The organism is Methylobacterium sp. Leaf100 (genome assembly GCF_001422845.1).
Taxonomy (GTDB): Bacteria; Pseudomonadota; Alphaproteobacteria; order Rhizobiales; family Beijerinckiaceae; genus Methylobacterium.
Genome location: NZ_LMMW01000023.1, coordinates 222634 through 277501 on the forward strand (window position 1 = coordinate 222634; position 54868 = coordinate 277501).

Annotated in this window: 57 protein-coding genes, 3 tRNA genes and 3 pseudogenes (1 of these 63 cut by a window edge); 42 read left to right on the forward strand and 21 right to left on the reverse strand. The window is 69.6% G+C overall.

The features are described 5' to 3' along the window. Positions 1 to 242, reverse strand: partial view of an exodeoxyribonuclease III gene (locus ASF25_RS13700; protein ID WP_056175127.1) — the beginning only. Its footprint begins 568 nt before the window's first position; 242 of the gene's 810 nt are visible here — the first part of the coding sequence; it begins with the start codon at positions 240 to 242; its stop codon lies beyond the left edge, outside the window. Between the two features lie 172 nt (positions 243 to 414). Here ASF25_RS13700 and ASF25_RS13705 point away from each other — a divergent pair, with 172 nt between their 5' ends. Both ASF25_RS13705 and ASF25_RS13710 read left to right on the forward strand, forming a co-directional pair. Beyond that, positions 415 to 1170 carry a lysophospholipid acyltransferase family protein gene (locus ASF25_RS13705; RefSeq protein ID WP_056305193.1) on the forward strand — a complete coding sequence of 252 codons (756 nt, stop codon included), beginning with the start codon at positions 415 to 417 and terminating at the stop codon, positions 1168 to 1170. Positions 1171 to 1329: 159 nt separating this feature from the next. Next, positions 1330 to 2397 carry a glycosyltransferase 61 family protein gene (locus ASF25_RS13710; protein ID WP_162239261.1) on the forward strand — a complete coding sequence of 356 codons (1068 nt, stop codon included), beginning with the start codon at positions 1330 to 1332 and terminating at the stop codon, positions 2395 to 2397. Between the two features lie 159 nt (positions 2398 to 2556). Here the strand turns inward: ASF25_RS13710 and ASF25_RS13715 are convergent, their stop codons facing one another. The 5 genes and pseudogenes from ASF25_RS13715 to ASF25_RS23640 form a co-directional block, all read right to left on the reverse strand. Then, a complete protein-coding gene (locus ASF25_RS13715) occupies positions 2557 to 3462 on the reverse strand; it encodes an outer-membrane lipoprotein carrier protein LolA (RefSeq protein WP_056305198.1) in 906 nt (301 codons plus the stop codon). A 113-nt stretch (positions 3463 to 3575) separates the two neighbouring features. Then, positions 3576 to 4064: DNA translocase FtsK (locus ASF25_RS23625; protein ID WP_280137343.1), on the reverse strand; the 489-nt coding region annotated here is incomplete at its 5' end. Positions 4065 to 4163: 99 nt separating this feature from the next. Beyond that, positions 4164 to 4445, reverse strand: a pseudogene (locus ASF25_RS23630) (FtsK/SpoIIIE domain-containing protein); the annotation flags it as partial. Between the two features lies 1 nt (position 4446). After that, a pseudogene (locus ASF25_RS23635) lies at positions 4447 to 4791 on the reverse strand (FtsK/SpoIIIE domain-containing protein); the annotation flags it as partial. 1 nt (position 4792) lies between these two features. Beyond that, positions 4793 to 7147: pseudogene (locus ASF25_RS23640) on the reverse strand (DNA translocase FtsK); the annotation flags it as partial. Between the two features lie 289 nt (positions 7148 to 7436). Here ASF25_RS23640 and ASF25_RS13725 point away from each other — a divergent pair. The 3 genes from ASF25_RS13725 to ASF25_RS13735 all read left to right on the forward strand — a co-directional run bounded on the left by ASF25_RS13725 (position 7437) and on the right by ASF25_RS13735 (position 10346). Further along, the gene (locus tag ASF25_RS13725) at positions 7437 to 9521 is read left to right on the forward strand and encodes an NAD(+) synthase (protein WP_056305200.1); all 2085 of its coding nucleotides are present in this window, start codon (positions 7437 to 7439) and stop codon (positions 9519 to 9521) included. Between the two features lie 98 nt (positions 9522 to 9619). Beyond that, entirely contained in the window at positions 9620 to 9847 is a 228-nt protein-coding gene (locus ASF25_RS13730) for a hypothetical protein (protein WP_056095294.1), read from the forward strand. A 91-nt stretch (positions 9848 to 9938) separates the two neighbouring features. After that, a complete protein-coding gene (locus ASF25_RS13735; RefSeq protein ID WP_056305202.1) occupies positions 9939 to 10346 on the forward strand; it encodes a PilZ domain-containing protein in 408 nt (135 codons plus the stop codon). 42 nt (positions 10347 to 10388) lie between these two features. Here the strand turns inward: ASF25_RS13735 and ASF25_RS13740 are convergent, their stop codons facing one another. Beyond that, positions 10389 to 10820, reverse strand: a complete 432-nt coding sequence (locus ASF25_RS13740; RefSeq protein WP_056305204.1) for an HIT family protein — start codon at positions 10818 to 10820, stop codon at positions 10389 to 10391. 144 nt (positions 10821 to 10964) lie between these two features. Between ASF25_RS13740 and ASF25_RS13745 the strand changes: the two genes are divergently transcribed. Further along, positions 10965 to 11939, forward strand: coding sequence for a cation diffusion facilitator family transporter (locus ASF25_RS13745; protein ID WP_056170784.1), 975 nt, complete (start codon positions 10965 to 10967; stop codon positions 11937 to 11939). On the opposite strand, the gene ASF25_RS13750 is transcribed toward ASF25_RS13745, so the two are convergent. Together ASF25_RS13750 and ASF25_RS13755 are read right to left on the reverse strand one after the other, a co-directional pair. Beyond that, entirely contained in the window at positions 11909 to 12430 is a 522-nt protein-coding gene (locus ASF25_RS13750; protein WP_056261344.1) for a glutathione peroxidase, read from the reverse strand. The two genes, ASF25_RS13745 and ASF25_RS13750, sit on opposite strands and share 31 nt — an antisense overlap. Positions 12431 to 12482: 52 nt before the next feature. Then, a complete protein-coding gene (locus tag ASF25_RS13755) occupies positions 12483 to 13727 on the reverse strand; it encodes a GNAT family N-acetyltransferase (protein WP_056305206.1) in 1245 nt (414 codons plus the stop codon). A 190-nt stretch (positions 13728 to 13917) separates the two neighbouring features. Here ASF25_RS13755 and ASF25_RS13760 point away from each other — a divergent pair, with 190 nt between their 5' ends. Beyond that, positions 13918 to 14316, forward strand: coding sequence for a hypothetical protein (locus tag ASF25_RS13760; RefSeq protein WP_056261341.1), 399 nt, complete (start codon positions 13918 to 13920; stop codon positions 14314 to 14316). A 51-nt stretch (positions 14317 to 14367) separates the two neighbouring features. On the opposite strand, the gene ASF25_RS13765 is transcribed toward ASF25_RS13760, so the two are convergent. Both ASF25_RS13765 and ASF25_RS13770 read right to left on the reverse strand, forming a co-directional pair. Next, positions 14368 to 15120, reverse strand: coding sequence for a glycerophosphodiester phosphodiesterase family protein (locus ASF25_RS13765; protein WP_056305208.1), 753 nt, complete (start codon positions 15118 to 15120; stop codon positions 14368 to 14370). 9 nt (positions 15121 to 15129) lie between these two features. Further along, positions 15130 to 15603: a RidA family protein gene (locus ASF25_RS13770; RefSeq protein ID WP_056261335.1), complete on the reverse strand. Its 474-nt coding sequence runs from the start codon at positions 15601 to 15603 to the stop codon at positions 15130 to 15132. A 236-nt stretch (positions 15604 to 15839) separates the two neighbouring features. On the opposite strand from ASF25_RS13770, the gene ASF25_RS13775 reads away from it, so the two are divergent. The 3 genes from ASF25_RS13775 (at position 15840) to ASF25_RS13785 (ending at position 19204) form a co-directional block, all read left to right on the forward strand. After that, complete coding sequence (locus ASF25_RS13775; protein ID WP_056305210.1) at positions 15840 to 17033, forward strand: aspartate aminotransferase family protein; 1194 nt, start codon at positions 15840 to 15842, stop codon at positions 17031 to 17033. Between the two features lie 41 nt (positions 17034 to 17074). After that, positions 17075 to 18028, forward strand: coding sequence for an ornithine carbamoyltransferase (argF, locus tag ASF25_RS13780; RefSeq protein WP_056305283.1), 954 nt, complete (start codon positions 17075 to 17077; stop codon positions 18026 to 18028). A 168-nt stretch (positions 18029 to 18196) separates the two neighbouring features. Further along, complete coding sequence (locus tag ASF25_RS13785) at positions 18197 to 19204, forward strand: Hsp33 family molecular chaperone (protein ID WP_056305211.1); 1008 nt, start codon at positions 18197 to 18199, stop codon at positions 19202 to 19204. 132 nt (positions 19205 to 19336) lie between these two features. Here ASF25_RS13785 and ASF25_RS13790 read toward each other — a convergent pair whose 3' ends face one another. The 4 genes from ASF25_RS13790 to apaG are packed head-to-tail and all read right to left on the reverse strand — an operon-like array spanning position 19337 to position 21789. Beyond that, entirely contained in the window at positions 19337 to 19621 is a 285-nt protein-coding gene (locus tag ASF25_RS13790; protein WP_056170814.1) for a YciI family protein, read from the reverse strand. A gap of 23 nt (positions 19622 to 19644) precedes the next feature. After that, the gene (gene speG / locus ASF25_RS13795; protein WP_056170817.1) at positions 19645 to 20229 is read right to left on the reverse strand and encodes a spermidine N1-acetyltransferase; all 585 of its coding nucleotides are present in this window, start codon (positions 20227 to 20229) and stop codon (positions 19645 to 19647) included. After that, positions 20226 to 21392, reverse strand: a complete 1167-nt coding sequence (gene argE / locus ASF25_RS13800) for an acetylornithine deacetylase (RefSeq protein ID WP_056305213.1) — start codon at positions 21390 to 21392, stop codon at positions 20226 to 20228. The genes speG and argE overlap by 4 nt, the downstream gene beginning before the upstream one ends. Positions 21393 to 21396: 4 nt before the next feature. After that, on the reverse strand, positions 21397 to 21789 hold the full coding sequence (apaG, locus tag ASF25_RS13805) for a Co2+/Mg2+ efflux protein ApaG (protein WP_056170823.1): 393 nt from the start codon (positions 21787 to 21789) through the stop codon (positions 21397 to 21399). A 145-nt stretch (positions 21790 to 21934) separates the two neighbouring features. On the opposite strand from apaG, the gene ASF25_RS13810 reads away from it, so the two are divergent. Beyond that, entirely contained in the window at positions 21935 to 22381 is a 447-nt protein-coding gene (locus tag ASF25_RS13810) for a hypothetical protein (protein ID WP_056305215.1), read from the forward strand. Between the two features lie 100 nt (positions 22382 to 22481). Next, positions 22482 to 23567: a 2'-deoxycytidine 5'-triphosphate deaminase gene (locus ASF25_RS13815; protein WP_056305217.1), complete on the forward strand. Its 1086-nt coding sequence runs from the start codon at positions 22482 to 22484 to the stop codon at positions 23565 to 23567. Positions 23568 to 23572: 5 nt separating this feature from the next. Here the strand turns inward: ASF25_RS13815 and ASF25_RS13820 are convergent, their stop codons facing one another. After that, positions 23573 to 24997, reverse strand: a complete 1425-nt coding sequence (locus ASF25_RS13820) for a HAMP domain-containing sensor histidine kinase (RefSeq protein ID WP_082502700.1) — start codon at positions 24995 to 24997, stop codon at positions 23573 to 23575. Beyond that, positions 24997 to 25665, reverse strand: coding sequence for a response regulator transcription factor (locus ASF25_RS13825; RefSeq protein ID WP_056170840.1), 669 nt, complete (start codon positions 25663 to 25665; stop codon positions 24997 to 24999). The genes ASF25_RS13820 and ASF25_RS13825 overlap by 1 nt, the downstream gene beginning before the upstream one ends. A 155-nt stretch (positions 25666 to 25820) precedes the next feature. Here ASF25_RS13825 and ASF25_RS13830 point away from each other — a divergent pair, with 155 nt between their 5' ends. From ASF25_RS13830 to ASF25_RS13880, 11 genes are all read left to right on the forward strand, one after another. Then, a complete protein-coding gene (locus tag ASF25_RS13830; protein ID WP_056170841.1) occupies positions 25821 to 26474 on the forward strand; it encodes a hypothetical protein in 654 nt (217 codons plus the stop codon). Between the two features lie 68 nt (positions 26475 to 26542). Then, positions 26543 to 26893: a hypothetical protein gene (locus ASF25_RS13835; RefSeq protein WP_056305221.1), complete on the forward strand. Its 351-nt coding sequence runs from the start codon at positions 26543 to 26545 to the stop codon at positions 26891 to 26893. Positions 26894 to 27070: 177 nt separating this feature from the next. Beyond that, positions 27071 to 27484, forward strand: coding sequence for a histidine kinase (locus ASF25_RS13840; RefSeq protein ID WP_056305224.1), 414 nt, complete (start codon positions 27071 to 27073; stop codon positions 27482 to 27484). Positions 27485 to 27708: 224 nt separating this feature from the next. Continuing rightward, positions 27709 to 28626 (forward strand): branched-chain amino acid ABC transporter permease, encoded by a 918-nt coding sequence (locus ASF25_RS13845; RefSeq protein ID WP_056170850.1) that lies wholly within the window; start codon positions 27709 to 27711, stop codon positions 28624 to 28626. 73 nt (positions 28627 to 28699) lie between these two features. After that, positions 28700 to 30004 (forward strand): high-affinity branched-chain amino acid ABC transporter permease LivM, encoded by a 1305-nt coding sequence (gene livM / locus ASF25_RS13850; RefSeq protein ID WP_056305285.1) that lies wholly within the window; start codon positions 28700 to 28702, stop codon positions 30002 to 30004. Then, positions 30001 to 30921 (forward strand): ABC transporter ATP-binding protein, encoded by a 921-nt coding sequence (locus tag ASF25_RS13855; protein ID WP_082502702.1) that lies wholly within the window; start codon positions 30001 to 30003, stop codon positions 30919 to 30921. The genes livM and ASF25_RS13855 overlap by 4 nt, the downstream gene beginning before the upstream one ends. After that, positions 30918 to 31700, forward strand: coding sequence for an ABC transporter ATP-binding protein (locus ASF25_RS13860; RefSeq protein WP_056170852.1), 783 nt, complete (start codon positions 30918 to 30920; stop codon positions 31698 to 31700). Before ASF25_RS13855 ends, ASF25_RS13860 begins: the two co-directional genes overlap by 4 nt. Further along, entirely contained in the window at positions 31700 to 32059 is a 360-nt protein-coding gene (locus ASF25_RS13865) for a DUF6867 family protein (protein WP_056261316.1), read from the forward strand. The genes ASF25_RS13860 and ASF25_RS13865 overlap by 1 nt, the downstream gene beginning before the upstream one ends. A gap of 69 nt (positions 32060 to 32128) precedes the next feature. Beyond that, complete coding sequence (locus ASF25_RS13870) at positions 32129 to 33253, forward strand: branched-chain amino acid ABC transporter substrate-binding protein (RefSeq protein ID WP_156368972.1); 1125 nt, start codon at positions 32129 to 32131, stop codon at positions 33251 to 33253. Between the two features lie 51 nt (positions 33254 to 33304). Further along, entirely contained in the window at positions 33305 to 33538 is a 234-nt protein-coding gene (locus tag ASF25_RS13875) for a hypothetical protein (protein ID WP_056305226.1), read from the forward strand. A 215-nt stretch (positions 33539 to 33753) separates the two neighbouring features. Beyond that, positions 33754 to 33957: a hypothetical protein gene (locus ASF25_RS13880; protein ID WP_056095218.1), complete on the forward strand. Its 204-nt coding sequence runs from the start codon at positions 33754 to 33756 to the stop codon at positions 33955 to 33957. 268 nt (positions 33958 to 34225) lie between these two features. Here the strand turns inward: ASF25_RS13880 and ASF25_RS13885 are convergent. Then, positions 34226 to 34301: transfer RNA gene (locus ASF25_RS13885), tRNA-Asn, on the reverse strand. A 164-nt stretch (positions 34302 to 34465) separates the two neighbouring features. Beyond that, positions 34466 to 34541 (reverse strand) — tRNA-Asn (locus tag ASF25_RS13890). Positions 34542 to 34847: 306 nt separating this feature from the next. Between ASF25_RS13890 and ASF25_RS13895 the strand changes: the two genes are divergently transcribed. The 15 genes from ASF25_RS13895 to ASF25_RS13965 all read left to right on the forward strand — a co-directional run bounded on the left by ASF25_RS13895 (position 34848) and on the right by ASF25_RS13965 (position 48737). Continuing rightward, positions 34848 to 34921: transfer RNA gene (locus ASF25_RS13895), tRNA-Cys, on the forward strand. Positions 34922 to 35127: 206 nt separating this feature from the next. After that, entirely contained in the window at positions 35128 to 35787 is a 660-nt protein-coding gene (locus ASF25_RS13900; protein ID WP_056170857.1) for a protein-L-isoaspartate O-methyltransferase, read from the forward strand. Positions 35788 to 36014: 227 nt separating this feature from the next. Beyond that, entirely contained in the window at positions 36015 to 37409 is a 1395-nt protein-coding gene (locus ASF25_RS13905; RefSeq protein ID WP_056170859.1) for a TolC family outer membrane protein, read from the forward strand. A gap of 294 nt (positions 37410 to 37703) precedes the next feature. Next, on the forward strand, positions 37704 to 38333 hold the full coding sequence (locus ASF25_RS13910) for a DUF2497 domain-containing protein (RefSeq protein WP_200927301.1): 630 nt from the start codon (positions 37704 to 37706) through the stop codon (positions 38331 to 38333). Positions 38334 to 38444: 111 nt separating this feature from the next. Continuing rightward, positions 38445 to 41186, forward strand: coding sequence for a valine--tRNA ligase (locus ASF25_RS13915; protein ID WP_056305230.1), 2742 nt, complete (start codon positions 38445 to 38447; stop codon positions 41184 to 41186). A 38-nt stretch (positions 41187 to 41224) separates the two neighbouring features. Further along, a complete protein-coding gene (locus ASF25_RS13920; RefSeq protein ID WP_056261604.1) occupies positions 41225 to 41899 on the forward strand; it encodes a DUF2459 domain-containing protein in 675 nt (224 codons plus the stop codon). Between the two features lie 106 nt (positions 41900 to 42005). Next, positions 42006 to 43556: a Do family serine endopeptidase gene (locus ASF25_RS13925; protein ID WP_056305232.1), complete on the forward strand. Its 1551-nt coding sequence runs from the start codon at positions 42006 to 42008 to the stop codon at positions 43554 to 43556. A 203-nt stretch (positions 43557 to 43759) separates the two neighbouring features. Further along, positions 43760 to 45055 carry an aminotransferase class I/II-fold pyridoxal phosphate-dependent enzyme gene (locus ASF25_RS13930; protein ID WP_056305234.1) on the forward strand — a complete coding sequence of 432 codons (1296 nt, stop codon included), beginning with the start codon at positions 43760 to 43762 and terminating at the stop codon, positions 45053 to 45055. A gap of 62 nt (positions 45056 to 45117) precedes the next feature. After that, the gene (locus ASF25_RS13935) at positions 45118 to 45561 is read left to right on the forward strand and encodes a hypothetical protein (RefSeq protein ID WP_056305236.1); all 444 of its coding nucleotides are present in this window, start codon (positions 45118 to 45120) and stop codon (positions 45559 to 45561) included. 54 nt (positions 45562 to 45615) lie between these two features. Further along, a complete protein-coding gene (locus tag ASF25_RS13940; protein ID WP_056261300.1) occupies positions 45616 to 45888 on the forward strand; it encodes a BrnT family toxin in 273 nt (90 codons plus the stop codon). Continuing rightward, entirely contained in the window at positions 45875 to 46201 is a 327-nt protein-coding gene (locus tag ASF25_RS13945; RefSeq protein ID WP_056170876.1) for a BrnA antitoxin family protein, read from the forward strand. The genes ASF25_RS13940 and ASF25_RS13945 overlap by 14 nt, the downstream gene beginning before the upstream one ends. 41 nt (positions 46202 to 46242) lie before the next feature. Further along, positions 46243 to 46728, forward strand: a complete 486-nt coding sequence (locus tag ASF25_RS13950) for a hypothetical protein (protein ID WP_056170921.1) — start codon at positions 46243 to 46245, stop codon at positions 46726 to 46728. 9 nt (positions 46729 to 46737) lie between these two features. After that, positions 46738 to 47610 carry a 3-deoxy-8-phosphooctulonate synthase gene (gene kdsA, locus ASF25_RS13955; RefSeq protein ID WP_056170879.1) on the forward strand — a complete coding sequence of 291 codons (873 nt, stop codon included), beginning with the start codon at positions 46738 to 46740 and terminating at the stop codon, positions 47608 to 47610. A 101-nt stretch (positions 47611 to 47711) separates the two neighbouring features. Beyond that, positions 47712 to 48035, forward strand: a complete 324-nt coding sequence (locus ASF25_RS13960; protein ID WP_056170882.1) for a hypothetical protein — start codon at positions 47712 to 47714, stop codon at positions 48033 to 48035. A gap of 213 nt (positions 48036 to 48248) precedes the next feature. Next, on the forward strand, positions 48249 to 48737 hold the full coding sequence (locus ASF25_RS13965; protein ID WP_244473013.1) for a hypothetical protein: 489 nt from the start codon (positions 48249 to 48251) through the stop codon (positions 48735 to 48737). Positions 48738 to 48769: 32 nt separating this feature from the next. Here ASF25_RS13965 and queF read toward each other — a convergent pair whose 3' ends face one another. Continuing rightward, positions 48770 to 49234, reverse strand: coding sequence for a preQ(1) synthase (queF, locus tag ASF25_RS13970; RefSeq protein ID WP_056305240.1), 465 nt, complete (start codon positions 49232 to 49234; stop codon positions 48770 to 48772). A gap of 281 nt (positions 49235 to 49515) precedes the next feature. Here queF and eno point away from each other — a divergent pair, with 281 nt between their 5' ends. The 4 genes from eno to ASF25_RS13990 all read left to right on the forward strand — a co-directional run bounded on the left by eno (position 49516) and on the right by ASF25_RS13990 (position 53547). Further along, on the forward strand, positions 49516 to 50805 hold the full coding sequence (gene eno, locus ASF25_RS13975; protein WP_056261289.1) for a phosphopyruvate hydratase: 1290 nt from the start codon (positions 49516 to 49518) through the stop codon (positions 50803 to 50805). An 80-nt stretch (positions 50806 to 50885) separates the two neighbouring features. Further along, positions 50886 to 51296, forward strand: a complete 411-nt coding sequence (locus ASF25_RS13980) for a DUF393 domain-containing protein (protein WP_056170896.1) — start codon at positions 50886 to 50888, stop codon at positions 51294 to 51296. Between the two features lie 125 nt (positions 51297 to 51421). Then, positions 51422 to 51673 (forward strand): acyl carrier protein, encoded by a 252-nt coding sequence (locus ASF25_RS13985; protein WP_056305242.1) that lies wholly within the window; start codon positions 51422 to 51424, stop codon positions 51671 to 51673. Between the two features lie 107 nt (positions 51674 to 51780). After that, positions 51781 to 53547: an HAD-IIIC family phosphatase gene (locus ASF25_RS13990; RefSeq protein WP_082502704.1), complete on the forward strand. Its 1767-nt coding sequence runs from the start codon at positions 51781 to 51783 to the stop codon at positions 53545 to 53547. Here the strand turns inward: ASF25_RS13990 and ASF25_RS13995 are convergent. Continuing rightward, on the reverse strand, positions 53505 to 54611 hold the full coding sequence (locus tag ASF25_RS13995; protein WP_056305244.1) for a hypothetical protein: 1107 nt from the start codon (positions 54609 to 54611) through the stop codon (positions 53505 to 53507). The genes ASF25_RS13990 and ASF25_RS13995 overlap by 43 nt on opposite strands. Between the last annotated feature and the right edge of the window lie 257 nt (positions 54612 to 54868).

The window sequence follows — 54868 nt, forward strand, 5'->3', positions numbered from 1 at the left end:
CAGTCGCGGGTGATCAGGGGAAACCGCGACAGGATCGCGACGCCGTTGTAGCCCTTCTGCCCGGCGAAGACAGCGTTCTCGTAGCCCGACCCGCGCAGGGCCTTGAGGGGGAAGGCGTCATCGGGACACTTTGTCTCCTGCAGGCACAGGACATCGGGCTGCACTTCGGCGAGGAAGCGGAGGACGAGGTCGATGCGCAGGCGCACCGAGTTGATGTTCCAGGTGGTGACGGTGAGGCGCAACGATCGATCCGCTCGCGTGAGGCCGGAAAAGGTTTAAAGGAACCTGCGCGCGACGGCGCGGCGGCTTCGCCATAGCCCGAAACCGCCCCGGCCGTCGCCGTGGAAATGCCGCGCCCGGCCGCGATTCCCATCGGGATCGGGGAGGGCGCGCGATTCAGGGGTCGTCGTTACCGTGTCGCGCATCCGCTCCACGCTGTTCAATCTGTACTGGGCCGGCTGGACCGCGCTCTTCCTCGCGCCCCTGGTGGTGCTGGCCGCGCTCGGCTCGCCCACGGGCCCGATCCGTGCGGCGACGCGCCTGTGGTCGCGCGGGATCCTGTTCGGGTTGGCGCGCATCGTCCGCCTCACCTACGTGGAGGAGGGGCGCGCGCGCATCCCGGCCGAACCCTGCCTCATCGTCGCCAATCATCAGTCGGCCTGGGAAACCCTGGCCTTCCTCACCCTGGTGCCCAACGTGGCCATCGTGGCCAAGCGCGAGCTCGTGGCGATCCCCATCGTCGGCTGGTTCCTACGGCGCTCGCCGATGATCATCATCGACCGGGCCAACGGCACCCAGGCCCTGCGCGTGATGATCGACGAGAGCCGCGCGGCCATCGCGCAGGGGCGCTCGGTGCTGATGTTCCCCGAGGGCACCCGCGGGGGCATCGACGATCCGGTGCAGTTCAAGCGCGGCGTCGAGCTGCTCTACGCCAAGCTCGGCCTGCCCGTGCTGCCCGTGGCGGTGAATTCCGGCCTGTACTGGCCCCATGGCGGCTCACGCCACCATCCCGGGGCCATCACCGTGAGCTACCTCCCGGTCCTGCCCGCGGGACTTTCCGGTGCGGCGTTCATGGAGGGCACGCAAGGGGCGATCGATGCGGAGTTGAATCGCTGGAGGGAGGCGGACAGGTCGGTTGCCGAGGGCGACACAAGTCCTTCCGCAGGATAGGAGGAGCGGAGGCCGCGCATCGCTGTCCTCTAGGCAAGCGATCAAATGTCCTACGCCCTCAAAACTCCCTTGGTGTCTGCACCATCCGGTTCCCTAATCCGCCAAATTGAGTGCCCAACTGTCTACTACACTCCTCCTAAGATTATAGAGCTTGAGAAGATGCCACCAGACATCGCGAAGCTCATGGTCAATATTTGGCAAAATTCAGTTCACGCCGGAAGAAATATCGATATTTATGTTCTGAAAAACGTTTTTGTCTCGAATGAAGGATTGGTTTTCGACGAGAACGCACACCTTATTGCTTGCACGCGAACACTTCATTCCGACGAACAAATCGATTCCTCGGCCGAAGCGGTCCGGTCGATCCGAGATCGCGAAGGCGTCCGTGCCATCCGAAAAGCCGTCCTGGCGAAAAGCCGGGGTGCGGAGAACTACGGGCATTTCCTGATCGAGATGCTGACGCGGGCTTGGTTCGCGCGAACCTACCTCGCTCTGACAGATTGGCCCGTTCTCATTCACGAAAGCACAGCTGCAATCCGAAAGGTCGCGATTCAGGCGATTCAGCAGGCAGGATACGACCGAGATCAGATTCTGACCTGCGGTCAGGAACCAGTCTTTCTACAGGAATTGATCTACGTCGACGGCCTTGCTTCCCATTCTCAGTATATCTCGCCCTACGTCATGCAATGTCTCGATGCCGTTGCAGACGATGTCCAAGCGGGAACGGCCAGCATGATCTATGTGCCACGTAGACCCGCACCGACGCGGGATTTCGTCAACGAAAGGCAGATCTCAGCGGCCCTGGTCGCCGATGGTTTCTCTGAGGTCACGACGGCATCGCTCGATTTCCGTGATCAGATCGCCGCGTTCAAGGGCGCCAGCACCGTTGTGGGCTCCATGGGCGCGGCGTTGACGAACCTGGTCTTCTGCAGGCCCGGCACGGACGTGTTCGTGTTTATGCCGAGTAGCGCGGCGGAAGTCCTGTTCTGGATGATCTCCCAGATCAGGCGACTCAACTACTGCGAGATCCGAACCAAGGAGACTGGCCCTCAGACTGGGCCCCTCCCGTGGGACAGGGCGCTCGATATTCCTCCAAGGCAGCTCGCCAGAATTGTCGCCGGCAAGGACAGGGGCCTCCTCGAACGTTTCGGATGGCACCCGCCGCATGGCATAGGGGACGTCATGCGCCAGATCGTCCGTAGACGGTTCGTCGGTGGAGCAGCTTGAAACCGCTGGCTCGACGCTGTTCAGCCACATCCGTCTCGGTTAGCGTTCCCTGGGATCGCTCGATTCGCGAACGCGACATCGTGGAGGAAGTGGCTTCCGCGTTCGCGACAGGGCGCCGGCTCGGGCACTTCATCGATGACGGCCGGCGATCTGCGCTCCTCACTGCGCCCGGATCTGCTTCTCCATCGCCTTGTCCTCGGACCGGCCGTAATTGATGAAGAACGCCGTGCCCTCGACGCTGCGGCCCTTCTGCAGATTCGAGAGCTGCACGATGGTCTGGTAGCCTTGGGGATCGGTGATCCGCCACTGGCTCAGGGTCTTCACCTCGGCATCGAAGAACAGCTGGATCTTCGAGGTGCCGCCGAGAGTCGAGCGGTCCTCCATCGAGATGCGGACGCCGCCCGGATCGTTCGAGACGTCCGAGACCGTGAGGTCGCGGGCGAGGTCGATCTTCTCCCGCAGGAGGAATTTCAGCGGGGTCTGCGAGATGAAGTACAGGTCCTGCGTGCCGAGCTTGCGGTCCTTCACGGCCACGGACGTGCCGTCGGCGACCACTTCCAGGGGGGAGGGCTGGTCGTAGTCGAAGCGCAGGCGGCCGGGCTTCGCCAGCGTCAGCTTGCCGCCGATGCGCCGCCCGTCGGCGCCGATCTGCACGAAGGTGCCGGTGAGGGTGGTGATGCCGTTGAAGTAGGCGTTGGCCTGCGCGAGCACGGCTGCGGCATCGGCCTCCTGCGCCAGCGGCGCACCGACGGCGGCCACCCTGGCGGGCTCGGAGGCCTTGAGGGGGAGCTTGGGGGTCACGATCTTGTCGCCCGCCACCGCCTTGGTGTCCTTCGTCGGCGTGTCCTTGGCTGGCTTTGCCGCCTGCGGTGCGGGCTTCTTCGGAGCGGCCGGGGCGGGAGCGGGCGGGGCCGGCGGCTCGACCGGTGCCGGGGCGGGCTCCTCCTTGCGGCCGAACAGGCCGTCGAGGAACGAGCCTTGGGCCGCGGCAGGCTGGGGCTGAACGAGGACAGCCGCCAAGACGAGCAGCGGGCCGGCGGCGAGGCGGTGACGGCGGCCGATCATCTGACGGTCTCCTGAAGGCGGTTCGAACGGGGAGGGCTCCGCTTAGAGTCCGCCCCTGTGGCGATTATGCGACGCATCCGGGCCGCGCTCCTCCCCAGAGGGAGGGGACGGACTCAGTCGTCGTAATCCATCATCGACGACGGACCGGGGCCGCCTTCCATGAGGATCTCGCGCTTGCCGGCATGGTTGGCCGGGCCGACGATGCCCTCGATCTCCATGCGCTCCATGATCGAGGCGGCGCGGTTGTAGCCGATCTGCAGGCGGCGCTGGATGTAGGACGTGGACGCCTTCTTGTCGCGCATCACCACCTGCACGGCCTGATCGTAGAGTTCGGCCCCCGGATCGATGCCGCCGGTGGCGGCGAAGGCACCGCCGTCGAAGATCGGCACGTCGAGGTCCTCGGCCTCGAGGGCCTGGGATTTCTCGGCCTTGTCGGCTTTGGAGCCCTTGGCGGGCTTCTCGTCCGGGGGCGAATCGTCGGTGGTCACGGCCTCGAGGTAGGACGGCCGGCCCTGGCGCTTGAGATGAGCGACGACGCTCTCGACTTCCGAATCCGAGCAGAACGGCCCGTGCACGCGCGTCGTGCGCCCGCCGCCGGCCATNGGCCGGCCCTGGCGCTTGAGATGAGCGACGACGCTCTCGACTTCCGAATCCGAGCAGAACGGCCCGTGCACGCGCGTCGTGCGCCCGCCGCCGGCCATGAACAGCATGTCGCCCTGGCCGAGCAGCTGCTCGGCGCCCATCTCGCCGAGGATCGTGCGGCTGTCGATCTTGCTCGTCACCTGGAAGGAGATCCGGGTCGGGAAGTTCGCCTTGATGGTGCCGGTGATGACGTCGACCGACGGGCGCTGCGTCGCCATGATGAGGTGGATGCCGGCTGCGCGTGCCATCTGGGCGAGGCGCTGGATCGCACCCTCGATGTCTTTCCCCGCCACCATCATCAGGTCGGCCATCTCGTCGACGACGATGACGATGTAGGGCAGNTGCCATCTGGGCGAGGCGCTGGATCGCACCCTCGATGTCTTTCCCCGCCACCATCATCAGGTCGGCCATCTCGTCGACGACGATGACGATGTAGGGCAGGGCCGAGAGGTCCATCTCCTCGGTCTCGTAGACGGCCTGTCCGGTCTCGCGGTTGAAGCCCGTGTGGATCTCGCGGGTGATGATCTCACCCTTGGCCCGCGCTTCGGCCATGCGGGCGTTGTAGCCGTCGATGTTGCGCACGGCGATCTTGGACATCTTCTTGTAGCGCTCCTCCATCTCGCGCACGGCCCATTTGAGGGCGATGACCGCCTTCTTCGGGTCCGTGACCACGGGCGAGAGCAGGTGNCTTGGACATCTTCTTGTAGCGCTCCTCCATCTCGCGCACGGCCCATTTGAGGGCGATGACCGCCTTCTTCGGGTCCGTGACCACGGGCGAGAGCAGGTGCGGGATGCCGTCGTAGACCGACAGTTCGAGCATCTTCGGATCGACCATGATCAGGCGGCACTCCTCGGGCTTGAGCCGATAGAGCAGGCTGAGGATCATGGTGTTGATGGCGACCGACTTGCCGGAGCCGGTGGTGCCGGCCACGAGCAGGTGCGGCATCCGGGCGAGATCGGCGATGATCGGCTCGCCGCCGATGTTCTTGCCGAGGCACAGGGCGAGCTTGTGCTTGCTCAGGCCGAAATCGGCCGAGGCCAGGAGTTCGCGGAGATACACGGTCTCGCGGGTGTCGTTGGGCAGCTCGATGCCGATGACGTTGCGGCCGGGCACCACGGCGACGCGGGCCGAGACGGCGGACATGGACCGGGCGATGTCGTCCGAGAGCGAGATCACGCGGCTCGACTTGGTGCCGGGCGCGGGCTCCAATTCGTAGAGGGTCACGACGGGGCCGGGCCGTACGGCCAAAATGTCGCCGCGCACGCCGAAATCCTGCACGGTCTGCTGGAGGTTCAGGGCGTTCTGCTCCAGCACGTCGGCATCGACCTCCTCGGTCCCGCTCGGGTCGGGCTCGGCCAGGAGTTCGAGGGAGGGATGCTCGTAATCCTCGTTCTCGACGAGCGACAGGGAGATGTGCCGCCCGGCGGCGATGAGGGTCTGGCGCTCGGGCAGGATGGCGCGCGGGATGTTGAGGACCGGAACGGGAGGGGCGACCGCCGCGGCCAGTTCGGGCTCGGGCTGGGCCCGAAGCTCGGACGCAGCCTGCGCCTCAGGCGCAACCTGCGGCGCGAGGGTTCCTTCGGCTTCCGGCGTTTCGACCACGGGCTCGGGGGCAGGCGCGCCCTTGGGCGTGCGCAGCAGGACCGTCCGCGCCGGGATCGCCGCCGGAACGAAGGCCGACTCGGTGAAGATCACGGGGTCGGCGAAAGGCTTGGGGTCGGGGAAAGGCTTGGGATCGGGGAAGGGCTGGGATTCCGCGAAGGACCGGGGCAACGCCACTAGCTCGGCACGGGCGTCCGGCAGGGCCGGGACGATCGCGGCGAGCGGGAGCGGGGCAGGGGAGGGGGCCACCGGCGGGCGGGCCGAGCGGATGGCCGCGCGGGCGGCCATGGCGCTCAGCACGGGCGAGCGCGGCGCGGCGGCGGCCACCTGCGCGACGGCGCACACCGCGTTGTCCTGACCGTCGGCGGGGGCCGGAGGCCTGTCGAACTGCAGCAGGCGGTCGAGGCCGTAGACCGGCGCCGGGCGCAGGAGCGCGAGATCGGCGGGCGCGGGGACGACGGTGTCCGGAGCCGGCGCGACCTCCGCCAGCGGCGGGACGACATCGGCAATCGGCGCGACGCCGGCCGAATCCGCCTGGATCTCCGACCACGCGTCGAGGGCCGCGGAATCGCGGTTGTCGAACCAGGCGTGCACCTCGGACCAGTCCGGAACCTCGGACCAGTCGCGATCCTCGGCCATGGGATCGGCCATGGGATCGGCCGCCGGGGCGTCGGCACGCGTCTCGGCGATGACCGACAGCTCCAGGACGGGCCCCTCCAGGACGGGCCCCTCCAAGACGGGCGCGTCCAGAACGGGCGCCTCCACCACGGGGGCCTCGACGGCGGGGCTGGCCTGCCGGCGGTCGGGGCTGCGGAAGAAACGGACGCCCTCCGGCACCACGAAGGGCTGGCGCCACAGGGGCTCGGCGGTGGCCGCCGCCGCCTCGCGGGTCGCCCGCTCGATGGCTTCGAGTTCGGCGGCCGCGCGCGCGGCGGCTTCGGCGGCGCGCTCGGCTTCGGCGCGGGTCCGGATCTCCTCGGCGGCGGCCTCGGCCTGGGCCAGGACGGCGCGCTCGGCATCCAGCGCGCGCTGGCGGCGCTCCTGCAGCACCGGATCGGGCGTGCGGGTGTAGCGCACGGCCGGGGCGGGGGCGGTGGTGGCCTGGACCGGGCGGGCCTCGTCGGCCTCCGGCACGATGGCGGCGGGCCGGCGCGGGGCGCGGATGAGGACGCGGGGTCCGGCCTCGCCGTCGCCGAGACCGTCCTCGGGACGGGCGAAGGGGGCCGCGCGCGCCGGGATCATGTCGAGGGTGGCGCGGTCGTCGAAGACGTGGTCGGGCCAGCCCTGCACGGCGGGCGGGGTGCGGTAGGCCGCTTCCCGTCCGACGAGGGCGTGCGGACTCGTCATCCAGCTCGGCGCCGGCCGGGTCGCCGCCACGGTGTAGTCCGGGCGCTGCGGCGGCCCGGCGAGCCGGCGGGTGAGGGTGGCCCGCAGGTTCATGAGCCGATGCGCAAGGGCGCCTATGGACAGTCCGAGGCGGTCGCCACCACGGACGGGGCGAGAGGGATCACGATGGGAGTAGGGGAGCCGTCCCGATGCGCGCATGATTGGCCGGATTTACTCGAAGCGGGTCCGCTGCCGGGAGGGGCGCGGTTCACCAACGAGTTAGGACCATCGTCGTTAACAGACGCTTGCGCCACCGGCCGACGGCCGTTGGAGGGACGGGGCGGATCGGACTAGGATGGCTCACCAGATCCCTACGGCCCCTCCCCTACGGACCCCCAGCCCCTTGACCGCTCCCCCGGCCCAGACCAGCCCCGCCCCGACTTGCGCCGCCCAGCCCTTCCGCTCGCTCTACACCCACGGCTTCGCCCGGGCCGCGGCCTGCACCGGGCGCAGCCACCCGGGCGATCCGGCGGCCAATGCCGCGGCCGTCCTGGCGCTCGCGCGGGACTGCGACGTTCACGGCGCGGCGCTGGCAGTGTTTCCCGAACTCTGCCTGTCCGGCTACGCCATCGAGGACCTGCTCCTTCAGGCCACGATCCAGGGGGCCGTGGAGGCGGCCGTGGAGGCGGTGCGGGCGGGCTCTGAGGGGCTGGCCACGGTACTGGTGGTCGGCGCCCCCCTGCGGGCCGGCCACCGGCTCTACAATTGCGCCCTCGCCATCCACCGGGGCCGGGTGCTCGGGGTGGTGCCGAAGAGCTACCTGCCGAACTATCGGGAATTCTACGAGAAGCGCCATTTCGCGTCCGGGGCCGGCATCACCGGGCAGACGATCCGGATCGGCGGCCAAACCGTTCCGTTCGGCACCGATCTGCTGTTCGAAGCCGACGACGTGCCGGGATTCGTGCTCGGCATCGAGGTGTGCGAGGACCTGTGGGTGCCCGCCTCCCCCGGCATGGATCTGGCGCTGGCCGGCGCCACGGTGCTGGCCAACCCATCGGGCAGCCCCATCACCGTGGGCCGCGCGGAATCCCGCGCGCTGCTGACGCGCGCCGCCTCCATGCGGGGCCTGTGCGCCTACGTCTACGCTGCGGCGGGGATGGGAGAATCCACCACAGACCTGTCGTGGGACGGCCAGACCAGCATCGACGAACTGGGCGAGCGCCTCGCCGAGGGCGCGCGCTTCGCCGACACCCCCGTCGTCACCCTCGCCGACATCGACCTCGACCGGCTCGCCCAGGAGCGGCTCCAGACCGGAAGCTTCGACGACAACGCCCGGGCCCGCGGGTCGGCCTGTCGCCGCGTCGGGTTCCGCCTCGATCCGCCCAGGGGCGACCTCGGCTTGAAGCGACGGGTCGAGCGATTTCCGTTCGTCCCGGCCGATCCGGCCCGCCTCGCCCAGGATTGCTACGAGGCCTACAACATCCAGGTCGCGGGCCTCGCCCAGCGCCTGGCGGCGACGGGCACGAAGCGCGCCGTCATCGGCGTCTCGGGCGGCCTCGATTCGACCCACGCCCTCATCGTCGTGGCCCAGGCCTTCGACCGCCTCGGCCTGCCGCGCTCGAACATCCTGGCCTATACCCTGCCGGGCTTCGCCACCTCGGACGAGACCAAGGCCAACGCCCACGCCCTGATGGCGGCCCTCGGCACCACCGCCCGGGAAATCGACATCCGCGACACGGCGACGAAGATGCTCGCCGACATGGACCACCCGTTCGGGCGCGGCGAGCCCGTCTACGACGTCACCTTCGAGAACGTGCAGGCGGGCCTGCGCACGGATTACCTGTTCCGGCTGGCCAACCAGCAGGGCGGCATCGTCATCGGCACGGGCGACCTGTCGGAACTGGCCCTCGGGTGGTGCACCTACGGCGTCGGCGACCAGATGAGCCATTACGGCGTCAATGCCGGCGTGCCCAAGACCCTGATCCAGCACCTGATCCGCTGGGTGGTCGGCACGGGACAGTTCGACGGAGACGTGGGCGCGACCCTGGAGGCGATCCTCGGCACCGAGATCTCGCCGGAACTCGTGCCGGTGGATGCGGGCGCCCGGCCCCAGAGCACGCAGGATGTGATCGGCCCCTACGCCCTGCAGGATTTCAACCTGTTCCATATCCTGCGGTACGGCTTCCGGCCCTCGAAGATCGCCTTCCTGGCGCTCCACGCCTGGGGCGACGCGCGCGCAGGGGCCTGGCCGCCGGACTTTCCGCGCGGCGAGCGCCGGGCCTACGCGCTGCCCGAGATCCGCGGCTGGCTCGCCTTGTTCCTGAAACGCTTCTTCGGCTTCAGCCAGTTCAAGCGCTCGGCCCTGCCGAACGGGCCGAAGGTCTCGGCCGGGGGCGCCCTGTCGCCGCGTGGCGACTGGCGGGCGCCCTCCGACGGCTCGGCCCGAGCGTGGCTGGACGAGTTGGAGCGCAACGTCCCCGAGCGCTGAGCCCGAGACCGAAAGGGCCGCCGGACCGGGAGCCGACACAAACCCGTCCGATTGTCCGGCTACGTCTCCCGGTGGGTGGGCGAATCGGAGGTTGACCGATGCAGAACTACAACGTTTTCTGCCTCAGGACCGTCGAGGGCCTCTGCTGCGCCGTGCCCGAGAGCCGCGCGGTGCCGCACTTCCTCGGCGGCGGGCACTGGTCGTTCGGGGGCAAGATCGCGGATCTCGGCGCGGCCCCCATCGAGTTCGACGACCGGGCGGCGGAGACGGCCGTGCGCTTCAACGGATTCTACCTGTTCCAGACCATGGACAGCCGCTTCCACTGAGACGCGCCCGAGTCGCCGATCCCGGCGATCATTCCTTAAGGGGCGCGTGTCAGGATCCGTCATCGCGAGCGGTGAACGGAGATCGCGCCCCATGTCGGAGCATCGCAGGGAAGTACGGCAGAGGACGTTCCTCAAGGGCCGGATCCTGTTCAACAAGGGTGCGTCGAGCATGGATTGTCTCGTGCGCGACATGTCGGCGTCGGGCGCGCGCCTGGCCCTCAGCGAAACCACCACCCTTCCCGAATCCTTCGACCTCTACATCCCGCAGAAGGACAGGACCTACCGCTCGACCCTGGCCTGGCGCCGGGCCGACGGCGTCGGCATCACCTTTCTGGACGAGGCCGTGCCGGCGCCCACGCCGGCTCGCGCCGAGGATCCGGGCTCCATGCTGATGCTGATGCGCCGGGTCGGCGAACTCGAAGCCGAGAACGCGGCCCTGCGCCGCCTGCTCATGGGCGCGGCGGCCGCTCCGGCCGAGGGCACCGTCAACGCCGGCTGACGCCGGCCCGAGCGGTCCCCCGGGATCCGGGGCATGCGATCGCTACGCCGTCTCCAGCGCCGCCCGGATGCGTGCCGCGTGATCGGCCAGAACACCTTGATCGGCCATGCCGCCCGTGTGGCGCCCGAGCGCCACGCCGTCGAAGCGCGGCAGGATGTGGACGTGGAGGTGGAACACCGTCTGGCCGCCGGCCGGTTCGTTGTACTGGAACACGGTCAGGCCGTCGGCGGCGAAGGCCGCCTTCACCGCGCGGGCGACGCGCTGGACCGTCGCCGCCACCGCCGCCAGCGAAGCCGGGTCGGCGTCGAGGAGGCCACGGGCCGGGGCTTTCGGGATCACCAGGGTGTGGCCGTCGCCCTGGGGCATCACGTCCATGAAAGCGAGGGTGTGGTCATCCTCGTAGACCTTCTGCGCCGGGATCTCCCCGCGCAGGATCTTGGCGAAGATGTTCTGAGGGTCATAGGCTGCGGTCACGGTCGCTCGCTCCGGTCGGGTCGTTTCGGGCACCACGATGCACAGGCGTCCCCCGCGCGTCTACCGACCGAACCTTGGCCTTGTCCCATGCGTTGCAGGGTTCGACGCCTGGGCTTTCCCCGGCTTTTTCCGGACGAGACCCACATGGCCCACGAAAGCACGAGCGCCATCTACACCGCCGCCGGCGCCAACCTCGCCATCGCGGCGGCGAAGTTCGTCGGCGCGTTCTTCACCGGCTCCTCGGCGATGCTGGCAGAGGGCGTCCATTCGATGGTGGACACCACCAACCAGATCCTGCTCCTCGTCGGGATGAAGCGGGCCAAGCGCCCGGCCGATGCCCTGCATCCGTTCGGCTACGGCCGCGAGATCTACTTCTACGCGTTCATCGTCGCGCTGTTCATCTTCCTCGGCGGCGGCGCCTTCGCGGTCTACGAGGGCATCCACAAGCTGCATTATCCCGAGCCGGTCTCGGACGCGCACGTGTTCGGACACACGATCCCGGGCCTGTGGGTCAATGTCGGCATCCTGGGCTTCGCGGTTCTGGCCGAGGGCTATTCCTGCGCCGTCGCCCTGAAGTCGTTCTGGGCCGAGAAGGGCAGCCGCCCGCCGCTCACGGCCATCCGCCGCAGCAAGGACCCGGCCCTGTTCACGGTGCTCGTCGAGGATGTCGCCGCTCTCATGGGCCTCGTGGTGGCCCTCTCGGGCGTGATCCTGGCGCACGTGCTCGAGATGCCCGACCTCGACGGCTGGGCCTCCATCGCCATCGGGGCGATCCTCATCGGCATGGCGGGCTTCCTGATGATCGAGACCCACGGCCTGCTCATCGGCGAGGCGGCGGACCCCGCCCTCGTCGCGGCCATCCGCGAGGTGGTGCGCACGGAGCCGGGCGTCCACAACGTCAACGCCGTACTGACCCAGCACATGGGGCCGTCCGACATCCTGGTGAACGTCAGCCTCGACATGGACGACACCCTGAGCGCCGGCAACATCGAGGCGATGGTCGGCCGCCTGGAAGCCAAGCTGAAGGCGCGGAGCCCCGACGTCACCCGGGTGTTCATCGAGATCCAGTCGAAGGACACGGCGCCGGCCTATCCGGCGGCGGCACCCGCCGGGGCCTGAGGCGCCGGCGCGGCGAGCGCCTGCGCGATCGCCCCATCGAGATCGGCAGGCTTGGTCTTCGGGGCGTAGCGGGCGATCACGCGCCCGTCGCGCCCGACGAGGAACTTCGTGAAGTTCCACTTGATGCCGGTGAGCCCGAGGAGGCCCGGCTTCTCCCGCTTCAGATGGGCGAAGACCGGATCGGTGGCAGAGCCGTTGACCGCCACCTTGGCGAGAACCGGAAACGTGACGTCGTAGGTCAGGCTGCAGAACCGGGCGATCTCGGCGGCGTCCCCGGGCTCCTGGGCGCCGAACTGGTTGCAGGGAAATCCCAGCACCACGAGGCCGGCGTCGCGGTGCCGGCGCCACATCTCCTCCAGCCCTGCATACTGCCCGGTGAAACCGCATTGCGAGGCGGTGTTGACGACGAGGAGCACCCGGCCGCGATGCTGCGCCAGCGGATACGGCGTGCCGTCGGCGGCGCGTGGAACGAGATCGTACAGGCTGGTCATCGGGTCCCCTCGGGGGTGGATCTGGCGCCGGCGGGTCTGATCCCCGTCGGGCTCACGCGGGCTCCTCGGGCGGCCGCTCCGCCCCGTCGCGCCGGAACGGCGTCAGGGTGTCGAGGACGTCGGCCGCCTCGACCACGTGCGCGCGCTCGCGCGCGAGATAGTCGGCCACGGCGCGGCGCAGGGCCGGGTCGGCGATGTCGTGGGCCGAGTGCATGAGCACCGGCCGATAGCCGCGCGCAAGCTTGTGCTCGCCCTGCGCCCCGGCCTCGACCCGCTTCAGGCCATGGGCGATGGCGTAGTCGATGGCCTGATAGTAGCAGACCTCGAAATGCAGGAACGGATGATCCTCGACGCAGCCCCAGTTGCGGCCGTAGAGGGCGACGTCGCCGATGAAGTTGATGGCGCCCGCGATGATCTCCCCCTCGCGGCGGGCGAGGATCAGCAGCACTCGCTCGGGCATCCGTTCACCGACGAGATCGAAGAACTTCCGGTTGAGGTAGGGCCGGCCCCATTTGCGTGCACCGGTGTCGGAATAGAAGGCGTAGAACGCGTCCCAGTGCTCCGCCTTCAGATCGGCCCCGGTGACGTGCTCGATGGTGATGCCGCGGCTGAGGGCATCCCGGCGCTCGCGCCGGATCGCCTTGCGCTTGCGGGACGCCAGAGCTCCGAGGAAATCCTCGAAGCTTGCATACCCGGCATTGTCCCAGTGGAATTGCTGGTCGACGCGCTGGAGGAAGCCGAACTCCCCGGCCTGCGCCCATTCCCGCTCCTGCATGAAGGTGACGTGGATCGAGGACGCCTTGGTCTCCGCCCGCAGGGCGCGCAGGCCGGCCACCAGGGCGGAGGCCGCCTCGTTCACGTCCTGCCCCGGAGCGATGAGGAAGCGCGCGCCGGTCACCGGCGTGAACGGCACGCTGACCTGAAGCTTCGGGTAGTAGGCGCCCCCGGCCCGCTCGTAGGCGTCGGCCCAGCCGTGATCGAACACGTACTCGCCCTGGCTGTGGGATTTCAGGTAGCACGGCGCCACCCCGACGAGGCGCCCTTCGCGCTCGACCGCCACGTGGAGCGGCAGCCAGCCGGTGTGGCGCGAGACGCAGCCCGAATCCTCCAGGGCCGACAGGAAGGCGTGGGAGATGAACGGGTTGTGGGTCTCGTCGCCGGCCGACAGGGTCTCGGGCGAGGTCGCGCACGCATCCCACTCGGCCGCCGCGATCTGGCCGAGGCCCTGGACCGCACGCACCTGCAACGTGGTCACGGTTTCGGCCGGGGCGTCGGGTGCTGCGTCGGGCGTGTCCATGAGGAGGCAATCTAGGCCCCGCCGGCGGAGGGGCCAAGGGCGGGCCGGAGCCGCGCACCGTCGCAGGGATGTCCGTCGTCACCGACGTCCGGCGTTGGTCGCTCGCAAGGTTGGTGGGGCTTGCAAGGACGGATCCGCAAGCTCAAGATGATGCGGTACGTGCCTTCGGAAGGGGCAGACGATGGGATTGATGGACGTTCATGCCGGGCAGACGCATCCGTCCCGCACGCCGCCGGACGATTTCGCCCAAGACGTCCTGATCGAGATGGCCAATCTCGACGAACAGGACACCAACATTCCTGGCACGATCTTCATCTCGACGGCACTGGGCGCGCATGGCCCTCGGGTGAAGTGGTATCCCGATCGCGCGGGCAGAACTCTGCCCTGCCTCATCGTCTCCATCGGCCCGGACCCGCAGCCCCGCGACGACTTTTTACCCGGCACCCTTTCGCGTGCTGCGCTTCCGCGCGTGATCGCATGGGTGCGCCTCAACCACGTTGCCCTGCTCAACTTCTGGAACAACGGTGCGTCGTGGAATCGCCGCGAGGTTTCCGCCTTCCTGGATGGGCTGAAGCCGCTGGCGCGGTAGTCCGCCGACGAGGACTTCTCGGGGCGGGAGTCTTCCCAGGGCAGACGCCGCTCAGGGCAGAAACCCCTCGAACACCATCTGGTCGGCATGCGCTTGCGCGTGACGCCGCTGGTCGGGTGTCCGCACGGTCCAGGTCATCACCGGGCGTCCGCCGAGCAGCCGGCAGAGATGGGTCGGCGCGCAGGGGAGGTCGTCCACCCGCCAGGACAGGAAGTCCGGCTCGGTCTCGCCGAAATGCAGCAGGTCCGACAGGGCGCGGCGCAGGCTCGGGGGCAGGGCGGCGTAGGCCGGGTCGTCCTGGCGGGTCTCGCCGACGATGCCGCGCGGGATGCCGGGCGCGCGGTCGCGCAGGGCCGCCACGAGCTGCGGATCGAACGACTTGACCGCCACGGGGCCCGCATAGGCGGCTGCGAGTTCGGCGACGCGCTCGAGGAGGCGCATGTCGCCGTCGTAGCGCGACTTCACCTCGATCACGAGGGGCGTACGCCCGGCGATGGCGGCGAGGAAGTCGGGCAGGGTCGGGATGCGCTCGGATGAGCCGGCGACCGCGAGATCGCGCACAGCCGCGGCCGACAGGCTCGCAACCGGGTCCGGAATCCCGGTCAGGCGGCCGAGCCCGGCATCGTGGAACACCATCGCCTCGCCGTCGGCGCTGCGCTGCACGTCGCACTCGATGGCGTAGCCGCCGTGAATCGCGGCGCTCGCCGCCGCGATCGTGTTCTCCGGCACACCGGCCCCCCGGTCGTGCAGGCCGCGATGGGCGATGGGCCGGGCGGTGAGCCAGGCCGGTGCGTTGACGCTCAACTCAAACGCTCACTTGACCTCGAACATCGCCTCGACCTCGACGGCCGCGTCGAGGGGGAGTTCGGCCACGCCCACGGTGGCGCGGGCGTGGCGGCCCCGGTCGCCCAGCACCTCGACCATGAGATCGGAGGCGCCGTTCATGATGCCGGCGAGGCCGGAAAAGCTCGGCACCGCGTTGATGAAGCCGCCGAGCCGCACGCATTGCACCACGCCGTGGTCGAGGTCGCCCACGGCCGCCTGAACCTGGGCCAGGACGTTGATGGCGCACAGGCGCGCGGCCGCGATGCCGTTCTCAACCGAGACCTCGGCGCCGAGCTTGCCGAGATGGGCCGGGTCGAGCTTACCGTCGGGCCCGAAGCAGATCTGCCCCGAGATCACCACGAGGTTGCCGGTGCGGACGAACGGCACGTAGTTCGCCACGGGGGCCGCCGCCTTCGGCAGGGTGAGGCCCATGGCCTCCAGGCGTTCCTTGGCCGTGCTCATGCGCGTCGCATCTCCTGAGAAACCGTTCCGAGGGGCTCTGACCATGTCCGCGCGTGGCACGCAAGGCACCTCCGCGAACGGCGTAGCGGGCCGTCATGTCGGAGGTGTGAACCCCTCCCGTCATTGACAGAATTGGGCTTTTCTCTAGTAATCGCGCGCGTGCCGCCCCCTTGCCGAGGCGGCACTTTCATTTGGTGCGGTCGCCTTCGGACGCCGCGAGACACGGAGTCGGGATCGTGACATCCGCTCTTCTGCCGACCTATGCCCGCGCCCCCATCGCCTTCGAGCGTGGCGAGGGCGCCTGGCTCGTGGCGCGCGACGGCGAGCGATACCTCGATTTCGGCGCCGGGATCGCGGTGAACGCCCTCGGCCACGCCCATCCCCACCTCGTGGACGCCCTGACCAATCAGGCGCAAAAGCTCTGGCACACCTCGAACCTGTTCGAGATTCCCGACGGCGAGCGGCTGGGCCGGCGCCTCGTGGACGCGACCTTCGCCGACGTGGCGTTCTTCGCCAATTCGGGCGCCGAGGCCAACGAGGCCGCCATCAAGATGGCGCGCAAGTACCATGCGGTCGGCGGCCACCCCGAGCGGTTCCGGATCATCACCTTCGAGGGCGCGTTCCACGGGCGGACGCTCGCCACCATCGCGGCCGGCGGCCAGGCCAAGTACATCGAGGGCTTCGGCCCGAAGGTAGACGGATTCGATCAGGTTCCGACGGGGGATCTCGCGGCGCTGGAGGCCGCCATCGGCCCGGAGACCGCCGCCCTGATGATCGAGCCGATCCAGGGCGAGGGCGGCGTCAGGGTGATTCCGCATGAGCACCTGCGCGCCCTGCGCGCCCTGTGCGACGCGCATGGCCTCCTCCTGATCATGGACGAGGTCCAGACCGGGGTCGGTCGCACGGGCCGGCTGTTCGCGCACGAATGGTCCGGCGTGACGCCCGACATCATGAGCGCCGCCAAGGGCATCGGCGGCGGCTTCCCGCTGGGTGTCTGCCTCGCCACGGCCGAGGCCGCGCGCGGCATGACCGCCGGCACCCACGGCACCACCTTCGGCGGCAACCCGCTGGCCATGGCGGTGGGCAACGCCGTCCTCGACGTGGTGCTGGCCGACGGCTTCCTCGACCGGGTCGGACAGGTGGGCCTGCTGCTCAAGCAGCGTCTGGCCGCCCTGCAGGACCGCCACCCCGGGGTGATCCAGGAGATCCGCGGCGACGGGCTGATGCTCGGGCTCAAGCTCGGCGTGCCCAACACCGACTTCGCCGCGACGGCACGGGACATGCACCTCCTCGTCATCCCGGCGGGCGACAACGTCGTGCGCCTGCTGCCGCCGCTCATCATCACCGATGCCGACGTGACGGAGGCCGTGGCGCGCCTCGACGCGACGGCCACCGCACTCAAGACCCCGGCACAGGGGGCGGCCGCGTGATGGCCGGTCCCACGACGAACCGTCAGACGAAGAACGGATCCATGACCACCACCCTCAACGGGACCGGGCCCGGCCCGCGCCACTTCCTCGACCTCAAGGACTTCTCGGCGCAGGAGCTGCGCACGGTGCTGGACGCCGCGGCCGCCATCAAGGGTCGTCGGCGCAAGGGCGAGATCGCGGCCGAACGGCCGCTGATCGGCAAGACCCTCGCGATGGTGTTCGACCGGCCGTCCACCCGCACGCGGGTCTCGTTCGATGTCGGCATGCGCGAACTCGGGGGCGAGACCCTGATGCTGACGGGCGGCGAGATGCAGCTCGGCCGGGGCGAGACCGTGGGCGACACCGCCCGGGTGCTGTCGCGCTACGTCGACGCGATCATGATCCGCATCCTCGACCACGACCTGATGCTGGAACTGGCCGAGCACGCCGAGGTGCCGGTGATCAACGCGCTCACCAAGGTCTCGCATCCCTGCCAGATCATGGCCGACGTGCTTACCTTCGAGGAGCATCGCGGGCCGATCAAGGGCCGCACCGTCGCGTGGTCGGGCGACGCCAACAACGTGCTGGCGAGCTGGGTGCACGCCGCCGCGCGGTTCGACTTCACCCTGAACGTCGCCGCCCCGCCGGAGCTCTCGACGCCGCAGCCGCTCCTCGACTGGGCCCGCGCGCAGGGCGCCGCCGTCAACTGCACCACCGACGCCTACGCGGCCGTCGACGGCGCCGACGCCGTGGTGACCGATTGCTGGGTCTCCATGGGCGACGAGGACGACCACCACCGCCACAACCTGCTCTCGCCTTATCAGGTGAACGCCAAGCTCATGGCGGCGGCGGCCAAGGACGCGCTGTTCATGCACTGCCTACCGGCCCATCGCGGCGAGGAGGTCACGGCCGAGGTCATCGACGGCCCGCAATCGGTGATCTTCGACGAGGCCGAGAACCGCCTGCATGCCCAGAAGGGTATTTTGGCGTGGTGCCTGCGCGCGCAAGGTCTCTGACGCCGCGACCGCGGGGCGCGTGCCCCGTCGCGCGGGCTGCCGTCGCGTCCTATATGAACGCCAGAGGCCGGACGACGGATGGGCCGGAGCGCCGGGCCGGGGACGACGCAGATCGCGTGCTCGCGGACGCTCGCCGGGCCGGGTCCCTCGCGCCCGAAGGGAGATGCCATGACTGCCGGACACGAACCTGCTGCCCAGACCCTCGTCATCGAGGGGGACGACGACGTGGTGCTGCCCTTCGCCGTCGAGGGGCTGGACGTGCGCGGCCGGGTGGTGCGCCTCGGTCCGTCCGTCGACACCATCCTGCGCCGGCACGGCTACCCGGACCCCGTGGCGCGGTTGCTCGGCGAGGCGGCGGCCCTCACCGTTCTCCTTGGCTCGTCCCTGAAGTTCGAGGGCCGGTTCCAGCTCCAGACCAAGAGCGATGGCCCCGTCGAGATGATCGTCGTCGATTTCGAGGCCCCCGACCGGGTGCGGGCCACGGCGCGCTTCGATGCCGGCCGTGTCCAGGCCCTGGGAAGCTCCCCGTTGAAAAGTCACGACCTGATCGGGCAGGGGCACCTCGCCATGACCATCGACCAGGGGCCGCAGAGCAGCCGCTACCAGGGCGTCGTCGCCCTGGAGGGTCAGAGCCTGGAGGAGGCGGCCCACCAGTATTTCCGTCAATCCGAGCAGATCCCGACCCAGGTCCGCCTCGCCGTGGCGGAGGAATACGCGAACGGGACCACCACCTACCGGGCGGGTGGCCTCCTTGTGCAGTTCCTGCCGCAATCCATCGACCGGGCGCGGCTCGCCGACCTGCCCCCCGGCGACATCCCGGAGGGCCACGCCCATTTCGACGCCCAGGGCGTCCCCGAGGACGACGCCTGGGTCGAGGCCCGCAGCCTGGTCTCCACCATCGAGGACCACGAGCTCGTCGATCCGGCGGTGTCGTCCGAGACCCTGCTCTACCGCCTGTTCCACGAGCGCGGCGTGCGGGTGTTCGAGGCGCAGGGGGTGCGCGAACAATGCCGGTGTTCGCCCGAGCGGGTCATGGCGATGATCGTGTCGTTCTCGCCCCAGGAGCGCCGGGACATGGTCGCCGACGACGGCCGCATCGGCATCACCTGCGAGTTCTGCTCGCGACGCTACGACCTCGATCCGGCCGAGGTGGAGGCGCAGGTCGCGGCCGACTGATACGGTGTCCGCCTGATCACTTCGGATCGAGCGGGCGCGACGGGCTCCCTCTCCTGGAAGGAGAGGGAGCCCGCATTATACCGCGTCACCGAACTGATCAGCCGGAAACCGTATGAGAACCGAGGACTGGGCTCAGCCTTTCAGGGCCTCCAGTCCCTCGATCGCCGTGGTCACGTCGATCTCGGTGATCTCGAAGTCGGCGATGCCGTGCTGGCGGAAAGGATCGGTCTCGATGAAGGCCTCGATCTCCGCACGTGGGCCGCGGGCGAGGATTACCCCGCCGGTGCGCGGCACCTTGCGGCCGGAGGCGAGGAAGCCGTGCTCGGCATAGCCCCGCTTCACCCACGCCAGATGGTCCGCCATGTGGCGGTCGGCCTCCTCGGTGCTTTTGACGTAGGTAAGCGAGACGACGATCATACGCATATCCCTTGGCGGCGCCGTCAGGCCTTCAACACGGGCTCGGCGATCTCGCCGCTGCCCCGGCGCGCCAGATATTCCGGCTGGAACAGGCACATCCGCACGGCGTCGCGGTACTTGCCGTTGACGAAGAACTCGTCCTTGAGAATGCCTTCGGGGACGAAGCCGCAGCGCTCGTAGATGCGCACGGCCCGGGCGTTGTCCTTGTCCACGTGCAGGTAGAGCTTGTGGATGTTGAGCACGCTGAAGGCGTAGTCCATGGCGATGCGGGTAGCGCGGGGGGCGTAGCCCTGGCCCTGGAACATCGGGTGGATCGCGATCTGGAACTCGCAGCGCCGGTGGAGGTGGTTGATCTCCACGAGCTCCACGAGACCGGCGGGCTCGCCGTCGGCATTGGCGATGATGAAGCGCCGCTCGGTCTGGTTGTGGATATTGCGCTCGTAGAGCTGCGCCAACTCGGCGAAGGACTCGTAGGCCTCCTCGAACCAGTAGCGCATGATGCTGTCGTTGTTGTTGAGCTGATGCACGAACATCAGATCCTCCCGCTCCAGCGGGCGGAGCTTGACCGGGCCGTCGGCGGCGATGGTGCGGGCCGTGACGGTTCTCATGGGACGCGGCATTCGTCGATCAGGCGGCGCATGAACGCCTCGCCGGCCTCCAGGGCCGCGAGGGTGATGTACTCGTCGGGCTGATGGGCCTGGTCGATGGAGCCGGGGCCGCACACCACGGTCGGGATACCCGCCACCTGGAACCGTCCGGCCTCCGTGGCGTAGGGCACCGAGACCGTGTGGTTGCGCCCCGCCACCCGCAGGGCGAGGTGCTCGGCCGCCGAGCCGGGCTCGGGTGCGAGCCCGGGCACCGCCACCTCCTCCAGGGTCTCGATGTGCCCGTAATCGCCGTAGCGGTTGAGCCGCTCCCTCAGCACGCTGTCCACCTTCGCCTGGAACAGGGCCGGGATCTCGCTCATGTCGAGGTCGGGCAGGCCCCGGAACTCCCAGTGGAAGGTGCAGAGCTTCGGCAGGATGTTGCGGGCCGTGCCGCCGGAAATCGTGCCGACATGCACGGTGGTGGCGGGCGGATCGAACCGGCCCGACGCGTCGCCGCGCGCAATCATCGCATCGGCGATGCGGTTCAATTCGGAGACGAGGTCGGCCGCCGCCATCACGGCGTTGGCGCCGAGCATCGGCTTGGCCGAATGCGCCTCGTGGCCGTGCACCGTAGTCATATAGGTGACGATGCTCTTGTGGGCGTCGGCGACCTCGAGGTCGGTGGGCTCGCCGACGATGACGGCGCCGGGGCGCGGCAGATCGGCGCCGAAGCGCGCGATGGTGTCGGCGACGCCGAGGCAGGTGGTCTCCTCGTCGTAGGACAGGAGGATGTGGATCGGGCGCGCCAGATCGGCGGCGAGGAAGTCCGGGATCGCCGCAAGGGCGAGGGCGCAGAACCCCTTCATGTCGACGGCGCCGCGCCCATAGGCGCGCCCGTCGGCGATGCGCAGGGTGAACGGGTCCGTGGTCCAGGCCTGCCCCGTCACCGGCACCACGTCGGTGTGCCCCGAGAGCACGACGCCCCCGTCGATCATCGGGCCGATGGTGGCGAAGACCGCAGCCTTGCTGCCGGTCGCGTCGGGAATGCGCACGTGCGGGACGCCGAGATCGGCAAGGTAGCCGCAGACGAAGTCGATGAGCGCGAGGTTCGACTTCGAACTTTCGGTGTCGAAGGCCACGAGCCGCGCCAGCAGGTCGAGGGTCTCGGGGCGCGGGCCGGACATGAGCTTAATGGACGCTGCGGCGGACGTGGGGCGAGTCGAGGGAGAAGGCGGGGATCTCGGCCTCGAAGCTCTCGCCGGCATTCGTCGCCATGGTGTAGCTGCCGGCCATGAGGCCGTCGGGCGTGGAGAGCGGGCAGCCGCTGGTGTAGCTGAACGACTCGCCCGGTTCGAGCACGGGCTGCTTGCCGACGACGCCGGCGCCCCGCACCTCCTGGGTCGAGCCGCGCCCGTCGACGATCCGCCAGTGGCGCGAGCGCAGTTGCACCTGCTCGGAGCCGTTGTTCACGATCTCCACGGTGTAGGCGAAGAAGTAGCGGCTTTCGTCCGGCGAGGATTCCTCCTCGACGAAGCGGGGCATCACCGTCACGCTGATCCCACGCGTCTGAGCCTTGTACATCGCCTTCAACGCCTCCGTGGCCGGGCCTGACCCGGGCGCGACCCAGGATCGCGACAAGCTCAGGGCGTCGTGGTACGGCCCGGCGAAAACCGCGTCAATCGTGGTGAATGCGGGGACACCCGCGGAAAAATGAGGACCAGCCTGCGTGGTCGACGAGACGGTTTCGCGGGGTTCTCCGCCGCTTCCGGGGAGAACCCCGACGCGGGGGCTTCTCGCCAGCCTTGCCATGGCCGGGCTCGCCGCCGCCTTCGCGTGGCACGCCCCGGATGCCAACACCTGGGCCGCCGCGGCGCTCGTTGCCGCCCTCGCCCTCGACGGGCTGTCGCGGATGGCCGGCGCCCGGGTCGCGCGGCGGACCGGGCCGTCGCCCCGCATGGTGGGCATGCCCTCGGTGGTGCTCGCCGTCGGGCCGGGCGCGGGCCTCGGCGCGGTGCTGTTCGGCTTCGGCCTGATCGTCTGGCCGGCGGGCTTTCCCGTCCTGGCGAGCGCGCTGGCCGGCCTCGTCACCATGGGGGCTCTCGCCCGCCTCGCCCTCGCGCGGATCGTGCTCGCGCAGATCGTGCTCGCGACGCCCGAGGAGCCGGAAGCTTAACGCGGCCTTAGGCCGTCGCCGCGACACTGCCGCGAATTCGGCGATCCTCATCGACACGAGGCGCCCGATCGAGTGCGGGCGAAGCGAAGGGCCGGACGTGATGCAGACAGAGGCGCGCACCGGCATCCTGGCGGCGCAGGGGATCGCGGCCCTGACGCAGGCCGGGGCGATCCGGCCGGACACGTTCTACGCCCCGGACCAGATCCAGCCCGCGAGCCTCGATCTGCGCCTCGGCGCCCGGGTATTTCGCGTCCGCACGAGCTTCCTGCCCGGCGCCCGCACGGTCGCGGCCTGCATCGAGGCCTTCGTGCTGCACGAGATGGACCTGACCCAGGGCGCCGTGCTGGAAACGGGGTGCGTCTACATCGCCGAGTTGCAGGAGCACCTCGCCCTGCCGGCCGATCTCGCCGCCAGCGCCAATCCCAAGAGTTCGACGGGGCGCATCGACGTGTTCACCCGGGTCATCACCGACCGGGGCACGGCGTTCGATCAGGTCGAGGCCGGCTACCACGGCCCGCTCTACGCCGAGATCTCCCCACGCACCTTCCCGGTCAAGGTGCGCACGGGCTCGCGCCTGTCGCAGATACGCTTCCGCCGGGGCGATCCGCGCCTCACCGACGCTGCGCTCGCGGCGCTTCACGCCCACACGCCCCTGGTCGATGCGGGCCAGCCGTCGTTCCAGGGCGGCATCGCCGTCTCCATCGATCTCTCCGGCTTCGACGGGCTCATCGGCTACCGGGCCAAGCGCCACACCGGCCTCGTCGATGTCGACAGACCCGGCGCGCACCGGACGGCCGAGTTCTGGGAGCCGCTGGCCGCCGACGGCTCGGGCGCCCTGATCCTCGATCCGGGCCAGTTCTACATCCTGGCCTCGAAGGAATCCGTGCAGGTGCCGCCGGACCACGCCGCCGAGATGGTGCCGTTCGATCCCCTCGTGGGCGAGTTCCGGGTGCATTACGCCGGCTTCTTCGATCCGGGCTTCGGCTTTGCCGCGGCCGGCGGGGCCGGCGCCCGGGCCGTGCTGGAGGTCCGCTCGCGCGACGTGCCGTTCCTGCTTGAGGACGGCCAGATCGTCGGCCGCCTCGTCTACGAGCGCATGGCCGAGGTGCCGGCGACACTCTACGGGGCCGGGGCCGGTTCGAACTATCAGGCGCAAGGGCTGAAGCTCTCGAAGCACTTCGCCTGAGGGCGTCACACCGGCAGGGTCAGGGCCGCGCGGAGTCCCCCGAGGGCCGAGCGGTCGAGGCGGAGGCCGCCGCCGTAGAGTTCGGCCAATTCCTGGGTGATGGACAGGCCGAAGCCGTTGCCCGGCACGGTCTCGTCGAGGCGCCGCCCGGGCCGGACCGCTTCGGCGGCGGCCTCGGCAGCGAGGCCCGGCCCGTCATCCTCCACGGTGATCACCAGGCCGGATGCGGTGCTGACCGCACCGACGCGCACGTAGCCGCGGCACCATTGGCAGGCGTTGTCGATGAGGTTGCCGAGCATCTCGTCGAGGTCCTGGGCGTCGCAGGCGACGGCCGCGTTGGACGTGTCGGTCACGCCGGCCGGAAGGGTGACGTCGATGACGAGCCCTTTCTCGGCATAGAGCCGCGCGAAGGTGGTGCGCAGATCCGCGACGGGTCCGGCGAGGGGCGTGCGGGCGCGGGTGGCTCCACCGAGGGCCGCCGCACGCGCGCGGCGCAGATGGTGTCGGACCTGGGAATCCATCGAACCGACGAGGCTGGCCAGGGTCCCGTCGGGGTCGCGGGACCGGTCGGACAAGGCGAGGGACAGGGTCGCGAGCGGCGTCTTCAACCCGTGGGCGAGGTTGGCCACATGGGTGCGGGCGCGCTCGAGGTTGACCGCGTTCTGGTCGAGGAGCGCGTTGACCTCCGCCACCAGGGGGCGGATCTCGGCCGGCTGCTTGCCCGGCACGCGGGCGCGGTCCCCGGCACGCACCTCCGCGAGGTCGCGGCGGAGGCGCTCCAGGGGCCTGAGGCCGAGGCGGATCTGCGCGAGGGCTCCGGCCAGAAGACCGACACCGAGGAGGCCCAGGATGAGCGCCAGGGCGCCGGCCGCCTCGCGCAAGGGGCCGCGCAGGGCGGCGGACGGCGCCGAGGCCACGAGGATCGCGGGCGGCACGCCAGGCGCGGGCGGCAGGGTGAGGACGCGCAGGATCAGGCTCTCGCCCCACGGGCCGGTGCCGTCGGCCGGGCGCGGCCGATCCGTGTCGTCCCGCTCGGGGCGTCCCGCCTCGACGGCGAGGTCGCGGCCCTCCAGGGCGCCGGAGCGCAGGACGGTGCCGCCCTGGCGCACCTGCCAGTACCAGCCGGCCCGGTCCCGGTCGAAGGGCGGCCCGTCGAGGTTGCGCGCGAGCCGCAAGCGGTCGCCGGGGCCGCGTTCCAGGCCGGCCGCGAGGGCGACGAGCTGGCTGTCGAGGCGGCTGTCGAGCTGGCCCCGGACGAAGCGGTACAGAACAAGCCCGATGGCGACGCCCGCCACCACGAGGGCGACGGTGACGAGGACCAGGGCGGCGGCGAGCAGCCGGCGCTGAAGCGAACCGAGATGGAACGGCCCGGCCACGCCCTCGGCTTTCGGAGGGGGCGGGGCAGGGGGCTCCGGCTCGCGCGGCGGCATCAGGCCGCCTCGCCCGGCATCAGGCGATACCCGTGGCCGCGCACGCCCTCGATGCGGGCCGGGGCGATCTTGCGGCGCAGGCGGGTGATGATGACCTCGACGGAGTTCGAATCGACGTCGGCGTCGCCGTCATAGACCCGCTCGATGAGCTGGCCGCGCGGCACCACCCCGTCCTTGCGCAGCATCAGGCAGGACAGCACCCGCCATTCGAGGCCCGTGAGTTTCAGGGGCAGGCCGTCGCGCTCGAAGGTGCCGAGCCCTGAATCGTATGTCAGGGGTCCGCAGACGACGCGGTTCGCCCCGTGCGCGGTGGCGCGCCGCACCAGGGCGCGCAGGCGGATCACGAGTTCCTCGACCCGGAACGGCTTGACCAGGAAATCGTCGGCCCCGGCCTTGAAGCCCGCCACCTTGTCGCTCCAGCCGTCGCGCGCCGTGAGGATGAGCACCGGGACCGTCCGACCGGCCCCGCGCCAGGCCTGGAGCACCCCGATCCCGTCGCGCTTGGGCAGGCCGAGGTCGAGCACCACGGCGTCGTAGGTCTCGGTCTCGCCGAGGTGCTGGCCGTCCTCGCCGTTCACGGCGTGGTCGAGGGCGAAGTTCTCCGCCCGCAACGCCTTGGCGATCTCGGCGGCCAGCGGCGCGTCGTCCTCCACAAGCAGGATCTTCATCGGGCGTAGAATCCGTGGGCGGCGGCGGATGGGAAGGGGCGGGCTACGCCGTTGGGTTTAACCGGGGCTGAACCGCGCGGTTCAGATCGGATTGGCGGGGCTTCCCTAGAACGGCGTCAACCCGAAAGGGCAACGCCGACAGGAACACCGACACCATGAATACCGACACCATCGACCGGACCGCCACCGACCTGACCCCGAAGAAGGCCAAGCGTTCCAGGAAGCGTACCCTCGTGGCCGGCGCCATCGCCGCCCCCCTCGCCTTCGGCGCCGTCGGCCTGTCGCTGGCGCAGAACAACACCGCGACCCTCACGCCGGTGGAGCCCGTCGCGGTCTCGGACTTGAAGCCCTCCGCCGCCATCGCCGCGAAGGGGACCGTCGCCGAGATCTACGGCAACAAGTTCGTGGTGCAGGACGGCACCGGGAAGGCCCTGGTGGAGACGGGCAAGCGCGGCGAGGGCGGCACCCTGGTGACGACCGGCGAGGCCGTCACCGTCCAGGGCCGGTTCGAGAACGGCTTCCTCCATGCCGCGCTGATCACCCGCGCCGACGGCACCAAGGTCGTGGTCGGCCCCGCCGGCGGCCCGCCCCCCGGCACCCTCGACTGGGCCAAGGACAAGATGGGCCTCGGCCCGAGGGCCGATGTGCCCGCCCTGACGGCCCAGGTGGAGGCCGCCGGCTATTCCGACATCCGCGTCACGGGCCGGGGGCCACGCCACCTCGACGTCGCGGCCAAGGGCGCGGATGGCCGCGAGCGCCACCTCCATGTCGGCTTCGACGGTCAGGTGCGCGAGAAGCGCGTCTTCTGAACCCCGGCCTTCCGATCCGCGTTCCTAGCCTCGGTGCCTCACGGGCACCCTCACCGAGAGTTCCACCCATGACCAAGACCCTCGCCTTGCTGAGCGCGGCTGCGATCCTGTGCGCGTCCGCCGCCGTGGCCCAGCCCGCCCCGCCGCCGCCCGGTGGTCCGAAAACCGGTCCCGAAGCCGGCGCGCCGCCGCCTCCACCGCCCCATGGCGGCCCGCGCGGCCCCCGTGGCGGCCCCGACGCCCCGCCTCCGCCGCCGAAGGCCGCGCAGTTCCGCCTGGAGCGGGGCGACACCGCCCTCGACGTGAAATGCGCCGCCGACGAACCGATGAAGGCCTGCGCCGAGATTGCCCTGCAGATGCTCGACAAGCTCGCGGCGATGCCGGCACCGGCCGGTCCCGCTCCGAAACCCCGCGACTGACCGGGCGCGGGACGGGCGGCCCACCGCGCCGCCCGTCCCGAGGGTCGCCGAACCGGCAGGATTCTACCGGTTCACCCCGGGGCGGGGGTTGAAATATTGCACTGCGGCATGAAATAGATTTTCGACCGTTCGCCCGTGATGAAGTGGCAATGGCGATTGCCCGAGAGAGGTTCTTCCATGTCCAAACTGTTCCGTCTGACCGCCGCCCTCGGCGCCGTGGCACTCACGCTCCCCCTGACGTTGCCGGCCTCGGCGAAGGAGCCGAGCGCGCAGAAGGTGCTCTCGATGGTCGACACCGACAACGACGGCACGGTCGATCTCAAGGAAGTCCAGGCCGTGGCCGCCGCGCGGTTCGACAAGCTGGAAGCCGACAAGGACGGCACCCTCGACGCCAAGGAGCTCAAGGGCCGCGTCAGCAAGAAGGCCCTGAAGGCCGCCGATCCGGACAGCGACGGCACCCTCGACAAGACCGAGTACCTCGCCCTCGTGGAAGCCCGCTTCAAGGCTGCCGATCCGGACAACGACGGCACCCTCGACGCCAAGGAACTGAAGACCCCGGCCGGCAAGGCCCTGGTCTCCCTCCTGAAGTAAGCCTCCACCGCGAGCGGCTCTCGCGTCTCACTGCGAGGACGGCCCGGCACCCCTGTGCCGGGCCGTTCGTGTTTCAGGAGCCGGCGACCGTGCACGGAGGATGGGCACCGAGGATTGACCGTTGCCCCCCGTTCGGAACATGCCAAGCTGGCACGTCATTCGCGAGGCCTGTCCGCTCAAGCTGATCGGTCCCGCGATGGCGCCCGGTTCTGGAAAAGGCGCCCATGGAATTCTTCGCCCAGCAGTTCATCAACGGGCTGACCCTCGGGTCGATCTACGGTCTGATCGCGCTCGGCTACACCATGGTGTTCGGCATCATCGGCATGGTGAACTTCGCCCATGGCGACGTGTTCATGCTGTCGTCCTTCATCGCGCTGATCTTCTTCCTCATCCTCACGACCTGGCTCGGGCTGACCTCCGTCGCCCTCGTCTTCCTGATCGTGCTGATCCTCGCCATGGTGCTGACCGCCCTGTGGGGCTGGGCCATCGAGCGGGCGGCCTACAGACCGTTGCGCGGCTCGTTCCGCCTGGCGCCGCTGATCTCCGCCATCGGCGTGTCGATCTTCCTGTCGAACTTCGTCCAGGTGGTGCAGGGCGCCCGCAACAAGCCGGTACCGCCCCTCGTGCGCGACGTGATCGTCCTCTACGAGAACGCGCAATACACCGTGACCCTGTCCTACAAGCAGGCGATCATCATGACGACGACGGCGCTCCTGCTCGCCGGCTTCTGGTACCTCGTCCAGCGCACCTCCTTCGGCCGGGCCCAGCGCGCCTGCGAGCAGGACCGGCGCATGGCGGCCCTGCTCGGCATCAACGTCGACCGCACCATCTCGCTGACCTTCGTGCTCGGCGCCGCACTCGCCGCCGTCGCCGGCACCCTCTACCTCCTGTATTACGGCGTGGTCTCCTTCTCGGACGGGTTCGTGCCCGGCGTGAAGGCGTTCACGGCGGCCGTGCTCGGCGGCATCGGCTCCCTGCCGGGCGCCGTCCTCGGCGGCCTGATCATCGGCCTCATCGAGACGTTCTGGTCGGCCTACTTCTCCATCGAGTACAAGGACGTCGCCGCGTTCCTGATCCTGATCGTGGTGCTCATCTTTAAGCCGTCCGGCATCCTCGGGCGCCCCGAAGTGGAGAAGGTCTAGCGTGGCTCAAGGTACGACGATCGGCCGGGTGGCCCCGACCGTGGCGCGCCGCTCCGGCGCCGCCTTGCCCGAAATGATCAAGGATGCCGCGCTCTTTGCCCTGGTGACCCTGGGCCTCGCCATCCCGGTGGTGGCCTACCGCACGGATCTCGGCCAGGGCACCGGCCTCGAACTCACCGGCCGCTGGGGCCTCGTCGCCGGCCTGTGCGCGGCGGTGTTCGTCCTGCGGCTCGCCCAGCGCCTCATGCTCGGCGAGGTTTCGCGCCGCCGCGATATCCGGACGCTGGCGGAGGCGGAGTCCACGGCCCCCGCCCGCGTCGCGCGTCCCGGCCGGATCATCGGGCCCCTCACCCTCGTGGTCGCCGTCACCCTGCCGCTGCTCGCCGCCCTCGGGTCGGGCGGCCTGTCGGAGGGGCGCTACTGGATCGATCTCGGCATCCTCATCCTCACCTACGTGATGCTCGGCTGGGGCCTCAACATCGTGGTGGGCCTCGCCGGCCTCCTCGACCTCGGCTACGTCGCCTTCTACGCCGTCGGTGCCTATTCCTATGCCCTGCTCTCGACGGTGTTCGGCCTGTCGTTCTGGGTCTGCCTGCCGCTGGCCGGCCTGTTCGCGGCGGGTTTCGGCGTGCTGCTGGGCTTTCCCGTCCTGCGCCTGCGCGGCGATTACCTCGCCATCGTCACCCTGGCCTTCGGGGAGATCATCCGCCTCGTGCTCATCAACTGGGTCGACTTCTCGGGCGGGTCCGCCGGCCTGTCGTCGATCCCGCGGGCGAGCTTCTTCGGGATTCCGTTCACGGCCGGGGAGGGCGGGTTCGCCAACGTCTTCGGCCTCGCCTTCAACCCGATGCACCGGGTGGTCTTCCTCTATTACCTCATCCTAGTGCTCGCGCTCATCACCAACCTCGTCACCCTGCGGATGCGCCGGCTGCCGCTCGGCCGTGCCTGGGAGGCGCTCCGCGAGGACGAGATCGCCTGCCGGTCGCTCGGCATCGACACCACCATCACCAAGCTCTCGGCCTTCGCCCTGGGCGCCATGTTCGCCGGGTTCGCCGGCTCGTTCTTCGCCGTGCGGCAGGGGTTCGTCTCGCCGGAAAGCTTCAACTTCCTCGAGAGCGCCATCATCCTCGCCATCGTCGTGCTCGGCGGCATGGGCAGCCAGCTCGGGGTGGCCGTCGCCGCCATCGCCATGGTGGGGGCGCCCGAATTGCTGCGCAACCTCGGCTTCCTCAAGGCGGTGTTCGGCGAGGGCTTCGACCCCAACGAGTACCGCCTGCTGCTGTTCGGCCTCGCCATGGTGGCGATGATGGTCTGGCGTCCGCGTGGCCTCATCTCCGAGCGCACGCCCTCCGTGCGCCTGGGAGCGCGCGCCCGATGAGCGACGCCACCGGTCTCACCCGCCTCGCCACCCTGAAGGACGAGCCCCCGGCCGCCGTTCCCGGGGGCCCGGCCGATCCGATCCTCGTGGTCGATCACCTCACCATGCGCTTCGGCGGCCTCACCGCCGTCGGCGACGTCTCGTTCAAGGTCGGGCGCGGCGACATCACGGCCCTCATCGGCCCGAACGGCGCCGGCAAGACCACGGTCTTCAACTGCATCACGGGCTTCTACAAACCCACCGAAGGGATGATCCGGCTGCGTCAGTCGGGCGGCGAGACCTACCTGCTGGAGCGCCTGCCCGGCCACGACGTCAATCGCCTCGCCCGCGTCGCCCGCACCTTCCAGAACATCCGCCTGTTCCCGCAGATGACCGTGCTGGAGAACCTGCTGGTCGCCATGCACAAGCCCCTGATGAAGGCCTCCGCCTTCAGCCTGGCGGGCATCCTCGGCCTGCCGAGCTACCGCAGGGCGCAAGAGGAAGCGATCGCGAAGGCCGCTGCCTGGATCGAACGCATCGGCCTCACCCGCCGGGCCGACGAGCCGGCCGGCGACCTGCCCTACGGAGATCAGCGCCGCCTCGAGATCGCCCGGGCCATGTGCACGGACCCGGTCCTGCTCTGCCTCGACGAGCCGGCCGCCGGCCTGAACCCGCGGGAATCGGCGGACCTCAACACTCTGCTGCGCCTCATCCGCGACGAGTTCGGCACTTCGGTGCTCCTCATCGAGCACGACATGTCGGTGGTGATGCAGATCTCCGACCGGATCGTGGTGCTCGATTACGGCATCAAGATCGCCGACGGCACGCCCGACGCGATCCGCAACGACACGCGGGTCATCGCCGCCTATCTCGGCGTCGACGACGAGGAAGTCGCCGCCGTCGAGGCCGAAGTCGGCCTTGCAGGAACCCATGCATGAGCGTCGCCGGCATCAACGTCCTCGTGGACGAGACCCGCGCCCAGGCGGCGGAAGCGAAGGCGCCGCTGCTCAGCGTGCGCGGCGTGTCGGCCTATTACGGCAGCATCCGCGCCCTGAAAGGCGTCGACATCGACGTGAACGAGGGTGAGATCGTCGCCCTCATCGGCGCCAACGGGGCCGGCAAATCCACCCTGATGATGACGATCTTCGGCCAGCCCCAGGCGCGCGAGGGCACCATCACCTTCGCGGGTCAGGACATCACGAAGCTGCCGACCCACGAGATCGCGCGCCTCAACCTCGCCCAGTCGCCGGAGGGCCGGCGCATCTTCTCGCGCATGACGGTCCGCGAGAACCTGCAGATGGGCGCGGCCGTCAACGGCGGAAAGCATTTCGCGGAAGATCTCGAGCGGATGTGCACCCTATTCCCGCGGCTTAAGGAGCGCATCGACCAGCGCGGCGGCACCATGTCGGGCGGCGAGCAGCAGATGCTCGCCATCGCCCGTGCCCTCATGAGCCGGCCGCGCCTGCTCATGCTCGACGAGCCGTCGCTCGGCCTCGCCCCCCTGGTGGTCAAGCAGATCTTCTCCACCGTGCGCGAACTGAACCGCACGGAGGGTCTGACCGTGTTCATCGTCGAACAGAACGCCTACCATGCGCTCAAGCTGGCGCATCGCGGCTACGTCATGGTCACGGGCACCGTCACCATGAGCGGGACGGGCCAAGCGCTCCTCGACGATCCGCAGGTGAAGGCCGCCTACCTCGAAGGGGGACAGCATTGATGCCGGAGACCTTCGCGCTGACCGGCGCGACATTGGGCATCTTCCTCCTCGTCACCGTGGCGATGGGGGGCTCGGCCGCCTGGATGACCGGGAGTGGCATGGCACGCGGCTGGCGCCCGTTCTGGCACTGCGCCCTCGCGCTCCTGCTGATCGCGGCCGTGACGCGGTTCCTGCATTACGCCCTGTTCGAGGGGACGCTCCTGTCCGCGCCGGCCTACGCCGTCGATGCCGTGTTCGCGCTCGCCGTTGGGGCCTTCGCCTATCGCTTCACCCGCGCGGGTCAGATGACCCGGCAATACGCCTGGCTCTACGAGCGCACCGGCCCGTTGAGCTGGCGCGACCGGCCGGCCGCGCCGTGACCTGAATTCCACGCGATCGTGCCGTCACGGGATGCCGGGCGGTACGACGCTTCGAGAGGGGAAACCAGCATGAAGTCAGTGTTGTCAGTGGGCGTCGCTCTGGGCCTCATGGTCGCGGCGACGGCGGCGCATGCGGAGATCAAGATCGGCGTGGTCGTCCCCGTCACCGGGCCGAACGCCGCCTTCGGCGCGCAGATCAAGACCGGGGCGCAACAGGCCATCGCCGACATCAACAAGGCCGGCGGCGTCAACGGCGAGAAGCTCGTGATGACGGTGGGCGACGACGCCTCCGATCCGAAGCAGGGCGTGTCGGTGGCCAACAAGTTCGCCTCCGAGGGCGTGAAGGCCGTGGTCGGCGCGTTCAATTCCGGCGTCTCGATCCCGGTCTCGGACGTGCTCGCCGAATCCGGCATCATCGAGATCAGCCCGGCCTCGACGGCGATCAAGTACACCGAGCGTGGCAATTGGAACACGTTCCGCACCTGCGGCCGCGACGACCAGCAGGGCGCGGTGGCGGGCGCCTACCTCGCGGACAAGTTCAAGGGCAAGAAGATCGCGTTCGTGCACGACAAGACGCCCTACGGCCGGGGCCTCGCCGACGAGACTCTGAAGGCGTTGAAGGCCAAGGGCGGCACCAACGTGATCTTCGAGGGCATCAACCCCGGCGAGAAGGACTTCTCGTCCCTCGTGTCGAAGCTCAAGCAGGCGGGCATCGACGTGATCTATTTCGGCGGCCTCTACACCGAGGCCGGCCTGCTGATCCGCCAGATGCGCGACCAGGGCCTCGCCGCCCCGCTCATGGGCGGCGACGGCATCGCCGACCGCGAGTTCGCGCAGGTCGGCGGCCCCGGCTCCGACGGCACCCTGATGACGTTCTCGCCCGACGCCCGCAAGAACCCGAAATCCAAGGCGACCGTGGACGCCTTCAAGGCGATCAACTTCGATCCCGAGGGCTACACCCTCTACTCCTACGCCGCCGTCCAGATCCTGAAGCAGGCCATGGAGATCGCGAAATCCTCCGACGGCCAGAAGGTCGCGGCCGTCCTGCACCAGGGCAAGCCGTTCGACACGGTGATCGGCGACATCGCCTACGACAAGAAGGGCGACATCACCCGGCCGGACTACGTCATGTACGTCTGGAAGAAGGGCGCCGACGGTTCGATCAACTACGCCGGTAACGAAGTGGCCCAGTAAGGTCCCGCGGCGTCGGCCCCCCGGGCCGGCGCCGGCATCGAGGAACAGATCATGGGAACGCCGAGGGACCTCAAGGTCCAGATGGCGGCCGAGACCCGGGCGCGCGAACGGGTACAGGCCCTGGCCAAGCTGGAGACGACCCGGGCCGACAGGGCGGAGGCCGCCCTGGCCGAAGCTCTGGCCGAGCGCGACGCCTGGCGTGCCCGGGCCTTGGCCGCACGGACGTCCGACGACGCCCGAATCACCGACGTGCGATCGTCAGCCGAACAGCCCCCGTCCGACTGAAGACCGCATCCGCCGGGATCGACCTTCCGGGAGACGATCACGCCCGACCGACCGCGAATCACCTGGGAGCGCGGTCGCAGAACCCGCGCCGTGCATCGCCGGGGCGGGTGAAAACGCCTGTCTCGGCGTGAGAAAATGCACCGAAGGGCCGTTTATCGATTTCTTGAACGCTCCGGTGTCTGGCGACCGGCGCTCCCGCATGGCATAGTGCGCAGATGAGCGAGACAACCATCAACACCCATCCCTACACTCTCGAGATCGTGCCGCCGAAGGCGGAAGGCGCGCCTTACCAGTGGGCCATTCGCAAGAACGGCAAGCTGGTGCAGCGGTCCGACCGCAGCCTGCCCACCGAGGCCAAGGCCTACGGCAACGGCATGGAGCAGATCGAGAAGCTCCTTTCGGGAGCCGGCGACCGGTAGGTCCAACCGACCGACATCGCCACCCACCTCCTTCGACGCCGCGGACCCCAGGGTCTGCGGCGTTTTTCATGAGATCATCGATGGCTCGGCAGGGTGGGTGGCAGGACACAGCCGCACGCAGCCCGGCTCCGCGTCACGGCGGAACCCCGGAGGGGCCATTTCGGGCGGCCCGGCCGGACAGGCGAGCATGGGGATGGCGGGGTGTGTCAGTCTCGGCACTCGGCGCCCCCAGGCACTTGGCCCGAGACACCCGGCATGGACGAAGGATTGGCTCCCCGAGCAGGACTCGAACCTGCGACAAAGCGATTAACAGTCGCTTGCTCTACCAACTGAGCTATCGGGGATCACCGCCACGGCTCCGCGCGAACCCGATGGGATGCGCAAGAGAGCGGCATGACCACCTGGATCGCGCCAAGGATTGCGCCGACCCAGGATGAAACGAAGGTCCGGAGGACCATGATCCTAACCTTGCACCACGAAGGCACAGCGCAAGATCGAGAGAAGAATTTGGCTCCCCGAGCAGGACTCGAACCTGCGACAAAGCGATTAACAGTCGCTTGCTCTACCAACTGAGCTATCGGGGACCGCGATCGGGTCTCTACACAGGGCCGCCGCCGGACGCAAGGCCCCGGGGACCGGCGTTTGACAAATCCGTCGCATTTCCCGAGCGCCACCCGCCTCGGCCGGACCGGATCGCGAGCGCCGGCTTGGAAGGGCCGGATTCACCACATCGGCCCGCCCGCGCGACTTCCCATAGGTGGACCGGGGAAACATGGATTGGCCGGCGAAACACCGTTGCCGATCGGCCCACCCCTCTGCTAGAGACCGCTCACCCCGGACGGACCGCCCGGCCGGGGGCGCCGCCCCGCTCGTTCGGGGCAGAGCGGGAAGGCCTCGTGGCGGAGTGGTTACGCAGAGGACTGCAAATCCTTGCACCCCGGTTCGATTCCGGGCGAGGCCTCCAAATCCTTCCCATTTCCCATCCCTTTCCGTCGCTGTCCCCGATATTTTCGCACGGGGACCGGCGAACGCGCGCCGGCGTGCCGGAACCTTGCGTTTTCAACGCCCATCCCCGACAACCCGCGGGCTTCGCGCGTCACCGAACGGCCTCCCACGAGAGGGGGTCCGGACCGGACGCCGGAACCGCCGTCGAAGGAAGAGACCGCATTCATGCTCGATTACGCGCAGGCGCGACGCCTCATGGTCGATTGTCAGTTGCGGACCTTCGACGTGAACAGCGTCCCCGTCCTCGACGCGTTCGAGGACGTGGCGCGCGAGCGGTTCGTCCCGCCCGGACGCGAGGACTTCGCCTATATCGACCAGACCCTGACCCTCGACGGCGGCGGTGGCGACGTTCGCGCGATGCCGGCTCCGATGCTGCTCGCCCGGATGATCCAGGCCCTGGACCTCAAGGCAGGCGCGAAGGCGCTCGATGTCGGCACCGGCTACGGCTACGCGGCCGCAATCCTGCACCACCTCGGTGCCGAGGTGGTCGCCCTCGAATCCTCCGCCACCCTGGCGGCCGGTGCGCGTGAGCGCCTCGGCGGTCTCGCGGGTACCGAGCTCGTCGAAGCCCCGCTGGAGGCCGGTGCTCCGGCGAGCGGGCCGTATGACGGGATCCTCGTCAACGGTCGCGTCGAGGTGCGGCCGCAGGCGCTCCTGGAACAGCTGAAGGAGGGCGGACGCCTCGTCTGCGTCATCGGGCAACCGCGCGCCGCCAAGGCGACGCTGTTCGTCCGGACCGGCGACGCCTATGGCGCCCGCCCGCTCTTCGACGCGACGCTTCCGGTGCTCGGTCCCTTCGCGGCCGCGAACGACTTCGCCTTCTAGGACGCGTCGCGCCGCCTTCCTTCCGGGGCGACCACGCCCCGTCGACGACCGGCCGGTGTCGCTTTTTTGTGGCACTGCCGTCCATTCAACACCCGGCCAGTCCCCACCCCGATGCCCGCGACGCCAAGTTCGGCTAGACTTGCCCATGGGCGGGCAACCCGGATTGCGCGAATGCGCGGCGCCGCAGGATAGCGGCCGACCGGTTCATCGTGAAACCGCAAGGGCTGATGAACGTGAGAGAACGGAAACCAGCGATGCGCCATGGGCTTCGATGCGCTGGCATCGTCGCAGTGACGCTGGCGGTAGGGCATCCGGCCAAGGCCGAGACGCTGGAGAGCGCGCTGTCGCGCGCCTATGCGGCGAACCCGACCCTGAACTCGAACCGCGCCGCCTTGCGTGGCGTCGACGAGAACGTCGCGCAGGCGAAATCCGGCTATCGCCCGACGGTGAGCGGATCGGCCGATATCGGTCTCGCTCGGACCGAGGGACGGGTCCAGACACTGGACATCAACAACGTGACACGGCCGGGCGGCGCATCCCTGACCGTCAACCAGACGCTGTTCAACGGATTTCAGACGGACAACCAGACCCGCCGGGCGGAATCGAACGTGCTCAGCACGCGCGAAACCCTGCGCGCCGTCGAGATGAACACCCTGTTCAGCGCGGCGCAGGCCTACATGTTCGTGCTCAGCGACACGGCGAACCTCGAACTTCGCCGCAACAACGTCGAGGTCTTGGAAGAGCAGCTGCGCCAGACCCGCGACCGCTTCAACGTCGGCGAGGTCACCCGCACCGACGTCGCCCAGGCCGAGGCGCGCCTCGCCGGCGCCCGCTCCGAAGTCAGCGGCGCCGAGGCGACCCTGCGCGCCAGCATCGGCACCTACCGCCGCTTCATCGGCGTCGAGCCGCGCCAGCTCGCCCCCGGCCGCCCCCTCGATCGCTACGTTCCGGCCAATCTCGACGCCGCCGTGACGATCGGCCTGAAAGAGCACCCCCAGATCCTGGCATCGATGCATGCGGTCGACGTGGCCGAGGCCAGCGTCAAGGTGCTCGAAGGCCAGCTCTACCCCACGGCGGGCCTGTCCGGCACGGTCCAGCAGCGCTTCGACAGCCAGTTCCCCGGCGACCGCAGCCTCAACGCCCAGATCGTCGGCCGCATCTCCGTGCCACTCTACGAGGGTGGCCTGACCTATTCGCAGATCCGCCAGGCCAAGGAGCTCGTGGGCCAGCGCCGGATCGAGGTCGAGGACGTCCGCGACCAGATCCGCTCGGCCATCGTCACCTCCTGGGGCCGGCTCGAAGCCTCCAAGGCCCAGGTCATCGCCTCGCAGGCGCAGGTGCAGGCCAACGAGGTCGCCCTCAATGGCGTACGCGAGGAAGCCCGCGTCGGTCAGCGCACAACTCTCGACGTGCTGAACGCCCAGCAGGAACTGCTCAACTCTCGCGTCAACCTCATCCTGGCCCAGCGCGACCGGGTGGTGAACTCCTACGGCGTGGTCCAGACCATCGGCCGCCTCACCGTGCGCTTCACCGCCCTCCCTGTGGCGGCCTACAGCCCCAAGGAGCATTTCGACCAGGTCAAGGATCTATGGTTCGGCGTCCGCACCCCCGATGGGCGCTGATCGGGCGTCCGGTCTTAGGGGATCCGGCGCTGCACCGATGCAGTCCGGTTTAACCTAGATTGGTTAACCGACCGTTGCTCGGGCCGTCGCGTGGGTCTCCCGCGGGGGCGTGCGCTTCGGAAGGGGCGGCGCCGGGCGATCCCGGGGGTCGCCCTCCGGCCACACGGGCCAGGGGAATCGCGGCGGCGGACTTTATCCCGTACCCCGTTCCGCCGGGCGCTTGTGTCGGGATGGGAGCGTGAAATAGTGGCGGATAGCGTGAACCGTTATCCTTGAGAGCCGAGCGTCGTCCGGATGAGTGCAGCCAGCCCCAAGGTGCCGGACAAGGCGCAGGAACCCTCAATGGAGGAGATCCTCGCCTCCATCCGCCGGATCATCGCCGACGACCAGAACGCCAAGGCCGAGGTGGTGGAGCCCGTGCGCGCCGCTCCGCCGCTCCCTGAGAACGACGATATTCTCGACCTCGCCGAGGTGGCGCAGCCCGTCCGCAAGGCCCCGGCGCCCGCGACCTTCGAGGAGCCCGATATCGGGTTCACCAACGAAACCCTCGATTTCGACGCGATCTCGTTCGACGACGATCCCGAGCCGGAGCCCGAACCGGTTCGCATGGCCGCCCCGGAGCCGCCGCGTCCGGTGCCGCAGCCGGCCTACGAAGCGCCCCGCACGGAGTATCGCGAGCCGCAGCCGGCGTATCGCGAGCCCGAGGCGGCCGAGCGCCTGACCTCGTCGGTGACCGATGCCAGCGTCGGCCAGGCGTTCCACATGCTGGCCAATACGGTACTGTCCAACAATCCCCGCACCCTGGAAGACCTCGTGCAGGACATGCTCCGGCCGATGCTGAAGGGCTGGCTCGACGAGAACCTGCCGCCCCTGGTCGAGCGCCTCGTGCGGGCCGAGATCGAGCGCGTCGCACGCGGGCGTTGAGGGATCGCGGGCGGGGAATATCCGCCCTCGTGTTGACGCGGCGGGCCTGACGGGTTGAAAGCGGGCCAACCCGCATAGACCCGCAATGCTCGAACTGGCCCGACCTCGCCCATGATGGACAAGACCTTCGACCCCGCCGCCGTCGAGGCGCGCGTCAGTGCCGCGTGGGAGGCGGGCGACGCGTTCAAGGCCGGCCGGCCCGACCGGGCGGACGCCCGGCCCTTCACCATCGTGATCCCGCCGCCGAACGTCACCGGCAGCCTTCACATGGGCCACGCCCTCAACAACACCCTGCAGGACATTCTGGCCCGGTTCGAGCGCATGCGCGGCCGCGACGTCCTGTGGCAGCCCGGCACCGACCACGCCGGCATCGCCACCCAGATGGTGGTGGAACGCCGGATGATGGAGGCGAAGGAGCCGGGCCGGCGCGAGATCGGCCGCGCCGCCTTCGTCGAGAAGGTCTGGGCCTGGAAGGCGGAATCCGGCGGAGCCATCGTCAATCAGCTGAAGCGGCTCGGCGCCTCCTGCGACTGGTCGCGCGAGCGCTTCACCATGGGGCTGAACGGCGCCCCCGACGACCAGATGGTCCGGGCGGTCACCAAGACCTTCGTGGATCTCCACGCCCAGGGCCTGATCTACCGCGACAAGCGCCTCGTGAACTGGGACCCGAAGTTCCAGACGGCGATCTCGGACCTCGAAGTGCTTCAGGTCGAGGTGAAGGGCCATCTCTGGCACTTCGACTACCCCCTGGTGGATGCGGACGGCGCCGAGACCGGCGAGGTCATCACGGTGGCGACCACCCGCCCCGAGACCATGCTGGGCGACACGGCGGTGGCGGTCCACCCGGAGGACGAGCGCTACACCCACCTCGTCGGCCGGCACGTGCGCCTGCCCCTGGTCGGGCGCCTCATCCCCATTGTCGCCGACACCTATTCCGACCCGGAGAAGGGCACGGGCGCGGTCAAGATCACCCCGGCCCACGACTTCAACGATTTCGAGGTCGGCCGCCGCGCCGGCTGCACGCCCATCAACATCCTCGACGCGGAAGCCCGGATCAGCCTCGAGGGCAACGCCGCCTTCCTGGCCGGCGCGACTCCGGAGCCCGAGGCCCTCGCCCTGCACGGTCTCGACCGGTTCGCGGCGCGCAAGCAGGTCGTCGCCCTCATGGAGGCGCGCGAGCGGCTGCGCCTCGTCGAGTCCAACACCCACGCCGTGCCCCATGGCGACCGCTCCAACGTGGTCATCGAGCCCTACCTCACGGACCAGTGGTACGTGAACGTGAAGCCGCTCGCCGAACGCGCCCTCCAGGCCGTGCGCGACGGCCAGACCCGGTTCGTGCCCGACAACTACGAGAAGACGTTCTTCCAGTGGCTGGAGAACATCGAGCCGTGGTGCATCTCGCGCCAGTTGTGGTGGGGGCACCAGATTCCGGTCTGGTACGACGAGGAGGGCGGATTCTTCGTCGCCGCGAGCGAGGCCGAGGCGCAAGCTCAGGCCGATGCGAAGCACGGCCGGCCGGTCGCCTTGACCCGCGACGAGGACGTCCTCGACACGTGGTTCTCCTCCGCCCTGTGGCCGTTCTCGACGCTCGGCTGGCCCGACGCCACGCCCGAACTCGCGCGCCACTACCCCACCGACACCCTGGTGACGGGCAAGGACATCATCTTCTTCTGGGTCGCCCGGATGATGATGCTGGGCTTGCACGTCACCGACCGGGTGCCGTTCTCCACGGTCTACCTCCACACCCTGGTCCGCGACGCTGCCGGCGCCAAGATGTCGAAGTCGAAGGGCAACGTCGTCGATCCCCTCGGTCTCATCGAGCTCTACGGCGCCGATGCCCTGCGCTTCACCCTCGCGGCCATGGCGGCGCAGGGGCGCGACATCAAGCTCGCGGTGAACCGCGTCGAGGGCTATCGCAACTTCGCGACCAAACTCTGGAACGCGTCGCGCTTCGCCGAGATCAACGGCTGCACCCTGCGCGCCGATTACCGCCCCGAAACCGCCACCGATTCCCTGAACCGCTGGGCGCTCGGCGAGGCGGCCCGGGCCGTGGCCGAGGTCACGACGGCGCTGGACGCCTACCGCTTCAACGACGCGGCGGCGGCGGCCTACCGCTTCGTGTGGAACATCTTCTGCGATTGGTACGTGGAGTTGGCGAAGCCCGTGTTGCAGGGCGAAAACGTCGATGCGGGCGTGCGGGCGGAGACGCAAGGAACCGTCGCCTTCCTCATCGATCAGATCGCCAAGCTGCTTCACCCGTTCATGCCGTTCCTCACGGAGGAATTGTGGGGGATCAAGGGTGAGGACGTCCCGGACCGGGGGCTCCTCGCCCTGGCATCCTGGCCCGATCTCGCCGCCCTGAACGACGCCGCGTCCGAGACCGAGGTCGGCTGGCTCGTGGACCTCGTCTCCGAGATCCGTTCGGCCCGCTCGGAGACCGGCGTGCCGGCGGGCGCGCAGATCCCCCTCGTGGTGATCGGCGCCGACGACGCCCTGAGGGCCCGCGCCACCCGCTGGAGCGACACCCTCCTGCGCCTCGCCCGCCTGTCCGAGATCGGTTTCGCGGATGCGGCCCCGCGCAATGCGGTGCAGCTCCTCGTGCGCGGCTCCGTGGCGGCCCTGCCGCTGGAGGGCATCGTCGATCTCGGGGCCGAGGTCGCGCGGCTCACGAAGGAAGCCGCCAAGGCCGCGACGGAGATCGAGAAGATCGACGCCAAGCTCGCCAACGCCGATTTCATGGCCCGCGCGCCCGACGAGATCGTGGACGAGCAGCACGAGCGCCGCGCCGCCCAGGCCTCCCGCCTGGAGAAGATCACCGAGGCCCTGACCCGGCTCACCGACCAGACCCCGTGACCCGACGCAGGCTGGCTTTCGGGTTCGCCGGCCTGCTCATGCTCCTCGGGCTCGCGGTGGTTCTCACGGCGAGCCCCGGCGACCCGGTGCTCTATCCCGCGACGGGAAGCGACGCCCGGACCCTCTATCTCGTCAATCACGGCTGGCATTCCGGCCTCGTGATCCCGCGCGAGGCCCTGACGGGGGAGGGCGCCGGCCCGGCCCTGAACGCCATCGCCCTGCGATTCCAGGCCTATCCGGACCTCGAATTCGGTTGGGGCGAGGCCCGCTTCTACCGCACGACGCCGACGCTCGCCGAGTTCGACGCCCGCCTCGCCCTGGAGGCCCTGTTCACCCCCGGCGGTCGCGCCGGCGTGGTGCAGGTGGTCGGCCTTGAGCGGACCGCGCGGGCGAGCTTTCCGCTCTCCGACCTCGTGGCCGTGCGGGTCTCCGGCGCCGGACTGGCGCGGCTCCTCGCGCGCCTCGACGCGAGTTTTCGCCTCGTCGACGGGCATCCCGTCGCCGGCGGCCCGGGACTCTACGGGCCGAGCCTGTTCTACGAGGGGGAGGGGCGCTTCTCCTACGCCAATGTCTGCAACCATTGGGCGGCCCGGCTCCTCAATGCGGCGGGCGTGCCGGTCACGCTCCTGCTCGACACCCACCCGCAGGGGCTTCTCCTCGACCTGCGCTGGCGCGCCGGACTGAGGCCCGAGCCGAACCTGTCCAAACCGTAATGTCGCCGCCACGGCGGGGTCACCCGGCCGGCCCTACACCCTGGATCACGGCCCGCCGCTCCCCACGGGGAATGTGTGGCGGCGCCCCCCGATCCGGAGATCTCTGATGCCCGTCCAGCCGAACCGCCTGCGCCGCAACGCCCTCGCCTCCGTCGCCGTGGCCGCCCTCGTGGCGACGGGCGCCGTCGGCGTCGTCACCCAGCCCGTGACCCCGGTCCAGGCCCAGGCCCTTTCGAAGAACCCCATCGAGACGCCGGACCACCCGCCGGGCTCCTTCGCCACCGTCGTCGACAAGGTGAAGCCCGGCGTCGTCGCCGTGAAGGTGAAGCTCGACGACAGCGCGACCTCGGACGACGAGGACGGCCCGGGCAACCAGGGCCAGCAGAACGTGCCGCCGCAGCTGCGCGAGTTCTTCAAGCGCTTCGGCCAGGGCGGTCCCGGCGGGCAGGGTGGGCAGGGTGGCCCCGGCTTCGGCGGCCAGGGTCCCAAGCGCCAGGGTCAGCGCGGCGCCATGGGCTCGGGCTTCATCATCTCGGCCGACGGCTACGTGGTCACCAACAACCACGTGGTCGACAAGGCCAAGAGCGTGCAGGTGACCCTCGACGACAACCGCACCCTCGACGCCAAGGTGATCGGCAAGGACCCGAAGACCGATCTGGCGCTCCTCAAGATCACCGAGGGCGGCCCCTTTCCGTACGTCTCGCTCAGCAAGTCGGCGCCGCGCGTCGGTGACTGGGTGGTGGCCATCGGCAATCCGTTCGGCCTCGGCGGGACCGTGACCGCCGGCATCGTCTCGGCCCGCGGCCGCGACATCGGCGCCGGGCCGTACGACGACTTCCTGCAGATCGACGCCCCCATCAACAAGGGCAATTCGGGCGGCCCGACCTTCAACGTCGGTGGCGAAGTGGTGGGCGTGAACACCGCCATCGCGTCGCCCTCCGGCGGCAGCGTCGGCCTTGCCTTCGCGATTCCCGCCGAGACCGTGCAGGCGGTGGTCGATCAGCTCCGGGCCGACGGCAAGGTGGCGCGCGGCTACCTCGGCGTGCAGGTCCAGCCGGTGACGAAGGACATCGCCGACGGCCTCGGCCTCGACAAGGCCAAGGGCGCACTGGTCGACCATGCCGAGGCCGGAACCCCCGCCGCCAAGGCGGGGCTCAAGTCCGGCGACGTCATCGAATCGGTCAACGGCACCCCGGTCAACGACGCCAAGGAACTGTCCCGCCGCATCGCCGGCTTGAAGCCCGGCGCCAAGGTCGAACTCGCCTACCTCCGGGGCGGCAAGTCCGACACCGCCACGGTGGAGCTCGGGGCGCTTCCGAACGACCCGAAATCGGCCACGGGCGGCGGTCGCGGTGGATCGTCGTCGGACGGTCAGCCCCGCCTCGGTCTCAGCCTCGCCCCGGCCTCCGAGGTCGGCGCCGGCGACGAGGGCGTGGCGGTGATGGAGGTCGATCCCGAAGGCCCGGCCGCGGCCAAGGGCATCGAGCAGGGCGACATCATCCTCGATGTCGCCGGTACCAGCGTCTCCCGGCCCTCCGAGGTCGCCGAGCGCATCCGCTCCGCCGAATCGAGCGGCCGCAAGGCGGTCCTCATGCGGGTGAAGAGTTCCAAGGGCACCACCCGCTTCGTCGCCGTCGCCCTCAACAAGGCCGGCTGATCCGCTCCGGGCGGCCGACCGGCCGCCCGTCCCTCACGCCTCCCTCCTCGACTCGAAGCCGGCCCCGCGTGGCCGGCTTCCTTTTGTCCGGAGCGCAGGGCAGGGCGTCGAGGAACGCGTTCCCGCCAGGGTGACGCGCGCCCCGCGAGCGGTCATGGTGCATCCCGTTTGATTGCAGCACCCCAACCATCCGGAACCGACCCATGACCACCATCGCCGATCGGAATCCTGCCGATCTCGCGGACCTGCACGCCCGCGCCCGCGACGCCTACGCGGCGTTCAAGGCCCGGGGACTGAAGCTCGACATGACCCGGGGCAAGCCCTCGCCCGAGCAGCTCGACCTCGCCGCCGGCATGCTCGGCCTCGCCGGCAACGGCGACTACGTCACGCAAGCCGGCGAGGATGCGCGCAATTACGGCGGCCAACAGGGCATCGCCGAGGTCCGTGCCCTGTTCACCCACCTCCTCGACGCACCGGCCGATGGGATCGTGGTCGGCGACAATTCGAGCCTCGCGATGATGCACGACAGCATCGCCTGGGCCCTGCTCACGGGCGTGCCCGGGTCCGTGAAGCCCTGGTCGAAGGAGAGCGACATCGCCTTCCTGTGTCCGGTGCCGGGCTACGACCGGCACTTCGCCCTGTGCGAGGCCTACGGCATCCGCATGATCCCCGTGCCGATGACGGGCCACGGCCCCGACATGGACGTGGTCGAGGCCGCCGTCGCCGACCCCGCCGTGCGTGGCATGTGGTGCGTGCCGAAATACTCCAATCCCTCGGGCGAGACCTATTCCGACGAGACCGTCCGGCGCCTCGCCGCCATGAAGACCGCCGCCCCCGATTTCCGCCTGTTCTGGGACAACGCCTACGCGGTCCACCACCTGACCCCCGAGCGCGTGGCCGTCGCCGACATCCTCAGCCTGTGCGCCGAGGCCGGGAACCCGGACCGCGCCTTCGTCTTCGCCTCGACCTCGAAGATCACCCTGGCCGGCGCCGGCCTCGCCTTCTTCGCGGGCTCGCCCGAGAACGTGCGCTGGTACCTCGCCCGCGCGTCGAAGCGCACCATCGGGCCGGACAAGCTCAACCAGCTCCGCCACGTCCGCTTCCTGCGCGACGCGGCCGGTCTCGACGCCCACATGGACGCGCACCGCGCCCTGCTGGCGCCGAAATTCGCCGCCGTGGAGGAAGCCCTGTCCCGCCACCTCGCCGGCACGGGCGCGGCCCGGTGGACGAAGCCGGAGGGCGGCTACTTCATCACCGTCGAGGCGCGCGACGGCACCGCCACCGAGGTGGTGCGTCTGGCCAAGGAAGCCGGCCTCGCCCTGACCCCGGCCGGCGCGACCTCGCCCTACGGCCGCGATCCGCGCGACAGCGTCCTGCGCCTCGCGCCCTCCTATCCGAGCCTGAAGGACGTCACCGCCGCCGCCGAAGGCATCGCCGTGTGCATCCTTCTTGCATCGGTCGAGGCGGAGCGCCGGGTGCGCGAACGCGACGCCGCGTAGGCTGCCCGACGCGATCTGGAAACCGACGCGCCCCGGGGCGCGTCGGAGACAGGGAGGCGGCGATGGGCGGGATCGCGACACGGACCCTCGGCCTCGCCATCGCCTTGTGGGCGGCGGCCGGCGCGGCCCAGGCCCGGACCTCGTGGGCGTCCGGCACCGCCGTCTATGCCGATCTGTGCCTGACGGTGGATCACGAGCCCGTCGGCCACCGGGTGACCCTGCGCCGCTCGCCGATGGGGGATACGCTGATCTACGAGGCCGCCCTGACGGGCCCCGTCCAGGCGGGGACCGTCCGGGTCGACGCCGCCTCCAAGGCCCTGGCCTTCACGGTGGATTCGGACGGGCACACGCTTCGCTTCACGGGGACGCTCACGGTGGAGGCCCTCACGGGCGTGCTGGAGGATGATACCGGCGCGCGCCCGGTCCGCCTGTCACGCATCCTACGCGCGCACCCCGACGCCGCCTGCCCGGACGAACGGACGGGGTCGCTCGAGGTGGGGCGTTAAGCGTTCGTTTCCCCGCCGTAGACGGTCAGGCAGCTCTCATCGTACAGATGGTCCATGATTGTATGGGATGAGCCGAAGCGCTTGGCGAATCTCGTCAAACACGATCTGGACTTCGCGGATTTCGAGGCCGGTTTTAATTTCGCGACCGCCTTGGAAGTTCCGGCCAAATCCAGCCAGACCGGTCGCCCGCGGAGTAAGCTGATCGGATCGTTCAACGGCCGCATCGTCGTCGCTGCGATCGTATCCCCACTCGGCACGGAGGCCTTGACCCTCATCAGTCTTCGGCCCGCGAGTGCATTGGAAAGGATGTTGTATGGCCGCCACTAAGATCGCGTCCGATTACGTCCCCAATCCGGGCTATTCCCAGGCCGATTGGAACGCGGTCACCGACAACCCAGAATGGACCGCGGACGATTTCCGAACTGCACGTCCGTTCGCCGAGGCGTTCCCGACCCTGGGCGAAAAGCTCCGCCAATCACGTGGTTCCGAGAAGGAGCGCGTCAAGGTTCCGGTGACGATCCGGCTCGATGCCGCCATCATCGACGCGTTCAAGGCGACGGGCGAGGGCTGGCAGACTCGGATGAACGACGTTCTGCGGGACGCCGCCGCCAAACTTGGTCCCGTGGAGACGAAGGGGTGAGCACCTCGCGCAAGCCAACTCGCGCGGTCCATGCCCTTTGGATGACGAGCGGTCTGCTCGTTGCCCTCGCCGGTGGCACGGCCCACGCCGCGGACGCCTGCGACGCCCTCACGGCCAAGGTCATCCGCGCCACGGGCGCGTCCCTCGCCGGGCGCGCCGGGTCCGGCGCGGTGTTCCGAGCGGCCGATGCCGAGCGGATGAGCCTCGCCTGTCGGACGCCGCGCCGGATGGTGTTCGGATCCCAGGCGCGCGAACCCGAACGGCCTTTCTTCGTGCTCGTCGGACGCGCGGCCGAGGCGCTCGCGGGGGCGAAGGCCGAGGCCGTCGAGGTCCTGGCCCTGACGCTCCACCAGGATTCGCTGCTGACGGGCCTGTCGCGCGAGGGCATCGTCGGCAAGGCGGCCTTGCGCTGCGAGACCGGGCCGCGCGACGACACCCTGTCCGGCAGCCTCACGGTCTGCATCGTGACGCCGGCCGCCCCCCTGCGCCGCCGGGCCGGCCTTTTCGCGGAGCGCCGGCCGGGCTAGACCGCTCCCATGTCCGAGATTGCCCCCAATACCGCCGGTTCCGTCGTCCAGGCCGGCCGCGTCGCCTTCGCCAACCACCTGCCCTTCGCCCTCATCGCCGGCCCCTGCCAACTCGAGAGCCGCGACCACGCCGTGGAGATCGCCGATGCCCTCAAGGGCATGACGGACACGCTCGGCATCGGCCTCGTGTTCAAGGCCTCGTTCGACAAGGCCAACCGCACCTCCGGCGGCACTGCCCGGGGCCTCGGCCTCGCGGGCGCCCTGCCGATCTTCGCCGAGATCAAGGAGCGGTTCGGCCTGCCGGTCCTCACGGATGTGCACGAGGCCGGGCAGTGCGCCGTCGCGGCGCAGGTGATCGACGTGCTCCAGATCCCGGCCTTCCTGTGCCGGCAGACCGACCTGCTCCTCGCCGCCGCCGCGACGGGCCGGGTGGTCAACGTGAAGAAGGGCCAGTTCCTCGCCCCCTGGGACATGGCCCACGTCGCCGCCAAGGTGACGGGTGCCGGCAACCCCAACGTCCTGGTGACCGAGCGCGGCGCCTCCTTCGGCTACAACACCCTCGTGTCCGACATGCGCAGCCTGCCGATCATGGCGCGCGTCACCCACGGCGCCCCCGTGGTGTTCGATGCCACCCATTCGGTGCAGCAGCCGGGCGGGCAGGGCGCCACCTCCGGCGGTCAGCGGGAATTCGTATCGGTGCTTGCCCGGGCGGCCGTGGCCGTCGGTGTCGCCGGCCTCTTCATCGAGACGCATCCCGACCCCGATCACGCCCCGTCGGACGGTCCCAACATGGTGGCGTTGAAGGACATGCCCGCACTCCTGGCCGAATTGCAGGCATTCGACCGCCTCGCCAAGGCGATCGACAAATCCCCGCGCGGGTGAATCCCAATCTTCGGGCTTTCGCCGCGAATGGCCGATCGGGGAACCCTCCCGCTTCGAGACCGTTGCTCTTCTCAAGAGATTCAACGTTTCGAGGAGCCTTCATGCGTAAGCTTGCGATGATCACGGCCGTCACCCTTTCCCTCGGCGCCATGGCGGCAACGACGGCGGCCGAGGCACGCCCGGGCGGTCATGGCTACGGCTACGGTCGGGGAGGGTACAATCACGGTGGGTACGGCCATCGCGGTCACGCCTATCGGGGCGGCGGCCGCCGGGGCATCGGTACGGGCGCGGCTGTCGGCCTGGGGATCGCCGGACTCGCGGCGGGTGCCATCGCGGCCGGTGCAGCCCGCGATTCCTACTATCGCGGCGGCTACGACCGTCCGGCCTACGGCTACGGTGCCCCCGCCTACGGTTACGGCTACTGAGGCACCTTTCACGGGTGCGAACGACGGGGCGGTTGGCGCGAGCCGGCCGCCTTTCGCATGCACGGCGAGGGCAGACCACGCAACAGGGGGACGGCCCCGTTCGACCATCGGCGACGATTGCCAAACACACGCCTAGATTGCATGAGGTGACCGCGCGAACGGGCGCGGAGACGATTTCGAATGCCGATCCTCATCGCTCTGGCAGGGGCCCTCGTGACCGGCCTGATCTACTGGGTCAGGTACGGGAACGGCATGCAACACATCGATCACGCCGTACGGGACTGGCGGACCGCCCGGCGCCGACGGGCGAGCGAGCGCCAGATCCGTTCGGCACCACTGCGATCCCTGCTTAATCCCGCCGATGCGGCCGGCGTGTTGATGGCGCTGGTGGCCCGACAGCGCGGCGTCCGGACGCCCGAGCAGGAGAGCGAGATCCTGAACCAAATGCGCGACGTGACCGACCCGAGCGACGATCTGGCAACCCGTATGGTGGTGATCCGCCATGCGGCCGATCAAGCGGCACCCGATCCCGATCTGGCGATCCGGTCCCTCGCGCCGCTCCTGCGCGACCGGCTGACCCAGGGCGAACGGGATGACCTGTGCCGGATGTTGACGGCGGTGGCCACGGTCCATCACGGCCCGACGGAGTCGCAGAGCAGGTTCGTCGAGCAGGTTCGGCGCGCGATCTACGAAGACCGCTAGGACCGCCGAGGGGCGTGCAGGCCCGGTGCGCCTCAGCGTGCCCGGTAGGGCGGCACACCCTGTTCGGGCAGCCAGACCGACTTCAGCGGCTCACCGCTCTGCCAGAACACGTCGATGGGAATGCCGCCGCGCGGATACCAGTAGCCGCCGATGCGCAGGTAGCGCGGGGCCAGCAGTTCCGTCAGGGTCAAGCCGATGCCGACGGTGCAATCCTCGTGGAAGGCCCCATGGTTGCGGAAAGCCGTGAGGTACAGTTTGAGCGACTTCGATTCGACCAGCCACTGATCCGGCACGTAGTCGATCACCAGGATGGCGAAATCCGGCTGGCCCGTGACGGGGCAGAGCGACGTGAATTCCGGAACCGTGAAGCGGGCGAGGTAATCCGTACCCGGATGCGGATTCGGCACCCGATCGAGACGGGCCTCCTCGGGGGAGCCGGGAAGGGGCGTGGCCTGCCCCAATTGGAGCGTTTCGGGGTTCAGGGGCGCGTGCGTCATGCCCCTCGCTATAACGTGCGATGCAGGGGCGCGCATCTGCCGGTTCGTCGCTGTCGCGCGGAGCACAGGGCGACGACAAGATTTTCTTGAGGGGCGGGCGAACATTCTTGGGAGCCTTCCCACCCTCCGCAGGGGCCGGACGCTTGCCCGATGCGTGACGTTGGCGGATAAGCCTCGACTGAATCGCGATCTCGACCCGATGCCCCGGTCGGCAGGGATTGAGGACCGGGCCTCGTGTCGGGCTCGCCCCAGGGATCGCAACGACGCAAGAAGGCTCCTGCATGACCGCGATCACCAACATCGCCGCCCGCGAGATCCTCGACAGCCGGGGCAACCCGACCATCGAGGTCGACGTCCTCCTCGAGGATGGCTCCTTCGGCCGGGCGGCCGTGCCCTCGGGTGCCTCCACGGGCGCCCACGAGGCCGTGGAGTTGCGTGACGGCGACAAAGGTCGATTCGGCGGCAAAGGCGTGCGCAAGGCGGTCAACGCCGTGCAGTCCGACATCCTCGACGCCATCGGGGGCATGGACGCCGAGGACCAGATCGCCATCGACGAGGCGATGATCGAACTCGACGGCACGCCGAACAAGGCGCGGCTGGGTGCCAACGCCATCCTGGGCGTCTCCCTCGCCGTCGCCAAGGCGGCGGCCGAGACCGCCGGCCTGCCGCTCTACCGCTACATCGGCGGAACGCAGGGCCGGGTGTTGCCGGTGCCGATGATGAACATCATCAACGGCGGCGCGCACGCCGACAATCCCATCGATTTCCAGGAATTCATGATCATGCCGGTGGGCGCGTCCTCGCTCGCCGAGGCGGTGCGCATGGGCGCCGAGGTGTTCCACACCCTGAAGGGCGCCCTCAAGAAGGCCGGCCACAACACCAATGTGGGCGACGAGGGCGGTTTCGCCCCGAACCTGCCTTCGGCCGAGGCCGCCCTCGACTTCGTCATGCAGTCGATCCAGGCCGCCGGCTTCAAGCCCGGCACCGACATGGTGCTGGCCCTCGACTGCGCCGCCACCGAGTTCTTCAAGGACGGCGCCTACCGCTACGAGGGCGAGGGCCAGACCCGGGACATCGAGGCGCAGGTGAGCTACCTCGCCAAGCTCGTCGACAGCTACCCGATCCTGTCCATCGAGGACGGCATGTCTGAGGACGACTGGGCGGGCTGGAAGCTGCTGACCGAGCGCGTCGGCGACCGCTGCCAGCTCGTCGGCGACGACCTGTTCGTCACCAACGTGACCCGCCTGTCGCGCGGCATCGTCGAGGGGACGGCGAACTCAATCCTGGTGAAGGTGAACCAGATCGGCACGCTCACCGAGACCTTGGCCGCCGTCGATATGGCCCAGCGCGCCGGCTACACCGCGGTGATGTCCCACCGCTCCGGCGAGACCGAGGATTCGACCATCGCGGACCTCGCCGTCGCGACGAATTGCGGGCAGATCAAGACCGGTTCGTTGGCCCGCTCCGACCGGTTGGCGAAGTACAACCAGCTCATCCGCATCGAGGAAGGCCTCGGCTCGCAGGCCCGCTATGCCGGCCGCGAGGCCCTGAAGATCCGCTCCGCGCACTGAGCCCTACGTTCATCGAACACCCGGCGGCCGCGGCATCTGTCGCGGCCGCTTTTTCGTGCGTACCGCCCTATCTCACGGGGATGGACACGACCTCCGACGCCCCGCTCACCGTCTATTACGACGGCGCCTGCCCCCTCTGTGCGGCCGAGATCCGAACCTATCGCCGGTGCCGGGGTGCCGACGCCCTCGCCTGGGTGGATGTGAGCCGGGACGGTCCGGCCGATCTCGGCGGCCTCAGCCGCGCCGACGCCCGAGCTCGCTTCCATGTCCGCGACCGTGACGGACGCCTTGCCTCGGGGGCCGCGGGCTTCTTCACCCTGTGGGCGCATCTGCCCGGATGGCATCGCCTCGCCTGGATACGCCACGTCCCGGGCGTGCCGTGGCTTGCCGAGGTCGCCTACCGCCTGTTCCTCCCCCTGCGGCCCCGGATCGCCCGCATCCTCGGGGGCCGGACACCCTGCGACGGGGCGTGCGGACCGCGCTCCCCGTGAGCTCGGGGGAGATCGCCGGGACAGCCCCGGGGCAAGCGAAAGAGGTGGCTGACCGGGCGGCGTCTTGATATGCGGGCGCCGAGATCGGCCCGGATCGTAGCTCGGGCGAACGAGGCGAGGGCGGCATGCACACCGACGCGGTCCAGGCACGATTGACCACCCTGTTTCGCGAGGTGTTCGGCGATCCCGCCCTGGTCATCCATCCCGAAACCACCGCGAACGACATCGAGGGCTGGGATTCGGGACGCATGATCGAGCTCATCGTCGCGGCGGAGGCGGAATTCGGTATCCGCCTCACCACGCGCGAGGTCGACGGCATGGCGCGGGTGGCGGATTTCATCGCCATCATCGCGGCGAAGACGGCGGACCGGCCCTGAGCCTCCCCCTCGCCTGGCTCCCCGAACCGAAGGATTGGGCGGGCGCGACCGCGCGTGCCCGATCCTGGGACGCGTTCGTCGCCCTGGCCAACACCCGCCTCGACCCAATGCGGACGAACGGCCTCGACCGGATGCTGCGCAAGGCGTTTCCGGCGGGACCGCCCGGCGATCTGGCGACGCGTCCGCTGCGCCTCGCCGTGCTGTCATCGTCCACGGTCTCGCACCTCCTGCCGGCGATCCGCATCGGCGGCTTGCGCCGGGGCCTGTGGGTCGAGACCTACGAGGCGCCCTTCGGTGCCTACGCGCAGGACCTCGCCGATCCCGCCTCCGGCCTGCACGCGTTCGGACCGGACGCGATCCTGTTCGCCCTCGATACCCCGCACCTCACCGGCGGTCTGAACCCCGCGGCCGGCCCGGAGGAGGCGCAGGCGGCCCAGGCGCAAGCCCTTCGCCGCCTGCGCGAGACCTGGCGCCGCGCGCGAGACGGCTTCCGCTGCCCGGTGATCCAGCAGACGCTTCTTCCCGTGGCACTGCCCCTCATGGGCTCCAACGAGCATCGCCTGCCCGGCTCGCGCCGCCACGCCGTGACGCGCCTCAACGCCGGCATCCGCGCGGCGGCGGAGTCCGACGGCGTCGACATCCTCGCCCTCGACGAGGCGGCGGCCCAGGACGGACTCGCCGCCTGGCACGATCCGGTCTGGTGGCTGCGCGCCAAGCAGGCGATCGCACCGTCCGCGGCCCCCCTCTACGGCGACCACGTCGCCCGGCTGCTCGCAGCGGGGCAGGGCCTCTCGAAAAAGTGCCTCGTGCTCGACCTCGACAACACCCTGTGGGGCGGCGTGGTGGGCGACGACGGCACCGCCGGTCTCGTCCTTGGGCAGGGCAGCGCGGAGGGCGAGGCCTATCTCGGCCTCCAGGCGTATGCGCGCGATCTCGCCGCGCGCGGGGTGATCCTTGCCGTCGTCTCGAAGAACGACGCGGCCAACGCCCTCGACGTGTTCGAGAATCATCCCGAGATGCTGCTGCGCCGGGGCGACATCGCCGCCTTCCTGGCGAACTGGGACGACAAGGCCACGAACCTGCGCCAGGTCGCCGAGACCCTCGGCATCGGCCTCGACGCCCTCGTCTTCGTCGACGACAATCCGTTCGAGCGCGAATGGGTGCGGGCGGAGCTGCCCATGGTGGCCGTGCCCGAACTGCCCGAGGACCCCGCCCTCTACGCCGGCCGCCTCGCCGAAGCGGGCTATTTCGAAGCCCTCCGCGTCACCGACGAGGACCGGGCGCGGGGGGCCCATTACGCCGCCAACGCCGCGCGGGTGGCGACCGTCTCGGAAGGGGGCGACCTCGCCGCCTACCTCGCCGGCCTCGACATGCGCCTAGTCTGGCGGCGGTTCGACCCCGTCGGGTTGCCGCGCATCGTCCAGTTGATCAACAAGACCAACCAGTTCAACCTCACCACCCGGCGCACCACAGAGGACGAGATCCGTGCCCTGATCGCCGATCCGCACGCCCTCGGCCTGCAGTTCCGGCTCGTCGACCGCCTCGGCGACAACGGCATGATCGGCGTGGTGGTGGCGCGGGAGACCGAGCCGGAAACCCATGCCATCGAGACCTGGCTGATGAGCTGCCGGGTCCTCGGCCGAGGGGTGGAGGCGGCGGTTCTGAGGGTTCTGGCCGAGGTCGTCGCTGAGGCGGGCGGCCGCCACCTCGTCGGCCGCTACCGGCCGAGCCCGAAGAACGGCATGGTGCGCGGCCATTACCCCGGGCTCGGGTTCACGCCCCTCGCCGCGGAGGCCGACGGCAGCGAGACCTTCCGCCTGGCGCTCGCCGATTACAGGCCGGGGCCGAGCCCCATCGTCATCGCCCACGGCTGAGGCGCCGGGCCGGGGAGGGGGGCCGCTTCGAGCCGCCGCCCGGCCGACCATAGTCGGTCGCCCTCCGGCCCGACGACGACGAGCCCCATCATCAGATCGCGATAGCTGTCGGGCATGCGTGCCGCGACCCAGACCCGCTGCCAGCATTCCCGCAAGTCGAGGTCGGCATCGCGCCAGCCGAGGCGAAAATGCCCGATGGCCGCCCCGACCCGCTCGCCGCGAAAGCTCGCCGGAACCCAGACCCACGCGGAAAAGACGTGGACCGCGTTCGGATCGAGGCGGTCCGTGCGTTGGCGCGCACCGAACACGCAGACGCCGTCCGTGGGCGTTCCGAGCACGTGCGCGACGGCCCGGCCCGACGCACCGGCCAGGAGATTCGGCAGGACCGGAGCGGGAGCCGCGAGGCCCCGCGCCCGAACGAGGCCGTCTGCATCGGTCATGAGATCGACCCAGGATTCGAGGTCGATCTCGTAGGCGGTCTCGTACGGTGCGAAGCGCCGGACATGTCCGGCCAGCCAGCCATCGCGCGCCTCCGCCCGTCCTGACGGGTCCCCCGGCTGCGCCGCACGCACGTTGAGAAGAGGCGCGGGTCCGTGGCGCCGGATCGCCCGGGCCAGGGCATCGGCCTGCCCATCGGTATCGCCCTTGCGCACCAGGATCTTCTCGCCGCCTGCGAGATCCTCCAAGAGACGGCGCTTGAGATAGGCAACCTTGCCGATCTCGCGCCGATGGATCGTCTCCGGAGCGGTGGTTTCGATGAAATCGGATGTGTTGTAGGCGAACCCGTAGCGCCGGCTGCGGACATAGAGCCGCCCCGTAAAGCTCGCCAGGATCTCGAGATCGTCGGCCGCGCCATAATGCCGGAAATCGGTCTCGAGGGCGTCCATCAGCGCCGCGTGTTCGACGGACGAGAATCGAAACAGGCCCAGGGGTTCGACGCCGCAATAGCGTTGCACCAACCCGAACTCGCAATTGTCGCCGAGGCTCTCGAAACACGTCGCCAGAGCCCCGATGGCACGGCCGGCGGGAGGAGCGATGCGGCGCCAGGGGAGGGCGAACCTCATCGGGTTCGCCCCTGTCGGGCCTGCGCAGTGTCTCGGTACGTCATGCCACGACGCATACCGCGCGCGCCGACCGCATCTCAAGTCGCTCGGAACGGCAGGATCCTGGGCTGAATGCGGAACGGAGGGAGCGGCGGAACTGGCGTTCCAGATCGCGTCAGGGGGCCGTGTGAGGCGGGATGACGCTTTCGTCGCGAAAATTTCGTTTCCCCGTCATTTGGCCGTTGACGGTTGGGCTGTGGGGCCGTAGAAGCCTGTTC

What these genes read in the sequence shown, in the direction of transcription:
- ASF25_RS13710 (WP_162239261.1), top strand. Translation starts at nt 1,330, where the DNA reads ATGCCACCAGACATCGCGAAGCTCATGGTCAATATTTGGCAAAATTCA.
- ASF25_RS13715 (WP_056305198.1), bottom strand. Translation starts at nt 3,462, where the DNA reads ATGATCGGCCGCCGTCACCGCCTCGCCGCCGGCCCGCTGCTCGTCTTG.
- ASF25_RS13730 (WP_056095294.1), top strand. Translation starts at nt 9,620, where the DNA reads ATGCAGAACTACAACGTTTTCTGCCTCAGGACCGTCGAGGGCCTCTGC.
- ASF25_RS13735 (WP_056305202.1), top strand. Translation starts at nt 9,939, where the DNA reads ATGTCGGAGCATCGCAGGGAAGTACGGCAGAGGACGTTCCTCAAGGGC.
- ASF25_RS13745 (WP_056170784.1), top strand. Translation starts at nt 10,965, where the DNA reads ATGGCCCACGAAAGCACGAGCGCCATCTACACCGCCGCCGGCGCCAAC.
- ASF25_RS13750 (WP_056261344.1), bottom strand. Translation starts at nt 12,430, where the DNA reads ATGACCAGCCTGTACGATCTCGTTCCACGCGCCGCCGACGGCACGCCG.
- ASF25_RS13755 (WP_056305206.1), bottom strand. Translation starts at nt 13,727, where the DNA reads ATGGACACGCCCGACGCAGCACCCGACGCCCCGGCCGAAACCGTGACC.
- ASF25_RS13760 (WP_056261341.1), top strand. Translation starts at nt 13,918, where the DNA reads ATGGACGTTCATGCCGGGCAGACGCATCCGTCCCGCACGCCGCCGGAC.
- ASF25_RS13770 (WP_056261335.1), bottom strand. Translation starts at nt 15,603, where the DNA reads ATGAGCACGGCCAAGGAACGCCTGGAGGCCATGGGCCTCACCCTGCCG.
- argF (WP_056305283.1), top strand. Translation starts at nt 17,075, where the DNA reads ATGACCACCACCCTCAACGGGACCGGGCCCGGCCCGCGCCACTTCCTC.
- ASF25_RS13785 (WP_056305211.1), top strand. Translation starts at nt 18,197, where the DNA reads ATGACTGCCGGACACGAACCTGCTGCCCAGACCCTCGTCATCGAGGGG.
- ASF25_RS13790 (WP_056170814.1), bottom strand. Translation starts at nt 19,621, where the DNA reads ATGATCGTCGTCTCGCTTACCTACGTCAAAAGCACCGAGGAGGCCGAC.
- speG (WP_056170817.1), bottom strand. Translation starts at nt 20,229, where the DNA reads ATGAGAACCGTCACGGCCCGCACCATCGCCGCCGACGGCCCGGTCAAG.
- argE (WP_056305213.1), bottom strand. Translation starts at nt 21,392, where the DNA reads ATGTCCGGCCCGCGCCCCGAGACCCTCGACCTGCTGGCGCGGCTCGTG.
- apaG (WP_056170823.1), bottom strand. Translation starts at nt 21,789, where the DNA reads ATGTACAAGGCTCAGACGCGTGGGATCAGCGTGACGGTGATGCCCCGC.
- ASF25_RS13815 (WP_056305217.1), top strand. Translation starts at nt 22,482, where the DNA reads ATGCAGACAGAGGCGCGCACCGGCATCCTGGCGGCGCAGGGGATCGCG.
- ASF25_RS13820 (WP_082502700.1), bottom strand. Translation starts at nt 24,997, where the DNA reads ATGCCGCCGCGCGAGCCGGAGCCCCCTGCCCCGCCCCCTCCGAAAGCC.
- ASF25_RS13825 (WP_056170840.1), bottom strand. Translation starts at nt 25,665, where the DNA reads ATGAAGATCCTGCTTGTGGAGGACGACGCGCCGCTGGCCGCCGAGATC.
- ASF25_RS13830 (WP_056170841.1), top strand. Translation starts at nt 25,821, where the DNA reads ATGAATACCGACACCATCGACCGGACCGCCACCGACCTGACCCCGAAG.
- ASF25_RS13835 (WP_056305221.1), top strand. Translation starts at nt 26,543, where the DNA reads ATGACCAAGACCCTCGCCTTGCTGAGCGCGGCTGCGATCCTGTGCGCG.
- ASF25_RS13840 (WP_056305224.1), top strand. Translation starts at nt 27,071, where the DNA reads ATGTCCAAACTGTTCCGTCTGACCGCCGCCCTCGGCGCCGTGGCACTC.
- ASF25_RS13845 (WP_056170850.1), top strand. Translation starts at nt 27,709, where the DNA reads ATGGAATTCTTCGCCCAGCAGTTCATCAACGGGCTGACCCTCGGGTCG.
- livM (WP_056305285.1), top strand. Translation starts at nt 28,700, where the DNA reads ATGATCAAGGATGCCGCGCTCTTTGCCCTGGTGACCCTGGGCCTCGCC.
- ASF25_RS13855 (WP_082502702.1), top strand. Translation starts at nt 30,001, where the DNA reads ATGAGCGACGCCACCGGTCTCACCCGCCTCGCCACCCTGAAGGACGAG.
- ASF25_RS13860 (WP_056170852.1), top strand. Translation starts at nt 30,918, where the DNA reads ATGAGCGTCGCCGGCATCAACGTCCTCGTGGACGAGACCCGCGCCCAG.
- ASF25_RS13865 (WP_056261316.1), top strand. Translation starts at nt 31,700, where the DNA reads ATGCCGGAGACCTTCGCGCTGACCGGCGCGACATTGGGCATCTTCCTC.
- ASF25_RS13870 (WP_156368972.1), top strand. Translation starts at nt 32,129, where the DNA reads ATGAAGTCAGTGTTGTCAGTGGGCGTCGCTCTGGGCCTCATGGTCGCG.
- ASF25_RS13875 (WP_056305226.1), top strand. Translation starts at nt 33,305, where the DNA reads ATGGGAACGCCGAGGGACCTCAAGGTCCAGATGGCGGCCGAGACCCGG.
- ASF25_RS13880 (WP_056095218.1), top strand. Translation starts at nt 33,754, where the DNA reads ATGAGCGAGACAACCATCAACACCCATCCCTACACTCTCGAGATCGTG.
- ASF25_RS13900 (WP_056170857.1), top strand. Translation starts at nt 35,128, where the DNA reads ATGCTCGATTACGCGCAGGCGCGACGCCTCATGGTCGATTGTCAGTTG.
- ASF25_RS13905 (WP_056170859.1), top strand. Translation starts at nt 36,015, where the DNA reads ATGAACGTGAGAGAACGGAAACCAGCGATGCGCCATGGGCTTCGATGC.
- ASF25_RS13910 (WP_200927301.1), top strand. Translation starts at nt 37,704, where the DNA reads ATGAGTGCAGCCAGCCCCAAGGTGCCGGACAAGGCGCAGGAACCCTCA.
- ASF25_RS13915 (WP_056305230.1), top strand. Translation starts at nt 38,445, where the DNA reads ATGATGGACAAGACCTTCGACCCCGCCGCCGTCGAGGCGCGCGTCAGT.
- ASF25_RS13920 (WP_056261604.1), top strand. Translation starts at nt 41,225, where the DNA reads ATGCTCCTCGGGCTCGCGGTGGTTCTCACGGCGAGCCCCGGCGACCCG.
- ASF25_RS13925 (WP_056305232.1), top strand. Translation starts at nt 42,006, where the DNA reads ATGCCCGTCCAGCCGAACCGCCTGCGCCGCAACGCCCTCGCCTCCGTC.
- ASF25_RS13930 (WP_056305234.1), top strand. Translation starts at nt 43,760, where the DNA reads ATGACCACCATCGCCGATCGGAATCCTGCCGATCTCGCGGACCTGCAC.
- ASF25_RS13935 (WP_056305236.1), top strand. Translation starts at nt 45,118, where the DNA reads ATGGGCGGGATCGCGACACGGACCCTCGGCCTCGCCATCGCCTTGTGG.
- ASF25_RS13940 (WP_056261300.1), top strand. Translation starts at nt 45,616, where the DNA reads ATGATTGTATGGGATGAGCCGAAGCGCTTGGCGAATCTCGTCAAACAC.
- ASF25_RS13945 (WP_056170876.1), top strand. Translation starts at nt 45,875, where the DNA reads ATGGCCGCCACTAAGATCGCGTCCGATTACGTCCCCAATCCGGGCTAT.
- ASF25_RS13950 (WP_056170921.1), top strand. Translation starts at nt 46,243, where the DNA reads ATGACGAGCGGTCTGCTCGTTGCCCTCGCCGGTGGCACGGCCCACGCC.
- kdsA (WP_056170879.1), top strand. Translation starts at nt 46,738, where the DNA reads ATGTCCGAGATTGCCCCCAATACCGCCGGTTCCGTCGTCCAGGCCGGC.
- ASF25_RS13960 (WP_056170882.1), top strand. Translation starts at nt 47,712, where the DNA reads ATGCGTAAGCTTGCGATGATCACGGCCGTCACCCTTTCCCTCGGCGCC.
- queF (WP_056305240.1), bottom strand. Translation starts at nt 49,234, where the DNA reads ATGACGCACGCGCCCCTGAACCCCGAAACGCTCCAATTGGGGCAGGCC.
- eno (WP_056261289.1), top strand. Translation starts at nt 49,516, where the DNA reads ATGACCGCGATCACCAACATCGCCGCCCGCGAGATCCTCGACAGCCGG.
- ASF25_RS13980 (WP_056170896.1), top strand. Translation starts at nt 50,886, where the DNA reads ATGGACACGACCTCCGACGCCCCGCTCACCGTCTATTACGACGGCGCC.
- ASF25_RS13985 (WP_056305242.1), top strand. Translation starts at nt 51,422, where the DNA reads ATGCACACCGACGCGGTCCAGGCACGATTGACCACCCTGTTTCGCGAG.
- ASF25_RS13990 (WP_082502704.1), top strand. Translation starts at nt 51,781, where the DNA reads ATGCGGACGAACGGCCTCGACCGGATGCTGCGCAAGGCGTTTCCGGCG.
- ASF25_RS13995 (WP_056305244.1), bottom strand. Translation starts at nt 54,611, where the DNA reads ATGAGGTTCGCCCTCCCCTGGCGCCGCATCGCTCCTCCCGCCGGCCGT.